The organism is Rhizobium gallicum bv. gallicum R602sp, from assembly GCF_000816845.1.
Lineage (GTDB): Bacteria > Pseudomonadota > Alphaproteobacteria > Rhizobiales > Rhizobiaceae > Rhizobium > Rhizobium gallicum.
In genome coordinates this window covers 1832569-1888908 of sequence record NZ_CP006880.1, presented here as the reverse complement: position 1 = coordinate 1888908, position 56340 = coordinate 1832569, and the positions used below count along the sequence as shown (strand labels likewise).

The 56340-nt window shown below is 58.8% G+C and carries 56 protein-coding genes and 5 pseudogenes (1 of these 61 only partly in view); 38 read left to right on the top strand and 23 right to left on the bottom strand.

The window, feature by feature from the left end:
- Positions 1–949 precede the first annotated feature (949 nt).
- Both RGR602_RS31970 and xth read left to right on the top strand, forming a co-directional pair.
- Complete coding sequence (locus tag RGR602_RS31970) at positions 950–1132, top strand: hypothetical protein (protein WP_040115950.1); 183 nt, start codon at positions 950–952, stop codon at positions 1130–1132.
- A 2-nt stretch (positions 1133–1134) separates the two neighbouring features.
- Positions 1135–1908: an exodeoxyribonuclease III gene (gene xth, locus RGR602_RS31965; RefSeq protein ID WP_040115949.1), complete on the top strand. Its 774-nt coding sequence runs from the start codon at positions 1135–1137 to the stop codon at positions 1906–1908.
- A 227-nt stretch (positions 1909–2135) separates the two neighbouring features.
- On the opposite strand, the gene RGR602_RS31960 is transcribed toward xth, so the two are convergent.
- Positions 2136–3785 (bottom strand): putative bifunctional diguanylate cyclase/phosphodiesterase, encoded by a 1650-nt coding sequence (locus RGR602_RS31960; protein ID WP_040115948.1) that lies wholly within the window; start codon positions 3783–3785, stop codon positions 2136–2138.
- 346 nt (positions 3786–4131) lie between these two features.
- On the bottom strand, positions 4132–4275 hold the full coding sequence (locus RGR602_RS39575) for a hypothetical protein (RefSeq protein WP_166677478.1): 144 nt from the start codon (positions 4273–4275) through the stop codon (positions 4132–4134).
- Positions 4276–4753: 478 nt separating this feature from the next.
- Here RGR602_RS39575 and RGR602_RS31955 point away from each other — a divergent pair, with 478 nt between their 5' ends.
- A complete protein-coding gene (locus RGR602_RS31955) occupies positions 4754–5521 on the top strand; it encodes an alpha/beta fold hydrolase (protein WP_040115947.1) in 768 nt (255 codons plus the stop codon).
- 296 nt (positions 5522–5817) lie between these two features.
- On the opposite strand, the gene RGR602_RS31950 is transcribed toward RGR602_RS31955, so the two are convergent.
- Together RGR602_RS31950 and RGR602_RS31945 are read right to left on the bottom strand one after the other, a co-directional pair.
- The gene (locus RGR602_RS31950; RefSeq protein ID WP_040115946.1) at positions 5818–6639 is read right to left on the bottom strand and encodes an alpha/beta fold hydrolase; all 822 of its coding nucleotides are present in this window, start codon (positions 6637–6639) and stop codon (positions 5818–5820) included.
- Positions 6640–6719: 80 nt separating this feature from the next.
- Complete coding sequence (locus RGR602_RS31945) at positions 6720–7592, bottom strand: SDR family NAD(P)-dependent oxidoreductase (RefSeq protein WP_052451862.1); 873 nt, start codon at positions 7590–7592, stop codon at positions 6720–6722.
- 105 nt (positions 7593–7697) lie between these two features.
- Here RGR602_RS31945 and RGR602_RS31940 point away from each other — a divergent pair, with 105 nt between their 5' ends.
- On the top strand, positions 7698–8606 hold the full coding sequence (locus RGR602_RS31940) for a LysR family transcriptional regulator (protein ID WP_040115945.1): 909 nt from the start codon (positions 7698–7700) through the stop codon (positions 8604–8606).
- Positions 8607–8943: 337 nt separating this feature from the next.
- Positions 8944–9210 carry a hypothetical protein gene (locus RGR602_RS31935; protein WP_052451860.1) on the top strand — a complete coding sequence of 89 codons (267 nt, stop codon included), beginning with the start codon at positions 8944–8946 and terminating at the stop codon, positions 9208–9210.
- Positions 9211–9790: 580 nt separating this feature from the next.
- On the opposite strand, the gene RGR602_RS31930 is transcribed toward RGR602_RS31935, so the two are convergent.
- Together RGR602_RS31930 and RGR602_RS31925 are read right to left on the bottom strand one after the other, a co-directional pair.
- Positions 9791–10423 carry a glutathione S-transferase family protein gene (locus tag RGR602_RS31930; RefSeq protein ID WP_082046743.1) on the bottom strand — a complete coding sequence of 211 codons (633 nt, stop codon included), beginning with the start codon at positions 10421–10423 and terminating at the stop codon, positions 9791–9793.
- Between the two features lie 725 nt (positions 10424–11148).
- Positions 11149–11736 carry a TetR/AcrR family transcriptional regulator gene (locus RGR602_RS31925; protein ID WP_040116667.1) on the bottom strand — a complete coding sequence of 196 codons (588 nt, stop codon included), beginning with the start codon at positions 11734–11736 and terminating at the stop codon, positions 11149–11151.
- A 170-nt stretch (positions 11737–11906) separates the two neighbouring features.
- On the opposite strand from RGR602_RS31925, the gene RGR602_RS31920 reads away from it, so the two are divergent.
- Positions 11907–12305: a RidA family protein gene (locus RGR602_RS31920; protein ID WP_040115944.1), complete on the top strand. Its 399-nt coding sequence runs from the start codon at positions 11907–11909 to the stop codon at positions 12303–12305.
- Between the two features lie 103 nt (positions 12306–12408).
- Entirely contained in the window at positions 12409–12741 is a 333-nt protein-coding gene (locus RGR602_RS31915; RefSeq protein ID WP_040115943.1) for a hypothetical protein, read from the top strand.
- Positions 12742–13297: 556 nt separating this feature from the next.
- Here RGR602_RS31915 and RGR602_RS35075 read toward each other — a convergent pair.
- Positions 13298–13933 (bottom strand): eCIS core domain-containing protein, encoded by a 636-nt coding sequence (locus RGR602_RS35075; protein ID WP_052451858.1) that lies wholly within the window; start codon positions 13931–13933, stop codon positions 13298–13300.
- A gap of 1266 nt (positions 13934–15199) precedes the next feature.
- Here RGR602_RS35075 and RGR602_RS31905 point away from each other — a divergent pair.
- The gene (locus RGR602_RS31905) at positions 15200–16285 is read left to right on the top strand and encodes an acyltransferase family protein (RefSeq protein WP_052451857.1); all 1086 of its coding nucleotides are present in this window, start codon (positions 15200–15202) and stop codon (positions 16283–16285) included.
- Positions 16286–16627: 342 nt separating this feature from the next.
- A pseudogene (locus RGR602_RS39010) lies at positions 16628–16862 on the top strand (hypothetical protein); the annotation flags it as partial.
- A gap of 718 nt (positions 16863–17580) precedes the next feature.
- Here the strand turns inward: RGR602_RS39010 and RGR602_RS31895 are convergent.
- Entirely contained in the window at positions 17581–18540 is a 960-nt protein-coding gene (locus tag RGR602_RS31895; RefSeq protein ID WP_040115941.1) for a LysR family transcriptional regulator, read from the bottom strand.
- A gap of 108 nt (positions 18541–18648) precedes the next feature.
- Between RGR602_RS31895 and RGR602_RS31890 the strand changes: the two genes are divergently transcribed.
- Together RGR602_RS31890 and RGR602_RS31885 are read left to right on the top strand one after the other, a co-directional pair.
- A complete protein-coding gene (locus tag RGR602_RS31890; RefSeq protein WP_082046742.1) occupies positions 18649–19194 on the top strand; it encodes a YybH family protein in 546 nt (181 codons plus the stop codon).
- 185 nt (positions 19195–19379) lie between these two features.
- Positions 19380–19568, top strand: a complete 189-nt coding sequence (locus tag RGR602_RS31885; RefSeq protein ID WP_040115940.1) for a hypothetical protein — start codon at positions 19380–19382, stop codon at positions 19566–19568.
- A gap of 311 nt (positions 19569–19879) precedes the next feature.
- Here the strand turns inward: RGR602_RS31885 and RGR602_RS31880 are convergent, their stop codons facing one another.
- Entirely contained in the window at positions 19880–20137 is a 258-nt protein-coding gene (locus RGR602_RS31880; protein ID WP_022718096.1) for a YMGG-like glycine zipper-containing protein, read from the bottom strand.
- A 903-nt stretch (positions 20138–21040) separates the two neighbouring features.
- Between RGR602_RS31880 and greA the strand changes: the two genes are divergently transcribed.
- On the top strand, positions 21041–21523 hold the full coding sequence (gene greA, locus RGR602_RS31870) for a transcription elongation factor GreA (protein WP_040115938.1): 483 nt from the start codon (positions 21041–21043) through the stop codon (positions 21521–21523).
- Between the two features lie 316 nt (positions 21524–21839).
- On the opposite strand, the gene RGR602_RS31865 is transcribed toward greA, so the two are convergent.
- Positions 21840–23360, bottom strand: a complete 1521-nt coding sequence (locus tag RGR602_RS31865) for an FAD-dependent oxidoreductase (protein ID WP_040115937.1) — start codon at positions 23358–23360, stop codon at positions 21840–21842.
- Between the two features lie 513 nt (positions 23361–23873).
- Here RGR602_RS31865 and RGR602_RS31855 point away from each other — a divergent pair.
- The gene (locus tag RGR602_RS31855) at positions 23874–24200 is read left to right on the top strand and encodes a hypothetical protein (RefSeq protein ID WP_052451855.1); all 327 of its coding nucleotides are present in this window, start codon (positions 23874–23876) and stop codon (positions 24198–24200) included.
- Positions 24201–24246: 46 nt separating this feature from the next.
- A complete protein-coding gene (locus tag RGR602_RS37865; RefSeq protein ID WP_170250711.1) occupies positions 24247–24405 on the top strand; it encodes a hypothetical protein in 159 nt (52 codons plus the stop codon).
- Positions 24406–24735: 330 nt separating this feature from the next.
- On the opposite strand, the pseudogene RGR602_RS31850 reads toward RGR602_RS37865, so the two are convergent.
- From RGR602_RS31850 to RGR602_RS31840, 3 genes and pseudogenes are all read right to left on the bottom strand, one after another.
- A pseudogene (locus RGR602_RS31850) lies at positions 24736–25166 on the bottom strand (VOC family protein).
- Positions 25167–25249: 83 nt separating this feature from the next.
- Positions 25250–25444 (bottom strand): hypothetical protein, encoded by a 195-nt coding sequence (locus tag RGR602_RS31845; protein ID WP_040115935.1) that lies wholly within the window; start codon positions 25442–25444, stop codon positions 25250–25252.
- On the bottom strand, positions 25444–25800 hold the full coding sequence (locus RGR602_RS31840; protein WP_052451853.1) for a hypothetical protein: 357 nt from the start codon (positions 25798–25800) through the stop codon (positions 25444–25446). The genes RGR602_RS31845 and RGR602_RS31840 overlap by 1 nt, the downstream gene beginning before the upstream one ends.
- Positions 25801–26881: 1081 nt before the next feature.
- Here RGR602_RS31840 and RGR602_RS31835 point away from each other — a divergent pair.
- From RGR602_RS31835 to RGR602_RS36670, 7 genes and pseudogenes are all read left to right on the top strand, one after another.
- Positions 26882–27184, top strand: coding sequence for a hypothetical protein (locus RGR602_RS31835; protein WP_040115934.1), 303 nt, complete (start codon positions 26882–26884; stop codon positions 27182–27184).
- A gap of 152 nt (positions 27185–27336) precedes the next feature.
- Positions 27337–27624 carry a hypothetical protein gene (locus RGR602_RS31830; RefSeq protein ID WP_040115933.1) on the top strand — a complete coding sequence of 96 codons (288 nt, stop codon included), beginning with the start codon at positions 27337–27339 and terminating at the stop codon, positions 27622–27624.
- Between the two features lie 223 nt (positions 27625–27847).
- Positions 27848–28150, top strand: a complete 303-nt coding sequence (locus RGR602_RS31825; RefSeq protein WP_040115932.1) for a hypothetical protein — start codon at positions 27848–27850, stop codon at positions 28148–28150.
- A gap of 210 nt (positions 28151–28360) precedes the next feature.
- Positions 28361–28600 (top strand): annotated as a pseudogene (locus RGR602_RS37980) (AI-2E family transporter); the annotation flags it as partial.
- 153 nt (positions 28601–28753) lie between these two features.
- Positions 28754–28987, top strand: a complete 234-nt coding sequence (locus RGR602_RS31815) for an AbrB/MazE/SpoVT family DNA-binding domain-containing protein (protein ID WP_040115931.1) — start codon at positions 28754–28756, stop codon at positions 28985–28987.
- Positions 28984–29388: a type II toxin-antitoxin system VapC family toxin gene (locus RGR602_RS31810; RefSeq protein ID WP_040115930.1), complete on the top strand. Its 405-nt coding sequence runs from the start codon at positions 28984–28986 to the stop codon at positions 29386–29388. Before RGR602_RS31815 ends, RGR602_RS31810 begins: the two co-directional genes overlap by 4 nt.
- 269 nt (positions 29389–29657) lie before the next feature.
- Positions 29658–29801, top strand: a pseudogene (locus tag RGR602_RS36670) (transglutaminase-like cysteine peptidase); the annotation flags it as partial.
- Between the two features lie 102 nt (positions 29802–29903).
- Here the strand turns inward: RGR602_RS36670 and RGR602_RS31805 are convergent.
- Entirely contained in the window at positions 29904–30656 is a 753-nt protein-coding gene (locus tag RGR602_RS31805) for an SHOCT domain-containing protein (protein ID WP_323808271.1), read from the bottom strand.
- 878 nt (positions 30657–31534) lie between these two features.
- Here RGR602_RS31805 and RGR602_RS31800 point away from each other — a divergent pair.
- The 4 genes from RGR602_RS31800 (at position 31535) to RGR602_RS37860 (ending at position 37263) form a co-directional block, all read left to right on the top strand.
- The gene (locus tag RGR602_RS31800; protein WP_040115928.1) at positions 31535–32293 is read left to right on the top strand and encodes an ImuA family protein; all 759 of its coding nucleotides are present in this window, start codon (positions 31535–31537) and stop codon (positions 32291–32293) included.
- Entirely contained in the window at positions 32211–33725 is a 1515-nt protein-coding gene (locus RGR602_RS31795) for a Y-family DNA polymerase (protein WP_203226221.1), read from the top strand. The genes RGR602_RS31800 and RGR602_RS31795 overlap by 83 nt, the downstream gene beginning before the upstream one ends.
- Positions 33722–36982, top strand: a complete 3261-nt coding sequence (locus RGR602_RS31790; RefSeq protein ID WP_040115926.1) for an error-prone DNA polymerase — start codon at positions 33722–33724, stop codon at positions 36980–36982. The genes RGR602_RS31795 and RGR602_RS31790 overlap by 4 nt, the downstream gene beginning before the upstream one ends.
- Positions 36983–37110: 128 nt before the next feature.
- Positions 37111–37263: a hypothetical protein gene (locus RGR602_RS37860; protein WP_170250378.1), complete on the top strand. Its 153-nt coding sequence runs from the start codon at positions 37111–37113 to the stop codon at positions 37261–37263.
- Positions 37264–37554: 291 nt separating this feature from the next.
- Here RGR602_RS37860 and RGR602_RS31780 read toward each other — a convergent pair whose 3' ends face one another.
- The 6 genes from RGR602_RS31780 to RGR602_RS31755 all read right to left on the bottom strand — a co-directional run bounded on the left by RGR602_RS31780 (position 37555) and on the right by RGR602_RS31755 (position 43659).
- Positions 37555–38583: a glycoside hydrolase family 25 protein gene (locus RGR602_RS31780; protein ID WP_040115925.1), complete on the bottom strand. Its 1029-nt coding sequence runs from the start codon at positions 38581–38583 to the stop codon at positions 37555–37557.
- A 159-nt stretch (positions 38584–38742) separates the two neighbouring features.
- Positions 38743–39921, bottom strand: a complete 1179-nt coding sequence (locus tag RGR602_RS31775; protein ID WP_040115924.1) for a M20 aminoacylase family protein — start codon at positions 39919–39921, stop codon at positions 38743–38745.
- Positions 39922–40008: 87 nt separating this feature from the next.
- Positions 40009–40788, bottom strand: a complete 780-nt coding sequence (locus tag RGR602_RS31770) for an amino acid ABC transporter ATP-binding protein (RefSeq protein ID WP_040115923.1) — start codon at positions 40786–40788, stop codon at positions 40009–40011.
- The gene (locus RGR602_RS31765) at positions 40785–41747 is read right to left on the bottom strand and encodes an amino acid ABC transporter permease (protein WP_040115922.1); all 963 of its coding nucleotides are present in this window, start codon (positions 41745–41747) and stop codon (positions 40785–40787) included. The genes RGR602_RS31770 and RGR602_RS31765 overlap by 4 nt, the downstream gene beginning before the upstream one ends.
- On the bottom strand, positions 41744–42634 hold the full coding sequence (locus RGR602_RS31760) for an ABC transporter substrate-binding protein (protein WP_040115921.1): 891 nt from the start codon (positions 42632–42634) through the stop codon (positions 41744–41746). Before RGR602_RS31760 ends, RGR602_RS31765 begins: the two co-directional genes overlap by 4 nt.
- A gap of 35 nt (positions 42635–42669) precedes the next feature.
- Complete coding sequence (locus tag RGR602_RS31755) at positions 42670–43659, bottom strand: substrate-binding domain-containing protein (protein ID WP_040115920.1); 990 nt, start codon at positions 43657–43659, stop codon at positions 42670–42672.
- A 104-nt stretch (positions 43660–43763) separates the two neighbouring features.
- Between RGR602_RS31755 and RGR602_RS31750 the strand changes: the two genes are divergently transcribed.
- From RGR602_RS31750 to RGR602_RS31710, 9 genes and pseudogenes are all read left to right on the top strand, one after another.
- Positions 43764–45092, top strand: a complete 1329-nt coding sequence (locus tag RGR602_RS31750) for an aminotransferase-like domain-containing protein (RefSeq protein WP_040115919.1) — start codon at positions 43764–43766, stop codon at positions 45090–45092.
- 223 nt (positions 45093–45315) lie between these two features.
- The gene (locus RGR602_RS31745) at positions 45316–46395 is read left to right on the top strand and encodes a calcium:proton antiporter (protein ID WP_040116660.1); all 1080 of its coding nucleotides are present in this window, start codon (positions 45316–45318) and stop codon (positions 46393–46395) included.
- Between the two features lie 9 nt (positions 46396–46404).
- Positions 46405–46497: pseudogene (locus RGR602_RS39965) on the top strand (carboxymuconolactone decarboxylase family protein); the annotation flags it as partial.
- A gap of 249 nt (positions 46498–46746) precedes the next feature.
- On the top strand, positions 46747–47622 hold the full coding sequence (locus RGR602_RS31735; protein WP_040115917.1) for a LysR family transcriptional regulator: 876 nt from the start codon (positions 46747–46749) through the stop codon (positions 47620–47622).
- Between the two features lie 113 nt (positions 47623–47735).
- Complete coding sequence (gene msrB, locus RGR602_RS31730; protein ID WP_040115916.1) at positions 47736–48179, top strand: peptide-methionine (R)-S-oxide reductase MsrB; 444 nt, start codon at positions 47736–47738, stop codon at positions 48177–48179.
- On the top strand, positions 48180–48686 hold the full coding sequence (gene msrA / locus RGR602_RS31725; protein ID WP_040115915.1) for a peptide-methionine (S)-S-oxide reductase MsrA: 507 nt from the start codon (positions 48180–48182) through the stop codon (positions 48684–48686). It abuts the gene before it with no gap.
- Positions 48687–48926: 240 nt separating this feature from the next.
- Positions 48927–50153: a bifunctional alpha/beta hydrolase/OsmC family protein gene (locus RGR602_RS31720; protein ID WP_040115914.1), complete on the top strand. Its 1227-nt coding sequence runs from the start codon at positions 48927–48929 to the stop codon at positions 50151–50153.
- Between the two features lie 272 nt (positions 50154–50425).
- On the top strand, positions 50426–51331 hold the full coding sequence (locus RGR602_RS31715) for a hypothetical protein (RefSeq protein ID WP_040115913.1): 906 nt from the start codon (positions 50426–50428) through the stop codon (positions 51329–51331).
- Between the two features lie 248 nt (positions 51332–51579).
- A complete protein-coding gene (locus tag RGR602_RS31710; RefSeq protein WP_040116659.1) occupies positions 51580–52032 on the top strand; it encodes a hypothetical protein in 453 nt (150 codons plus the stop codon).
- Between the two features lie 242 nt (positions 52033–52274).
- On the opposite strand, the gene RGR602_RS31705 is transcribed toward RGR602_RS31710, so the two are convergent.
- A complete protein-coding gene (locus RGR602_RS31705; RefSeq protein WP_223844097.1) occupies positions 52275–53174 on the bottom strand; it encodes an aldo/keto reductase family oxidoreductase in 900 nt (299 codons plus the stop codon).
- Positions 53175–53268: 94 nt separating this feature from the next.
- Between RGR602_RS31705 and RGR602_RS31700 the strand changes: the two genes are divergently transcribed.
- The gene (locus RGR602_RS31700; protein ID WP_040115911.1) at positions 53269–54171 is read left to right on the top strand and encodes a LysR family transcriptional regulator; all 903 of its coding nucleotides are present in this window, start codon (positions 53269–53271) and stop codon (positions 54169–54171) included.
- 197 nt (positions 54172–54368) lie between these two features.
- Here the strand turns inward: RGR602_RS31700 and RGR602_RS31695 are convergent, their stop codons facing one another.
- On the bottom strand, positions 54369–54794 hold the full coding sequence (locus tag RGR602_RS31695; RefSeq protein WP_318299964.1) for a hypothetical protein: 426 nt from the start codon (positions 54792–54794) through the stop codon (positions 54369–54371).
- Positions 54795–54886: 92 nt separating this feature from the next.
- Here RGR602_RS31695 and RGR602_RS31690 point away from each other — a divergent pair, with 92 nt between their 5' ends.
- Both RGR602_RS31690 and RGR602_RS31685 read left to right on the top strand, forming a co-directional pair.
- Positions 54887–55105, top strand: coding sequence for a hypothetical protein (locus RGR602_RS31690; RefSeq protein ID WP_040115909.1), 219 nt, complete (start codon positions 54887–54889; stop codon positions 55103–55105).
- A 170-nt stretch (positions 55106–55275) separates the two neighbouring features.
- Positions 55276–55527, top strand: coding sequence for an MBL fold metallo-hydrolase (locus RGR602_RS31685; RefSeq protein ID WP_210263657.1), 252 nt, complete (start codon positions 55276–55278; stop codon positions 55525–55527).
- A gap of 32 nt (positions 55528–55559) precedes the next feature.
- On the opposite strand, the gene RGR602_RS39570 is transcribed toward RGR602_RS31685, so the two are convergent.
- On the bottom strand, positions 55560–55952 hold the full coding sequence (locus RGR602_RS39570) for a hypothetical protein (protein WP_318299966.1): 393 nt from the start codon (positions 55950–55952) through the stop codon (positions 55560–55562).
- Positions 55953–56333: 381 nt separating this feature from the next.
- Here RGR602_RS39570 and RGR602_RS31670 point away from each other — a divergent pair, with 381 nt between their 5' ends.
- On the top strand, positions 56334–56340 hold the start of the coding sequence (locus RGR602_RS31670; protein WP_223844096.1) for a formylglycine-generating enzyme family protein. 860 nt of this gene lie beyond the right edge of the window; the window shows 7 of its 867 coding nt (coding positions 1–7); the start codon lies at positions 56334–56336; its stop codon lies off the right edge, out of view.

Here is a 56340-nt window from a genome sequence, read left to right as displayed (position 1 = left end):
CAATCGGGGCTCGATGTGCGATCCACCTGCCGCGGAAAACGGCTGAGCAGTTACGTGGCTCGAGGGTTCAGGCGACGCTTTTGGACAGCAGCCGGCCCCGCAGGGGCTTGAAAACGAGACAGGCCGCATCCGCCGATGCGACCCGCCCAACTCGCGACGACCAAATACAACTGCCGCGTTAGTTTTTCTTAACATGAGTCCCCGCCAAATCGAATTACCTCTTTTGGGTAATTCTCCCCCACATTTTTGTAGCTTCACAAATACCCGTCTTGGCCCTCTGGCGCTTTCGCACGCTCTCTTGCAAAACCATTGCTGCACGAGGGCACGCCACGGTGGATGATGGAACGCTTGCGGCATCGGCATTGGCAACTGTCAGGGCGTCCCTTTGCGGACGCTTATCGTGAAGGTTGCAAGAAGCGTCCCGCGGACGGAATTCGCCCGAAATCCGATCGCAAGCGATGCATCGGCCCCATCCAGGCGGGGGAGCGCAATATTTGTGGAAGCACGCCCAACGATCACCCACTCAATCTTTAGGGCCCGAAGCCGTCTCCGTATGCCCAAAAAAATGCCCGCCACGGCGGGCTAATGTGACGAAGAGGGACGTTAGCGACCACGTCCGGCAAATGAACGCATGACAAAAAACGATAGTTCCTGCGCTAGCCGATTGTGGGTCATGGAGGACGGCGCATGGCCACGTATCAGGGGCGCGAACTACTACCCGGCCGGAAATCCATTACGCAACGTCGGGCGTTCAAATGTTCCCGTTCGAAACGCTGAAAGGCAACACCATTTCGGCCAGCGGGCTGCCTATCTTAACACAAAATGCCCGCAATGGCTCGGCGGCGCTCAGTCCCGCGCCTAACACGCCAAGAACATGCCTTTGATTTAATGCATCTTATTGCCGCGACATGCGTTGTGAATGGGACGGCAGCCAGGAGGATGAAATGACATGATCAAGCGCAAGCTCACCGATGCCAGGTCCGAGGAACGCTACGCCCGGGGCAACGAGAAGGAACGGTTTGAGGGGAGCAACGTCGGCGGCTTGGCTTTCGCCGATTGCCGTCACAAGGCGAAAGACGAGCCAATGGTCGGGGAATGTGACCGTCCAACGGCCACACCGAGCTCTGATTAGCCGTGAAAATCGCGACCTTCAACGTCAACGGTATAAACGGCCGGCTCGATGTTCTCCTGCGCTGGCTGAAGGAAACCTCGCCGGATATTGCATGTCTGCAGGAGCTGAAAACACCTGACGAAAAGTTCCCGCGCCGCGCGCTTGAGAAGGCGGGATACGGCGCCATCTGGCACGGCCAGAAGAGCTGGAACGGTGTCGCCATCCTGGCCAAAGGAAAGCAGCCTGTAAAAACCAGGCGTGGTCTGCCCGGCGATCCTGACGACACGCATAGCCGATATATTGAAGCGGTCATCGACGGCATCATCATCGGGTGCATCTATCTTCCCAACGGCAATCCGGCGCCGGGCCCGAAATTCGACTATAAGCTCCGTTGGTTCGAGCGCCTTAAAAGCTACGCTGCCGAGCTTCTCGAACTTGATGTTCCAAGCGCGCTGATAGGTGATTTCAACGTCATGCCGACCGATATCGACGTCTACGCCCCTGAGCGATGGCGCGACGACGCTTTGTTCCGGCCCGAGGTGAGGGCGGCCTACGCTGATCTTGTTTCGCAGGGCTGGACCGATGCGATCCGGCATCTCTATCCTGATCAACGCATCTACACATTCTGGAAATATTTTCGCAACGCGTTCGCTCGCGACGCCGGCCTTCGGATCGATCACTTTTTGCTAAACGCATCGTTGGCCGACGATCTGGTCGCTGCGGGCGTCGACAAGTCTGTCCGATCGCTACCGCACGCGAGTGATCACGCACCAGTTTGGATAGAAATCCGCGATTGACAAGAAACTGCGATCGTCACGCCGGTGGGCGGCGCTGGTCTCGCTGAATTTGGACTGATGATGCGATTCAGGGGCCGTCAAACGAGGTCCTGATAGTTGTTCGTGTCGAACCGCATCTTTGGCTGCCTTGCGGCTTTTTCCGCTTGACGAACGGACGGTGCGCGCATCGCCTATGTGTGATTTGAGGTCGAAGGACGACCTTCGGGCGGGAGCGCGGTTGGTAGAGCTTAAAGCATCTCGAACGAGGATTGACGCAGAAAATCGCCAATCGCTTCGGCAGACATCGGGGCGCCCAAGAAGGTTCCTTGCAGTCTGTCGCATTTTTTTCTGCCAAGCCAAGCGGCTTGACCGGCTGTTTCGACGCCTTCGGCCGTAACCCGCATCCCCAATCCATGCGCAAGGCCGATGATGAAGCGCACGATCGTCTGGCTCCTCGGGTTCGTCTCGACATCGTTGATGAAGTGCTTGTCGATCTTGATCGTGTCGAACGGGAAGTTCTGCAAGTAGCTCAGGGACGAATAGCGAGTGCCAAAGTCGTCGAGCGCGATCCGGGTGCCCAAGACCTCCAGGGTGTGGAGCGTGTCGAGATTATTGGTCGTGCGCTCAAGCAAGACGGTTTCGGTTATTTCGAGTTCCAGTCTATCGGCCTCGAGTCCGACCTGGTCCAGGATTTCCGCTACGCGATCGGTGAAACCACCGATTAGAAATTCCGCCGGAGAAAGATTGACCGATACAATAAAATGCGAGGGCCATGTTGACGCCTGGCGGCAGGCGTTTTCCAGCACCCACGCTCCAATATCGCCCATCAGGCCGTCGGCTTCGGCCATGGGAATGAAAAGACTGGGTGGAACAACGCCAGCATAAGGGTGACGCCAGCGCAGCAGGGCCTCGAATCCTATGATCCCGTCCGCAATCTCGACGAGCGGTTGATACTCAATAAAGAACTGTTGTTCCTGGAGGGCAACACGTAAGCTGCGCCTCAGCAGCTCACGCTGTTCCAGCATAATCATCATCGAGCGGTTAAACGTTCTCGCCCGGCCGCGTCCGTCATTCTTGGCTGCGTAGAGCGCAATGTCGGCGGCCTTCATCAATTGTTCGCCGTCGTTGCCGTCTATCGGGGCAATGGCAATTCCTACGCTCGCGCCTACAAACACACTGATCCCGTCGATGGTAAACGGATCTTTGAACGCCCGGACCAAGGATTCGGCCAGACGCTCTGCTTCAGCGGGCTGGTCGTCACAGGATTGAATGACGGCAAATTCATCGCCTGCGAGCCTGTAGGCGGTCTCACCGTCGCGGAGAACGGATTGGATCCGTTCCGCCGTCATCTTGAGCACGATATCGCCGGCGCCATGGCCAAGGGTGTCGTTGACCGGCTTGAAGTCATCGAGATCGATCTGCATCAATGCAAGCTTGTACCCGGCAAGCATCGGGAGATTCGCCTGAAGGTCGCTGCTGAACTGGCGACGGTTGGCCAGTCCCGTCAATGCGTCATGCCTGGCCTGATGAAGAAGCAAAGCTCGATCTGCATCTCCATGCGGCACCTTCGAACGAGCCGCCTCGTCTCGCGTCTCGATGACGCCGAGTCCCCGTTCGGTGCTGAAAAGGAGAAGATTGCGCCCCTCATTGGACGCGCCAGGTTCAATCGCAATATTGCACGGGATGCCGCCGGCAAGCACGGCCTCGACAAGCGATTTGCGGTCGGGGTCGAGCAGCTCTGGATATACCTGCCAAAGAGTCGCGTCGGCCGCGGCCACGATTCTATAGGCCTGCGCAACCTTTGCAGAGCATTTTAACAGTCGTAGGCTATTCCCATAATAAGAAACAAGTTCAGCAGCTTGACCGTTCATAGACGCAGCCACATTAGAAACTTTCATCCCCACCTCAGACTGTTGAGACATTGCTGAAGGTCATTTTTTCAATCAGGTTTCGCTTTGGTTAGCAAGATAACAACTAGGGAGCGTCAAATGAAAAGAAAGTGTCCAGAATCGGCCTTCCTGCCGCATATCGAAAAGTGCGGTATGACGCAGCTTCTGCCACCAAAGCAGCTTCGCGATCAACGCCGTCGGGAGACGCAAACAAAGTTCATATAGAAACCACGAGAGTGGCCTCGTGCTTTTTATCGACCGATCGGCGAGATTTCGGCCGGCTCAGAGAATTTTAGCGCTACTTCAATTAATCGACATCGTTTTCATGCGATTTGGCTCATTCTACGCCTCCTCTCTAAGAGAGCGCATCGGACAGCTTCGATTGCTGATCCCTCGCGCTGTTTTCGGCGCCAATCCCCACAAGATCGCTGATGCACATCGAGACCGGCGCGGTACGATCCTTAATCGCCTGACCCTCAGCCGAAAGGTGAAGAAGCACCTGGCGCTCCTCCTGCCGATTGCGTGTGCGAGTGACAAGACCCGCCGTCGCTTCAGCAAGGGCGTCAAGGTACTGGAGTCCAGAAACAAGGCCTCTCCCAGAGCGAATCCAAGACCAGATATTGAGGGTAGGTAAGACCGAGATCGGCAAGCAGGGCGATAGAGCTGGTTGAAGGTCGTGGCCCGCCCGAATGGATGGGAAAACATGGCATTTTCCGATATCAGGGAGGTCGGGTTCAGTATCGGCTGCGTTGGCGATAATGCGTTCCAAAATATTTTGTGTGCGATCTGCTTGCGCGCTATTGACTGCAAAATCCCTTTCGTTTATTTAGATTGTGCACAAATAAATCGTACGCAACAGACATTGCGGAATGCTGCTTTGCCAATTTCAGCGCCGACGTGTTCGCCCCAAAAACTGATCGTCATCTAAAAAAGGCTGAGTCACTCCGAGAAACCACCAACGATAGAAAGGAAATAACATGTCCAAGTTTGCTGCCGCCGTCGCCCTTGCTGGTGCTCTTCTCGCAGGTAGTGCTGCCGCTCAGTCGGCCAAGCCCACCGTCGTCCTCGTGCATGGCGCATTTGCCGACTCTTCGAGCTGGAACGGCGTCATCCAAATTCTCGAAAAGGACGGCTATCCGGTCGTCGCCGCGGCCAACCCTCTGCGCAGTGTTTCGAGTGATGCAGCATATGTCTCAAACGTCGTGAGCAGTATCGAGGGGGCCGTCGTCCTCGTCGGCCACTCCTATGGCGGGCAAGTGATCTCGAACGCGGCAAGGGGTCATGACAACGTCAAGTCGCTCGTCTATGTCGCAGCCTTCGCACCGGAAGCTGGAGAAGCGGCAGCGGACCTGGCCGGCAAATTTCCAGGTGGCACACTTGGCGAAGCGCTCGCGGCCCCGGTCAAGTTGGCCGATGGCGGCATAGACCTTTACATCGACAAGGCAAAGTTCCACCAGCAGTTTGCTCACGACGTACCGTCGGAACAAGCCGCTCTTATGGCGGCGGGACAGCGCCCGATCGCCGAGGCGGCACTGACCGAGAAATCCGGCGAGCCGGCCTGGAAAACCTTGCCTTCATGGTTCATCTATGGCGACGGCGACAAGAATATCCCGGCAAAGGCGCTAGGCTTCATGGCGGAGCGGGCAGGCTCCAAGCACACTGTCGTGGTCGAAGGCGCTTCCCATGTCGTGATGACCTCGAAGCCGCAAGTCGTCGCCGACTTGATCGAAGAAGCCGCGCAATAACGGCCTCTGCCATTTCGCAATCGAAAGAGACCGGTGCCTCCTCGCACCGGCCACCTTCGTGCCGATGCGTCGGGTGCTGCCCGCAATGCGCTGCTGCCATATTCGAAGGATCTGGCCCGTGTCACGGCTGATGACGAGCATCGTGTCTCGGCCGACTCCGGATAGTTGATAGGCAAGAACAGCACCTAGAAATGAGGCGTAGGTCGGGAGGTCGTGCATTCCTCTGACACAGCTTGCGCGGATTGAGGCTCCCGAGGGAATCCGTCACAAGGGGCTTAATCCAACTCAGTTCCGGCTTACCACGGGCGTTCCAGAAAAGTCCGAACTAAGCCGGCCACTCTTTCAGGGGCTTCCCAGTGGAGGTTGTGGCCGTGGCCGGGAAGAGAAATGAGCTCCGCGCCAGCGATCGCTTCAAGCATCTGGGCCTGATGTTCCTTCGTCGCGATCATATCCTCCTCGCCTCGCAGGATGAGGGTCGGTGCGGAAATATCCTGGAGAAGTGGCAAGGGGTCATAGGCAAGCTGCTCGTAGTAAATCGAATGCCAGATGCGTGACGGCAACGCGGCGCTTTCGCGTCGAGCATGGGCAAGAAAATTCTCGTCGGCCGGAGGTTTTCCAGCACACCATTCCCGCATGAATGCGCATTCTGGATCGATCGGATCGCGGAGCATCTTGATGTTTTCCCACAACCACCCCCGACGTTCGCGCAGCGCGGCTGAGGTCGATAAGAGAACGATTTTGAGAACGAGACGAGGCCAGCGCTCGGCGACCGCTTGCGCAAGCCGCCCACCAAGCGAATGGCCGACCACGTGGGTTGGCACAAGACCCAGCATCTCTATGAGGAGCCGGACATCAGTTGCCATCTCGGGTATCGTGTAGCAGCCCTCAGGTTTGTCAGAATGCCCGTGGCCGCGCAGGTCCGGCGCAATCACGCGAAAGCCTTCGAGATATGGCGCGGCGAGGCTCCAACTTCTGGCGCTGTCGGTAAATCCGTGGAGCAGGAGGATCGGCACGCCGTCGGGGTCGCCCATCTCGACATAGGCAAGCCGAAGCCCATTCGAAAGAACGGCGTTCCGCTTCAGCGCCGAAAATTGCTCTTGCGAAATAGGTTCGACCAAACGTTCACCCTCAATATCCCAACGTCATAACTTAACATGGCCCGTGGGGATTGGTGAGGCCCGCTTTCGGAGCCAGAAAACTAAGCAAGATCCCCGCCGTCGATCCCGATGACGTGCCCGCTTATATAGGAACTGGCATCGCTGGCGAGGAAAACGACCAGGGACGCAACCTCCTCCGGCGTGCCGGCGCGCCGCATGGGGTAGGGGCCAACAAGTTGTTCGGTCGTCACTTTCCAGTCGCGCCGCACCCGCTCGAGCATCGGCGTCTCGATCGCTCCAGGCGCGATGGCGTTGATGCGTACGTGCCGTCCGTACTCTTGTGCGGCGGCGCGAGTCATGTGGATGACGGCAGCCTTTGAAGCTCCGTAGGCGACGATATTTGGAAAGGCATGTCGGCCGCCGATCGAAGACATGTTGATCATCACCCCTTCGGAGCGGACGAGATGGGGCAGCTCGTATTTCATTGCGATGAAGACACCGCGCAGGTTCGTCGCAATCTGATCATCGAAGCCGGCAATATCGGTATCGGCAATTGGCGCTGGCGGCAGGTCGATGCCAGCATTGTTGAAGGCAATGTCGAGGCGGCCGTAACGCTCGACTGTTTCAGCTACGAAACGCTCGACCTGATGGGCGTCGCGCACGTCGGATTTGATATAGACGACCTCGCCGCCAGTGGCCCGAATCCGCCCCTCAACTTCGCGCCCGAGTGCTTCTCGCCGGCCGTTGAACGCAACCTTGGCTCCGGCCTGAGCTAGGACGCCGGCGGTCGCCGCGCCGATGCCAGACGTTCCCCCGGTAACGATTGCGACCTTACCCTGGAGGACACCAGGAGCCTGCGCCCCTGCCGGTTTAGCGGCGAACCCCGCGCCAACCGTTGCGCCAGCAACAAGCATGCCAGTGAGAATGTCGCGGCGTGGCAGAACCATTTTGTCGGATGTAATTGCGTCGGTCATGTCCTATCTCCTCTAATGTCGATGGGGAGAGCCTAACCGAGGAAATTGCCGGGAAAAATCCCGATCTCCTTTCAGGATTTTAAAGCATGGGTTAATAATCGACACATGAGCTTGCGATCGGATCCATTCTTTGGCCTCCCAGCTTTCCTTGCGGCGGCGGCGGCCGGCAGCTTCACCGCAGCGGCCGCCCGACTGGGTGTGTCGCCAGCTGCCGTAAGCCAGGCGGTGAAGTCCCTCGAAGAAAAGCTTGGGACGCCTTTGTTCATCCGCACGACACGTCGCGTCGGCCTGACGGAAGCCGGCGCGGCTCTGCTGGCGCGCACCGCTCCTGCGGCCGCCGAAATCATCGCCGCTGTCGAGGACGCCGCCTCGGTGCACGAACCGTCGGGATTGTTGCGCCTCACAGTGCCGCGCATGGCGGTGCCATTGGTTATGGAGCCTGTCGTTCCCGCGTTGAGGCGCGAGTATCCGAGGATCGCAGTCGAGGTGGCGGTCGAGGATGCGACAGTCGACCTGTCCGCACGCAGTTTCGATGCCGGCATCCGCATCGGCGAGTATGTCGAGCGTGACATGGTCGCGGTGCGTCTTTCCCGGGACATTACCTGGGCGGTCGTGGCGAGCCCCGCATATCTCGCCGCTCGCGGCCGACCGGAGGCACCACAGGACCTGGCGGGCCATGAGGCAATTCGGTATCGCTTTCCGAATTCGGGCGCGCTCTACAGGTGGGAGTTCGAACGCGACGGCCGGAGCTTCTCCGTGGACCCGCCGGGTAGCCTGATCGTCAACGACGGTGCGCTGCTCGTCTCCTGGGCACGGGCCGGCCTTGGCCTCGCCTATGTCGCCGATATCGCCGTAGACGCGGAATTGCGCGCCGGCCAGCTTGTTCGTGTGCTTGAGCAGTTCCTGCCGACGACGCCTGGTCTTTTCCTTTACTTTCCGCAGCGCACTCAAGCCCAACCGAAGCTGCGCGCCTTCATCGATCTGGCAAGACAGGTCTTGCGACCAGTTCGCTAAACCCGTTTGCCACGGTCAGCCCAGAGACGTCATACGGGCGTCGATGTTAACCCGCGCTCGATGTTGAGAAACTGCCCGGAGCATGCGCCGAATACCGGGGAACTTTTCCTTCTCGTGCGCGTTGTCGATTGCACGGTTTTTTCAGCTTCCTCCAGTCGCTGAAGTCGACGTGCGCCCTAGTGCAGTGGGATTATCCCTTGGGCACTAGACTGATGGCTTGGGCTCGCCTTCGACCCCTCTCTAGACGAGCCCTTGTCGCAATAACATCGTGAGATACCTTACCCCGCTTTTGGCGGGGTTTCTGTTGGCTTCTTAGGGAGTATTGAGGAAACCAACCATGACCAGAGACCATTTCTCTGCCCGTGAAATGCCCTTACAGAACGACGATGTTGAAATCTGCAAGAGAATCTTCGATCGCATCTGTACTACCCATCACATAACGGGCGACGCTGAGCGCGACCAACTCGCAAGCCAGATCATCTATTTCTATCAGCACGGTGTCACCAACGAACAAAGCCTGGATCGGCTAATGGCCAGCATCGCCGGCGATGAGAACATTGACGTGACCGCGATTCAGCTCACCGAAAAACAGAGACCAAAGTGATAATTCGAATAAGCCCGCAATATTACGCCAGACGCGACCAAGATGGCAGCTGGTCAATCGGCGATATGGGGACGCGCACCCGTCACTGTCATTGCCGAAACGCTGCCGCTCGAACGCCTTGATGGAGCCACGACAATGGAGATTGTCGATGCCTGAGAAAGAGGCATTTTCCTTCTCGGCGGCACCTGCGCTGAAGATGTGCTACCGTACTAATCCTTTTTAGCTAGTTTGCCCCCGAGCTGACTTTTGGCATCATTTTTTCACAGGGACACAAAGACCGTGATTCCAAGTGCAGCGGGGATTGAGATGAGCTCCCGCGGCACGAGGTGCGACAGGGCTCGCCATTTTTGAACCTTTTGGACGAGCCCTCGTCGTATTCTTCAAGTCACGGCAGCGGTGACCGGATTTCACCTCCTTGCCTGCGCCCCCTCAATCGAACATCACCGAGAATAGACGACGCGACCGTTGGTTACCTCAGATCGGCAAGCCGGCTGCGCAAGAAGGTTCGCAGTTTCTCGGTGCGTGCTTCGGGTAGCAGGCAGGCATCGCCTGTCACGGAGCGCACTTCCGAAGATCTCGATCAGGCAACAGGTTGGAGGTTTGCGAGGGCTTCGGCGATGCGCTGCGGCGCCTTGGGGCGCGCGTACATCCGCTCAAGATAGGCTTTGAGATTTGGACAGCCGTCAACCAGCCCATTTTCATTGCCCCAATCGACAACATAGGCGGTGACGCAATCAGCGATGGTAATTTTATCGCCGACGATGAACTCACGCCCATCCATGTGACGCTCAAGTATTGCCGCCATCGCCATAAACTCCTCTCTGGCGAGAGCTATGTCTTGCGGCAGTCGTTTGTCTTCGGGGTATATAAAGGCGTGCTTGGCGATCCGCCACAGCGGCTGTTCAAGTTCGGTGACCGCAAACATAGACCAGCGGTACGCCCGCGCCCGTTCCCTTAAGTCGGCGGGCATGAGCTCTTTGGCGTCATACTTTTCTGCTAAATACATGACGATCGCGGCGGATTCTGTAAGTACAAGGTCACCGTCAACCAGCACCGGGAGTTTTCCGGCGGGATTGAGGCGCAGGAAGTCGGGGCGACGGTTTTCGCCAGCCAGGAGGTTGACGGGAACAAACTCGAATTCCGCGTCGAGCTCTTGAAGGGCCCAAAGTGCGCGAAGCGAGCGCGTCGGACCTAATCCATATAGTTTCATCATCTTGATTTCCTCCAGTTTCAAACAGACAGCGTCACGGCGTTGACAAGTGCGTAGGGGGCGGGAAGCAGAACGTTTCGGCCACTTAAGCTGTCAGAGCGGAGGCCCCGAGTGACCGATGTGGTTTTTCTGGACATTTCCAAGTTGGAACTGCACGCCAGTCCTCGGCCGATCGCTGGAACGCTGTAATGGCCCGCGACAGTCAGCATGTTCATTCTCCTCCCATCATTGAATTCGTCGTCGCATTCAAAGGACGTTGGAGGAGGATCCGATCCGACAGCGGGTCACAAAAAAGTCATCCGTGCTGCTTTCACGATATCGAAGGGGCGCAGGCGGCAAGGAACTCCTTTCACCGAGGCAATTCGCCACCTTACTTATTATGCCAACCGGCGCAGATTAGGTTCCTTGGCGGCTTGATCGTGATTTCTCGGCGAAGGGGTCACGCTCCGACGTCACAGTCCGCTCGACAATCCCGCACCTGCCCTGTCCTTCCCATCCTTGGCTTCTGCGGGCAGGGCAGGTGTTGCGGTTGCATTGAAGCAAAAATGTAACGAAGACATTGCGCATTTCCTGCTGCCGTGCGGTTGCGTGATCGCGGTTCATGCGCTTGCGGGGCGTGGAGAGCACCCGACGCCAAGGGTCGAGCGACTGGCGGGAGGGCGCTACGAGGGACTTTCTTTGTCGGGGCCGGCGCACGATCGCGGCGCGTGGCAGGGTGGATGAGATCATCAATTTGCAAGCAGACCCGTGGCCAGGTAACGGAAGGCCTGGGCGGCCTTCGGGAAGACATCCTTCGGATCTTCGCTGGCCGCAATCCAGAGAGCCGCATTGAGCGCGGCGCCATTCAGAAGCCGGGCGGCCGCCTCTGCATCCACTGGCTTCAAGATCCCTTGCGCGATCAGCCGCTTTACCGTCTGCTTTGTCGCCTGCAAGCAGTTGCTCTGACTAGGCCATTGCGATGGATCTCCGAGGACCGCTGGCCCGTCGAGCAGAACGATCCGCTGCACTTCGGGATCGAGCGCCATTTCGATATAGGCCGTACCCTCAGTAAGCAGCCCTTCCCAGGCGTTTTCCGCTCGACCGCCGATCTCCTGCGCTCGCGAGGCCATTTCAGCGTCTATCTGGTTGACGACGGCAGCCAAAAGGCCACGCTTGTCCCCGAAGTTGTGATAAAGCGCTCCCCGAGTGAGGCCGACCTCGGCGGTCAACTCGTCCATGGAGGCGCCAGCATAGCCTTTTTCGGCAAATGCCTTTCGCGCAGCAGCAACCAGCTTTGCGCGGGTCTCTTCCATCATCTCGACGCGTCGCTTTATCATCATCATGACTCCCGCTTTTCGCATACGTGACGTATATGTATTGACATACGAGGCGTATGTTTGATAGTTGACATACGTGGCGTATATCAATGATGCGAAAGCCTGTGAAGCTCCCCAAGCAGCGTTTTGCTCATCAAGTGCCACCCACCAAGATGAAGAGAGATCGACACATGACGCAACGTGACGCAATTTTTCCCGCCGATAGGCATGCACTTTACCAAGCACACGGCTATTCAGCCGCGATCCGCTCCGGCGACCTCCTCTTCGTCTCCGGGCAGGTCGGCAGTCGTTCCGATGGGACTCCCGAACCTGATTTCGGGCGTCAGGTCGAACTGGCCTTCGACAACCTGAGGGCAACACTGAAAGCGGCAAGCTGCACCTTCGACGATATTATCGATGTAACCACGTTCCACACAGATCCCGAAAACCAGTTCGAGACCATCATGGCCGTCAAGAACCAGATCTTCAGCAGTCCGCCTTATCCCAACTGGACGGCAATCGGTGTGAACTGGCTCTCCGGTTTTGATTTCGAAATCAAGGTTATCGCTCGCATCCCTGAAGCGGTATAGGCTACTTCCCCAGACCGGTTACTAAGCCTTACCGGGCGCAGCAGGGTAGCCGGGTCGCTCGCGGCGGTGTTTGACGGTTTAAGCCGAGCAGATGCCGCCCCGCATGCAGCTGCGCATTGCAAGAGCAGCCGTCATGTCCACCTATGGGCTCGCGCTTTCTGCCCTCTCGCGCGAACTGAACCGGTCGAGAACATCCGACAATACATGCGCTCCCAATCGGCGACCAAATCCCGTCTTCGACATTTTGGCGGCGATGATCGGCACCGCTTGCGGGATCGAGCGGAGACAATTCGCACAACCACAGCTTTCACCTGCTTCGACCCTCACCGGTGATTTGTTTGAAGGAACCGCCTCTTGCTTCACTGAAGATGCCACCTGGGTGGCATGTCTGGACGTTCATCACCACATGACCGGCGATGTGAAACCTGATTGGTAGCCTTCGACCTATTGAATTCTCCTTTCGACGACACATATGGGGTCTACCACCCAAATGTGATGGCATCCTGCAGCGATCTTGTCGCGCGTTTGAAGCTGTCCGGGTCGGCGAAGGGCGCTCCCCGAAAGGGTCGAGCGCCCTTCGGATTTGCGAGGTTCGGACATGTGGGAACGGACCGGCGAAGGATTGCATTGTTGAATATGCAGCTCGGACCTAGTCCTTGGGAAACAATGAACCATACGGCCACTCCACTTACGGCCAGTCTTGAACCATAGGCGCTTCAACGCGTGTCAAGCCATTGCAGATCGTCATCGCTAATCGTGTATTTCGATTGAGTAATGCGTCGAAACAAGTCCGCGTACATCCGAAGCGATGGCGGACAAATCGCGCGTCGCGCAGCTAGGCGGCGACAAGCCGCCGTGCAGTGGCTCGGATGGGTGAGCGCAAGGCATCGGCCGAGGCGCCGGTATACCGACGCCCTATCCTACAACCGACCGCATTCGGCCCGAGGCTGTACGGCTTGAGGTACAGTGGGCGTCGGCTGAATGACGTTGGGCTAACGGGTCTGTGGCGCTGTCCTCTGCTGGATCGAATTGAATCGGTCAGTGGCGGCGTATGCCTCGTCCTCAACAGATTTCCAGTCGCTCAAATACCGTATGAAAAAACTACGCGTTCCCCAGTCCCGAAACTGCTGAACATGCTTAAGCTCGTGAACCCATAGCCCAAGATCGTTTGCTCCAACTTCATCTTTGAAAATTACGGTGTCGATCAATGTCACCGCGTCTGCATCGCCATATCGCATGGCCAGGTCTGCGAGGTTCAGGGGGGCGCTACCACCAATTTTGAAAGCCACCATGTCATAGATCTGCTCGTCATAAAAGTTTCCGAGCGCTTGACGAAGCGCCGGCGGCATTGGCATCACACCACTGGAACGGGCACTATTTCGCGATGCGATGATCCATTGCTCCAATGCCGCAGCTGCGGTCAAGACTTGTGCTTGCGAGCGAACGCGATTCAGTTCCTTTCCAATATCCCCGATCTCCCAGCCGAAGCGGCCGAAGATACTTGGCACGTCGCTTTGTGCTTTGCCCGCTTCTCGTTGGACGTTGCGCAGAAACTGTTCGGAATGGCCGATGTCGCCCCACGCGACAGCAAACGATACAGTGAGGAACAAAATCGTCATTGTCATCATGACGCAGGTTCTCGTGAATTTGGCCACCGACAACAGCTCGGCACAATACCACAAGACGCTAATTTTTGCACTTGTGCACTAGATCTCGCCGGTTCGCCAATTCCTGCTCGAACGCTCGCGCCGGTCGTTGAAGGTTCGCATTCGGTAGTACCCCGGCTGCGGGGCTGCCCCAGCATGGTCTTTGTCGCCCATCGTGGCTGGAGGATCGACACCCCCAGGGCCCAGCGGGATTTGACAGTGCGATACGTCGCCCATCTCGCCAGCGATTAGGTCGAATGCGTGTCAACCAGTCCCAGGTGAGACTCTATCGACAAGCTTTCGCGCGGGGCGAATGCCCCTCGGCATCTTTCCTTTTCCCCTGGTCGCCGAATAGGGCACGATCGAGGGTGCTATCCAACCTTTTGTAGAAACGAACGAATAGCGATATCTAAGCGCGGTGTGACAATAGGAAGGCGACGGATATAGTCGGGATGGAGAGCCTGCACACCCTCAACCCGATCAAGCAACAGCGTGTTGCCATGTCGTGGGCTCGATCATGCTCGTCCCCAGGCCGACTTCGACTGCGGTTGTCTCCTGACGGCTGCACATATCCTTGATCAATCGATCGAGTGCCGCCCGACCTATTTTCGCTTAAGTTGATACCCGAATTTATGAGGCAGGTCAGCGCCGAGTAGTCACTTTAGACGAGTTATAAGAAAGTCTTGGATTCGCTACCATTCTCTTTCCTGCTTGCAGAGTGCCGAATGTGTGGTGTGACAAGTTGAAACTTGGCTTGAGAAGAAGGACTATCACGCTGATTGCTGTCGTTGCGGCGCTCTCTAGTTTTCTTCTGCCGCTTTCAGGACGGCACCGGTCGGTGCATGAACGAGGCTCTGTCAGTCCGATCTCAATCTCTTTGGCAGCTCACTCAAAACACCCGGCTGACTGTAGTCGACATACTTCACTGGCGGGGGACGCCGACGCTGGAAAACAATGTTCCGGCAATGCTTCTGAAAAATTCCCTCCAGCGCGTCAATCATTTCAAGGCCTTGGGGCTTTCGCGGGAGCCCGTTTTACAAGAGAGCCCACCCAACGAACAAAACGGCTGACTATGATATCGAACGGCCTTTCGGCTTCGCATTGGCCATTTGAGGCGCAGATAACCAGCCTCTTCATTCACGAACCTCTTCAAAACGGCAGGAAGTTGGCGAACGCTACGCCAGCTGAGCTGGCAGATCGACGAGTGAAGGCTATCGACGAACAGCGACTTTCGGAAGGAGGGGGACAATGAGCAATGCGAGGTTCAGCGCACCAGGTGACATGATCTACCCGGTTCAATATCTCAGAGCGTTTGCCGCAACGTCGGTTGCCGTCTATCACATTGGTTTCATCTTCGGGTGGCAGTGGCGGCCGCTCGCGGCTGGTGTCGATTTGTTTTTCGTCGTCAGCGGCTTCATTATGTGGTCGGTGACCGCCGGGAAACATGTGAGGCCAGCCGAGTTTCTTTCGCATCGCATTATCAAGATCGTCCCGCTCTACTGGCTCTTCACCATAATATTTGCGGTTGGGGCGAGTTTGTCGCCGGGGTCATTTGATGAGGCGTCCCCGACTGTTTCTGAGCTTGCGAAATCGCTGCTGTTTATTCCTTATTCCGCCCGGAACGGAGCTGATGGACCAGCACTTGCGGTGGGGTGGACGCTCAACATAGAAATGTACTTCTATCTCATTTTCGCGTATGGGTTGGCGCTAAAGGAGAGGCATCGCTTAACCTATCTCACGGTGACCCTGGGAACTTTGATGTTCGCACGATTTCTCTCCAGCGAAGTCGCCTCTCTAAGAGTGGTCGCCTCGCCATTGCTGTTGGAGTTTTTCGCGGGCATATTCATCGCCGTCTGGTACCTCTCCGGCAGGGCTCTTCCAAAAAACGCGGACATGCTTTTTATTGGATTGGGCGTGGCAGGTATCGGGCTTTCGTTCTGGGTGGGACCGCCCGTGGGCGGATCTCGAAGAGTCTTAATGTGGGGATTACCCGCAGCACTCCTGTTGGTTGGCGCACTTTCTTGCGAGCGCAACCGAAGACAACGGAAGGTCGAGTTTCTTCGTTACATCGGCGATGCTTCCTATGCGCTCTACCTCTCGCATGTGATCACCATTGCTTACTGTGGGTACATCTTTGACAAAATCGGGTTTGAGCCTAAGGACGCGTCGCTTAGCCAGCAGCTGAGCGTTTTCGCCGTCGTCTTCGTTGCCTGCATCGCCGTTGGGCTGGCATGTTACTACGCGCTCGACAATCCATCCCACCAATGGATGAAGCAGCGGTTGCGGCGTTATTGGGCACGCCCGACCACCAACGCGCGCCCTCTTCGACAATGAAGCCCTGTGTGCTCGATCGTCGCGTCCACTCTCTGCCAATCCAGCCGAATGGGCCAAAATCTCGACCCGTCCGCCGGTGTCATCATGGAGCCGACCAGCCTGAAGAGCTTCTCTCAATCAGCTGGCTTCGATATTAGATCAACGGGGGGCGGACCCGCGGGATCGTCCATAGCTCTCGAAGTCGTTCACCAGCACCGCGACCCGAAAGCCGTGACCGCCATTGAGAATGCGGTCGGTTTTTTGTCCCGCCGGGCAGTCGGACATGGCTTTGCCCTCCTTGGCCCTCCGCTTCGCCAGCCTTTGCTTTCGAACCCTCGGTTCTCGAAGATCAAACAGGGCCACCTGGACGTCGTGGTCGGCATCAGGGGCAACTACTTCTTCAATCCATCTCACGGGATGGGGGCTCGTCGGTGGAGGACGTTGACTGGGTGTGGCCTTGGGGGTCGGCTACAAATTCAAAGATGCCATCTCGGCAGTCGCGGACTACCGTGCGCTGGGCGTGAACTACGAAAACGATGGAATCGTCTTCGACGTCGTCGAACACGGTCCGAGTCTGGGCATAGAATTCCGCTTATAAGCTACACCGGGGTTTCCGCTACAAGAATTGGACACTTCGAACGAGCTGAATGATGCACGCTAGAACTTTGTCATGGTGCGCTTATCGACGCCTTAGGCGCAATCGATAGGACCGCGTTACCCTCACCCGGCTCGTTCCTGCCATGCCCCCACAAGGAAAGAGCGATAGAGCCCGCAACGAACAGAATGGATATGACCGAGAGCCGGTCCTTCCGGAGAATGACATCAACAACGCTCGTAGAATGAATGTCTGTCATGTCCTGCCCCTTTGCCCGTATCCCTTCTATGGCGTGAAAGTTGGACGGTCAGCTGCGCATAATGAACACACCAAACGCCCTCGGACCACATTAGGTCAGTTAGCATGGACTAAAAAGCTATCCCTTCTGGTTCGTTCTTGGTTGCCTTTCGGTTCCGTTTGGTAAGCCTTTTTGTTGACCCTATCGGTTCCCTAGCACTCCCTGAACGGCCAAGAGCAAAGACCTCCGAACCTCAACGAAGGCTTTATTCCGATACCACGATCAGAGTCTAAAGGCCTGGATTCATGGGTGGTAGAAGAGGTGTTTGGAAAGTGTGAGAAATCAATGATTTGCAGAAAGTCCGGCAATTTTCCAACCAACGAAACTACTATACTTTTCGTTTGGATGTGCAGACGTTAAGGCCGTCTTTTAGTCTTGCGAGGTCTCGAACCTTGCGGCATTGGAATTTGTCGAGGTGGATGCCTATCCTGCTTCGATGCGGACGGCTGCCCCTTTTCCAAGGATCCCGAAAAGCCACGCCAGGCCGGTGTCCATCATCGCGACTTTGGGCGCGACAGCATTGAGCCGGAAGCGCGGGAGTGGCAGAGGAGCTTCGACAGTGACGACTCCGAAGTGTGCCGCATGGATTGCGACAAACCGCCTTGGCAGTGCAGAGATCAGGTCGGTCTCGGCAATGGCAGCGAGCGCGAACATAAAATTTGGAACCGTCAGTGCAACGCGCCGTGAATAGCCTTGCTTCGCCAAAGCTTCATCGACGAAGCCATGAGGATCGCCGGTGAGTGAGACCACCAGATGCTGCATCTCGCAATATCGCTCCGGAGTAGGATCAACTGCGAACGGGTGTCCGGCGCGCATTGCGACGACAAAATCCTCCTCGTAGAGGCCGCGTGAATGAAAGCGCGCTGGGATGTGATCAGAGGGGACGACTGCGATGTCCATCGCGCGATCCTCCAGATCAGTGAAGGCGTTGCGCCATGCGCGCTCGGGGGACGTTTCTCCCGGAACGGGAAGCAGTTGACGCACGCCGAGGTCGATACTGGGTGCGGTACGCCGCAGCTCGTCGAGAAGCGGGGGCAGGAACACCGCCGAGACGCCGTCGGGAGCGCCGATCGTGAACCGGCGCGCGGAGCTCGCGGGATCGAACGGTTCCGCTGTCGAAATGACGCTCCTTACCCGGGCGAGGAGCTCTGCGATTGGCGCCGAAAGCTCCACCGCGCGCGCCGTCGGCACGACACCCTTGGGCGTTTTAAGAAATAGCGGGTCGTTCAGAAGCCGGCGCAGTCGGCCTAGTCCGTGGCTGACCGCCGAAGGCGAGAGCTTCAGCCGATCGGCGGCCCGACCGACATGCCGTTCGTCCAGCACGACCTCGAAGAGGACGAGAAGGTTGAGGTCTGTGCGCGATAGGTCAACCAGTTTCAGCATGTCGGTGAAATAATATCATTAGATTCAGGATCCTTGAAGTGCTCTCCTGAGTGGGCGAGGCGGCATACGGTTGCCCCGCACTGGTGGAAACGGACTGGAGTGAACCGCATGTCAGCCACGCGACGTCCCATTCTCGACGCAAAAGGCATCGGCCCCGCATTCTCGCAAATCGCCCTGAGCGCTTCCCTCGACGGTGGTGAAGAGTGCGGTCCCGGTGAGGCGATCGCAGAGCTTATCCGACAATCCGCGGAAGCGAACGCCGCGCTCATGCGCGGCGACATCGACGGATATCGTGCGTTAAACCCTCACACCGACGACTACGTGCTGATGTCTCCATTCGGCGGCATACCCACGCGCGGTTCGCAGATGACCGATGAGCGCTGGGAGGCAGTCGGCCGCTTCTTCAGGAACGGCACGTTCGAGCAGGAAGTGGTCGAAACCTACTGTTCAGTCGACATGGCGGTTCTGGTGATCATAGAACGATGCCATGTCGAGGTCGGCGGCCTGCCATCCCAGGCTTGGCCGCTGCGTGTTACGTTGGTCTACCGCCGCGAAGGCGTCGAATGGCGGCTGGCACATCGACATGCCGATCCTCTTGTTAACGGCGTCAGCCTCAAACAGGCAGCCGCGCTTGCGCGCGGCGAAGCGCCATAACGATCCACCCTATAGCTCAGATGCTGGCTTTTCGCCCCGGATCTGTCGGGCAAGGCGGTCATCACGGCTTATTCCTCCGGGGCCGCTCTTAGCGTGCAGTCGCATAAGATAGCCAAGGGGGCGCGGTGGAACGAAGTCAGAATTTATCCGTTGAGCTTGCGGCAGCAAGACGCGGAGGAAACACAATGGGTATCGAGCAAGCCCCGACAGAAAAGGGTAGGCAAGCCGCACGCGGACTGAGAAAAAGCGCCGCAAAAGAGGAAAAGAAAGTCGAAGCCCAAAAGGGTTCTGACCTTGCGAAGGGGGCGGAACGTTTTGAGGAACGCTCGAAAAGCTCCGACGGCAAGAGTGCAGGGAAAAAACAGCGCCTCTGAGCAGAGCGGCGTTTTCGGTCATCAGCATGACCCGATAGAAATGGCGCATGGCGTCTCTTTGCGAACGCAGGCTTTAGCCTGCGCCCGCATGGTGCGGGAAAACCGGTTTCTCGGGTGCTGCATTGGCTAAAAGGCGAGCGAAAGCTGTGGCTGCTTTGCCGGCTCGCTGTCCCTGAGGGAGCAGGCCGGATCATACCGAAGACCACTTTCCTTGCCCGACATCGAGGGCCGGGAGTGTCACGCCGAGTGGAAAACCGTCCCCTCATTAAAAAAAGGAGACGGCTATTTCTAGTTTCTTGGCGGTGTCCGCTTTAACGGCAACGGGCCTCATAGCGCCGACCATAGCGATCACGATAGATGCAGTAGCCACGATGCTCCGTCGAGCGTCCGATCAAAGCGCCGACCAGTCCGCCTGCCACAGCACCAACAGCGGCACCGCCCCAACTATTGGTGACGACACCACCGATGATGGCGCCGGATCCGGCGCCGATCGCGGTGCCTTGTTCGGTCGCTGTACAGGATGCCAAGGTACCTACCAATGCACTGGCAAGAACGATTTTTTTCATCATTTTGGTTGCTTCCTAAATTCAATTTTTCGAACGACAGAAAGCAGATAGCCCGAGCATCCATGGAAGTCCAGAATCCATGACCGAGCCAAAGATGCCGGCGTCCCTGGGAAAAAAAGGGGCCTTCCCAGCGGCGGACCGGGAAAGCCCTTGACCTTTCGCGCGGCTTACCGAATCCGTGCGCGTCAGGCCGCCAACAACATGGATCAAGCTTGCCGCAAAGAACATTGGACCGAAGCCTGAAAGTGGCTGGACTTTGGTCTTAGTTTATCATTCAATTTCGATCAGAATGGAGCGCAGTGCGCGTTGCGGCCCCCCATAATTGTCTCCCTATTGGGGGGTGGTTTGGCCGAGGGGAAATTCCTAATGTCATCGCTGCGTTACGGACGCAGGAAAAAGATCCGACGGACTACCCCGAACACGTATGCCGCATTCTTGAGGCGGCCGGATTTCGGTAGACTACCATCCAGTCGCACGATGAAAACGTATCGAGCGGCGATTTCGACGCAATGTGCGTGCTCCTGAAAGTGGGCCCCTTCGAAAGCTCATTCACGAGAACCCCGGCCTGCGAGTGGCGGCCGAGCCTTGTTGCGTGAGGCTCTGGCTGCCTTGGGCGACCCTCCAGGGCAGCTTTTGGCTCCTATCGGGATCGTGACAGCGCGAGCCGGAACAGCGACCCGGCAATGAGCCTCCGGCCATTCAGAAAGGGCCGCTATCCACGGGCCGCGCAATGTCCGTTGCGGGCGGCGCAATGCGGAATATGACCATCCGGAAAAAATCCTCTCGTCGTCGGACCAGGATAGAGGTATCTTATCTGCTCGCGACCATCGAAAAATCGAAAATAAAATCGATCTGCGCATGTGACGGATCGCCGATGTCGTTGGCCAGTCTAAACGGAGGCTGAGATTGAGCACCGCGTTCACCAAGGAAGAAAGTGCCGAAACGGCTTCGGAAACTCTGCTGCCCGACCGTCCGATTTCACCTCACCCGAACCTGGTTACAGAAGCGGGATTGAAGGCGTTGGATTTGCAGCGCCAAAAAGCTCGTGAAGCCTACGATGCCGCAAGTACAATCGAAGACGTGAATGAACGACGGCGGCAGGCAGCAATCCCCTTGCGTGACATGCGCTACTTCAGCGAAAGAATTCGCACAGCACAGGTAGTCCCTGACCCTATGTCATTTGACATTGTTGCGTTCGGGAGCACGGTAACCTTTCGTCGCGACGACGGGCGCGTGCAGAAATATCGCCTCGTTGGAGAAGATGAAGCTGATCCGAAGACCGGGTCGATTTCCTTCGCATCCCCTGTAGGAACGTCTCTAATGGGCAAAGCTATTGGAGACATAGTCAATGTAGGTGATCAAGAGCTTGAGATCCTTGCCATCTCCTAGAGAAGCTGACGCCCCAAGGTCCAATCGCAAGAGACAGCTTGCCTCTGGCTGGAGCGACAATGAGGCCGGGCGACGGGAAAACGCGCTGAAGGGCCCTCGCTCACAGACCAAAGAACGGAAATTTTCTGAATTGCCCAAGTCGCAGAACGGCGCTGCGGCAGGAAAGCGTGCATGAAGTCGGTGCCTGGGATCGGTGAGATTGTTGATCATACCTTCACGCATGAGTGCGGCGACCATGGAGGTCCTTTGCACATCAACTTCAAGCATACGCAGACCAGCGACGCGGCGTCCCGCATTTCGAGCGCGCCGTAAAGCCCTATTGGAGATCAGCCAAGGGAGACACGGCCGGTCCATTCAGGGCGGTACCATCGACGGCAAATTGCGAACCGTGGCACGGGCAATCCCAGCAGCGCTCGAGAGAGTTCCAATGCACGTGGCAGCCTATGTGCGTGCAAGACGCCGAACGTTTGTAGAGCGTGCCGTCTTCGTCTCGGAAAGCGGCGATCTTGGTGAGGCCCACGCGGACGATGGCACCTTCTCCCGGTCGCAACTTGTCAAGGGAATCAATTTCTCCAGGGGCGATATACTCGACGAAATTCTTGATCGCTGTCGCGTTCTCCACGAGGTAGTCACCGATCGCCTTTGGCGTCTTGCGGGATGGCTCATAAAGTTCCCGCCAACGGCTGTTGCCACTGAGAATGAGATCTCGGATCAGCAGAGCAGCCACCACGCCATGGGTCATGCCTTCGCCGGAATCACCTGTCACCACGAACACCCGCTCGTTGCCCGGATTGCGGCCAATGAAACCGGCGTAATCGATGGTCTCCATCACCTGCCCCGACCATCGATGGGTCTCGACGCCGAGATCGGGCACTAGACGTCTGGTCCAGGACGTCAAAGCTGCGAACCGCTCGTCGCCGTCGTCGGCCGCGCCGGTCTTATGGTCTTCGCCGCCGACGACGAGAAAGTCCGTTTCGCCGTCGCCCGGCTGCAGACGCACGTAGTGGTAAGGGTCTTCAGTATCCCAGTAGAGCCCATCCGGAATAACATTGCGCCCGATCTCGAACGACATCGCATAGGTTCGGTAGGGCGCTTGTTTGGTGTGGAGGGCGACGCGGTCATTGATCGGCGAATTGGTCGCCACGACAGCCCATTTTCCAGTGACGACAAAGCCAGAGGCTGTCGCGACGCGGACACCACCATCAGTTTCCTCGACCTTTTCGACCACTGTGTCCCGGTAAAGGACGCTGCCGCGGGCGCGGAGGCCGACGGCCAGCCCGCGGAGATATTTGAGCGGGTGGAATGTGGCCTGACGGGCATAGCGAAGGGCGGGTGCCCCGGAGAACCCCGCAAACGGCAAGCCGGTGGTTCTTTCGACCGCGGCGCCGATTTGCAGTGCGGCATCGAGTTCGCGCTCGAGGTCAGCTTCCTGCACTCCAGACGACGGAAACAGAAACCCATCGACGCGTCTGAAATCGCACGCGATAGCCTCCATCTCCTGAATCGCTTCGATGCGATCGATCGCGGCAGATTGGCTCTCGTGGAAGTGCCGCGCCAGCTCACGCCCCCGCAGAGCGATGAGTTCGGAAAAATAGTCGTCGCATACCGATGTCAGATGCGCGGTCGTGCGGGCGGTCATGCCGCTTCCGATCTGGCCGCGATCGATGACGGCCACTTTCTTCCCAGCAAGTGCGAGCTCGTAGGCCACTGACAAGCCGGCAATGCCCGAGCCGACAACGACGACATCGACTTGGTCATCGTGGGGGAGTGGAACGGCGTCAGGCGCGACTTTGATCGGCGCCCATAAAGAAGCGGTTCTTTCATCGCTGACATTCATGGCCGACTTCTCCACAAATCTACACCTGCTAAATAGGAGAAAGAACGCAAAAGTTCCCCCGAACCTTGCTGAGCGGATCTTGGGATCACTCGGGCGGAAGTCGGCCTGCGGACCCCATCGCAGATGGTATATCGCGACAATGCGCAATCGCTTTCCAGCCTTCGCGCAGTTCCCCAACTCTCCCGAAATGCCACTGCAGGTGAGGTGAAGCTTTGTAATTTAGTAAACTCTAACGTATTATGGGATTTTACTTTGTGGAGATCGGATGTCGCGCGTCGAGATCGACCGCTACCGGACTGCGTCGTTGCGGGCCCTTTTGGAGCACGGAAAGATCCCATAAAGGCGGATTCTACCATGACGGCCGATTCGCGACGCTCGAGGACGCCGTCAGGCACTACGACCGTCACCTCGATGTCACCGATGAGGAGAGGAGCGATCTGATCGAGTACCTGAAGTCGATTTGACCGCTATTCGACAACGTTGACAGCTATTCGATAATAGGGAGGCAAGAACATGAAAAAGGATCGTGGTCCGGAGGTCAAAGGCCCGGCGCAAGGTCGCTCAAGCCAAGCGGTATCCCGACGGAAATTCTTGAAAGTGACGATGGCCGGCGTCGCGGTTACCGGTGCAGGTGCGCTTGGCTCCTGCATGACGGGCCAGCCTGTCGCACGCGGCGCTGGAACGACGCCGAAGTCTATGGCGCGCTACCAGAATTCGCCGAATAAGGGACGACGGTGCGGCGGGTGCACCCATTTCCTGGAGCCAAATGCATGTGAGATCGTTGCAGGTGAAATCAGTCCCAATGGCTGGTGCCGCTTCCACGAGCCGCGGCCGGCTTGAAGAGTGAGACCCAAGGTGGACGCGCCCGGTGAGCAGGACGGTAGATATGATCACGCCGGTCCCATTGCTGGCGAGAATGTTGGTGTTCTCCAGCGTAAAAACAAATGTTTTCAAGCCAACCACCAGCGAGGAGATCCTGAAGCCGCTCAAGGTGCACGATGGCTTTGAAGCCAGCGCCCGCAACATCGGGCAGGAAAGAACGTGATTGCCGTGAAGGAGTCGCTTCGAACCACCGCTTAGTGGCCTCCGACCTTGACGCTTCCACGGCACCGCTCTTCGAGATAGCCGTATGTTCCTAGCTCCGTTCATGGGGTGACGGCGGGCAACATGAATGCGGATGCACGATCGGCAAGCTCGAAGCGGGCATCAACGAACCTATTCGCCGGGCGAGCACGGGAGGCGAACTCGCCTTCGCGCCGGACGGAACGCTGCGGATCAATTTCGGGAGTTCCCTGCAATGTTCGTTTCGAGAGCAGCGAGGAAAAAGCGGCCGACCTGCGCCTCGATCTGGCGCCCACAAGACGCGGACGGAGCGTCAACCACGCCGCGCCGCCTCGATTGCAGCGACGTCGATTTTTCTCATCGTCATCATGGCCTCAAACGCGCGCTTTGCTTCATCACCGCCAGCCGCCAGAGCGTCGGTCAGTATTCGGGGGGTGATTTGCCAGGCCCCACTTGTCCTTGCACCATCCGCACGCGCTCTCCTCGCCGCCATTTTCGACGATGGCATTCCAGTAGCGGTCGGTCTCCTCCTGGCCGTCGGTGGCGATCTGGAACGAAAAGGCTTCGTTGTGTTTGAATACCGGCCCCCGTTCAGGCCGAGACAAGGAATCCCCGCAACTGTGAACTCGACCGTCAATACATCGCCCTCTTTGCCCGCCGGGGTGCGCGGTGCACGCCAGTCACCATGCTTTCGGGAAAGATCTCGGAGTAAAAGCGAGCGGCAGCCTCAGCCAGTAAGGGCAGGTAATCACGAAGAACTGCCCAGCATCTGCAGCGTGCTCAGCTTCCAACGAGACAACTTTCGCATGTCATTCATTTCCGACATGTCAGTCCCGGTCGAAACGCGGACGCCAGCCACGTACCAAGCCACGGCTCAGGGCGCTTTCCGCCAATGCGAGCTGCAGCCTCAAATGATGATTATCGGCCAACAGTGTCGCGATCGTCGCCTTGGCGTCGTCGTCATGAAAGGCGAGAGCGGCCTCGACTTCATAGTCGGCGTCTTCCCTTGTGACGGGCCGCATCAGGGAACCAGCCCTTCCGCCTTGGCGCTGCGAAGAACCGTCTCGACCGCGTTGTCCGGATCGCCGTCAGAGGTAAACCACACAGGTTTTCCCGAAACATCTTCCCAGTTACGCATGGTTCTGAACACGCCGCAGGAAAGCCCGCTTTCGCGATCTATGGCGACCTCGAACTGACCCATCGGCGAACCGAAGGCCATATCGTAGGCGCCTGCCACAAAGAGGCGTTTGCGATCCAATCCCGAGCCGGTTTTCAGCGCGTTGAGCAATCGTGGATGCGCTTCAGTAATGGCAACTTCGCAAGGCGGCGTCCAATAGGTGCCTTGTTCCAATTCTCTCTTGATCGGCTGCCGGGGCATGATCGTTCTCCCCATACTCAATGTGTTGCAACGGACGGTCTCCCGCCGTTTGTTCCTATTATGTTCTCATGGTGATGAGAGTCAACAAATCTTTGAATGTGCGCCGCAAGGATCTAGCTCCCGAGACGGCTAACCGACCTTAAGAACAAGGTTCTGCCGCTCGACACTTCTGGAGTTTCACCCCTTTGCCGTTGCGTGAATAAGGCATGTTCTCCAGGTCCGAGCCGATTTGGGTGCAGCTTGAAATAGAATTCGTGACCGGACTTGGGATGCCGACGCCTGGTTCAGCCCAGGCCCAGGACCCGTCGGCTCCGTGCGAATGCGCGGCTCAGGTGAGTATTCAGGGCATGTAGACAGACTGCGGTCGCCGACGCGGGCGACGGGCGGCGCTGAAGGCCAGCGGGCATGTTCGCGGTTGGAGCAAAAGAGGAATTGAATGGAACCCGGACGTCATTCCTGGTGCTGCGTCGGAGGCTGCAGGTGAAGTATAAGCCTGCGTGGGTTTCCGTAGGAGAACAGAAAAACGCGTATTCCGGGGTCTTTTTGAAGCCGCGACTTCTTCTCAAAGGTCGGGCGATTGCTTCTGCGGTAACCTCACCAGCCGCTGAATTATCCTAATCTGGCTTGGCATGGCGGCAACCAAGCTGTGATTGACGGTCACTCTAAAGCATGGGTATTCCTACGATTAGGATTACGACCAGTCCTGCCATTACAAGCGATGTCTCAATCAGAAATACCGCAACTTGTCGTCCGGTCATGTCTGGAAAAATAGCTTTCACTGAAGCGTCTCCTCGCAATAATATTCCAATGAATGCACCATATCACAGGATACTGTAGAAAGTTTTTATTTTTATTGCGGCGAACTGCCTTGCTTAAAACCTAATCAAAGCGCACAGTATTTCTGTCGGCAGCATTTGAAGCGGGCGCTGCCGCAAAAGGGTTAAAATCCTTCGCCCCAATCAGAGGAGGACGTGATGTCTTCCATGTCCCATCATCATTATTCCTTTGAACACGTTTCAATCAGAATCCTGGTCGCGCTCAGCGTCGCCTTCATCTTGTTTCTGATTTCGGGGGGCTGGCTGTGGTAACCATTCTTTACGTCGGTGAAACTGCAGCCGTCGAGAGCTCGACGCTGCAGCGAATTCTGAAGCGAGCCAATTATGCGACTTCGGACATGCAAGCCGACGAGGGCCGGGAGCGTCACGAAGAAGTCGTGATCATCCGCCGCATTGAGGCCGGCACGATACCCTCGCAGAGTTACCCACCCTCCCTTCGGCGCAGGCAAAGCTCAGGCCCGGATGCACTGGCGTCGTGGGAGAATGAAGGCGGCGCAACCAGCGCGCGTCCGGCGGCAGCCTCGAAAGCTGCGGAAAACCGAAGGTGACTTTGGCGCAGCGACCACAAGGCCTGTCCGACCCCGACCAGATCGCGTCATGGCTGAGGCCATAAACGCGTGAAAAGAAGGCAGACGGGACGGAAAGTTCTCCCCGCTGCGCGGCAAACGCCTGTCGCCTCAACATCCAGACGGAGTCAGCCATGAACAGAACAACTGAAACCGAAATCAGGTTCGATCATTCGTTCCTCATCGAATCTCTCGTTATGCCACTGGCAGCCGGGACATATCGGCTAACGGTGGACGAAGAACGGATCGAGGAACTGTCCTTTGCCGCTTACAGGATATTAGCCGCTCATCTGGAAATTCCGTCAATTGAAACGCCTTCGCTCAAGAGGCAGCATTTGCAAGTCACGCGAGCGGAAATCGATGCGGCGCTGCTGAAAGACCAGCAAGCCGCACCACCGGCAGCGACCGAAGATCGCGTCTAAGTAGGGAACGCAGCTCTATCGTGACTTGCCACACCGCGCCGAGGAGGCGCGCATGTCGTCCGTCGCGGATGACTTATGCTGCCGTCGTATATGAGCATCCTCGAAAGTTATTGTTTGCTTTGTCTAATCCGAGGGCGCATGGTCTAGCCTCCAGCAGTAATCATTACGGGCGCTGCTGTTTGAGGGCCGCCAAACCCTTTGCCCCGACCGAAAGGAGGATGTCATGTCTTCCGAAACATCCATTAGATATATGACGAGCGACGACCTCAACTTGCTTCAGGGGGTGCTGAAGGATGCCGGCTATACGGACGATGTTCTCTTTGAACAGCCTCGACCCTTCCCCATCGCAGCCCGGCTTCTGATCGGCCTCTTTCAAGAGGGAACCACCAGTCCAGCCGAACTGACCATTCAGCTCGAACGACATTTCGGCAAGCCCAGGAAAGAGGCCGTTACGCTCGCAGTCCCACGTTTCCATCGCTTTGCGATCCAGGGGCTTCCGGCACAGCGATCTGGCGCGATCCATTAAAGCCACATCCAATGGCAATCGGTCCGTCGGTTAGCTCGTTCTAGGGCAGCCGACGGGCCTTAGTCGCCAATGGCCGGCGCGGTAGCCACCTCCGCCCACATGACAGCGCGACGGCCGGTTCTCCACGCATCGTCTCGCTCTGAGCGGAGACCCGCACTGAAAACGCGGGCTTGTAGTTGTTCTTCCTTGGATTTCTGCATCTATCCGTTCAACTTCCTCCGACCATATCTGCTCAGCCAGAACATCAATCTTCCCGAGCTGCTCGGTCTATTCGGGCTCGTCGGCGGCGTTCTGGCTTTCGGATTCATCGAGTTTTTTCTCGGACCAAGGTTACTGGCGGTGGCCTATAATCTCTTTCTCGAGTGGGCCGCAGCGGAACTCGAAGAGCGTATGCAATCGGCACCGTCTTCCCTTGCGGCTGGCGACTTGGAAGCCAATACTAGGGATTGAGTTGACGGATTTTCGCTCATCGTTTCGGCTTCGCGGATTGCGGCGCGCCGCCGGCACAACACCTATGAAAGCATATCATCTTGGAGACCGCCTTATTGACTTCGCCCTTACAAAGTAATACCTTCTGAAGGTCAAGTATTACCGAGGGCGCAAATGGCGACGACAGTGACAGCAAAGGGGCAGGTGACCATTCCAAAGCCCGTCCGCGATCTGTTGGGAATCGTTCCCGGAAGCAAGGTTGATTTCCGCCGCGCCGCCGATGGCAGCATTGTCGTGGTGCGGGCGGACAAGAAGCAGGCTGTGAGCCGGTTTGCGAAGTTGCGAGGTCAGGCGGGCAAGGGGCTCAGCACCGATGCCATTATGGCACTGACACGTGGCGAAACTTGACCCTCGTCGATACCAATGTCCTCCTGGACGTTGTCACTGATGATCCGGCGTGGGCGGATTGGTCGATTGCACAACTTGAAGCGGCGAGCCTCGATGGGCCTTTGCTGATTAATGATACCGTGTACGCCGAGCTGGCGGTGCGATACGATCGTATCGAAGAACTCGAGGCATTCCTCGACGAGGCTGGGCTTGAAATGACTGCAATGCCGCGAGCCGCCCTTTTCCTTGCCGGCAAGATATTTACGCAGTATCGCCGCGCCGGAGGATCAAAGACCGGCGTATTGCCCGACTTTTTCATAGGTGCCCATGCAGCGGTTAGTCAGCTTCCGTTGCTCACCCGCGACCTTGGCCGCTACCGCACATATTTTCCGTCAGTGACGCTGATTACGCCGCACGCGTAGCCGGAAATATTTCCAGTGGCTGTAGCGCCGCGCCGTATCCGCGTCGCGGATGTGGTTGCAGAACTCCGGGTTCAGATCTGTGTGCAAACTTTGGCATCTAGACTACGAATTGAGGGTGCCGAAACGCGGAAAAGGATTTGAGCTTATTTCACCGGCGAGGTTGGCAGTGAAATGCTTTCATGAATATGTCGAGCGACATTCCTAATCTTTGCGCCTTGCGCGGGACATGGCAGATTAAGAGCCAAAGGCTGACATGCTGCATTTCCTGAGGTGAAGGACACGCCGTCCTGACGCTTTCCACCAGCGAAGGTGATTTCATTCTTGATGATCTCGCAGATGAGATCAAACCTTGGCACGCGGCACCGCAGGTGTTTCTGAGACGCCAAAGCCACCACAATCCGATCGATCGGTAAAGATCCGGATGAACGTTTGCAGGCGGCCCGCGCAGTGATTATCCGGGCTCGATGAAAAGCCATCAACTGATCGGCGTCCGGCAAGCCCCTGTTCGTCGGGTCCTATAGTCGGCTGAGCAACTCCGATTTCTTCGCCTCGAATTCCTGATCTGTGAGAATACCTTTTGCATGAAGGGCTGCGAGGCGTTCAATCTTGTCGAAGATGTCCTCATCGGACCGACGCGCCTCCGGCGCTGGACGCGCCGCTTGTTGTGGCTCGGTGGATTCCGGCGCGGACGATGCGAATATCGATGGCGCAACCGTGGCGGCAGATGGTCCGGTAGCCGACGTGCCCGCCGGTTCCTTGCCGTTCTGACGGACCACATCCAGTTCCGAAATTTTCACGAGTCCGTGCTGAGACGTAAAGCTCAGCGACTGGTCGCTGCTTTGCTGTTGCGAGAAACCGCCAATGCGATGGTCCTTCGTGTCGTAGACCGTAACCCGGCCGCCGACATCGATCGCCAGTCGTCGGGTTGTCGGGAAAAACGCATAGCGCAGGTCATTCTGCGCCCCGGTCGAGGCAGGATGCCCGAGCTCCTCGGGCCACCAGTTCCCGGCCGACAACGCCCCAGGCACGAACAAACTGACGCCGCCTTGACCCTGGTATTGGGACTGGTGCGACCTCTGCGGCTCCAGCAAATCCGTGCTGCCTACCAGGACCGCAAGCTCGGAACAAATCCCCGCCACGTTCGCCTTCAGAGCATGGTTGAACATGTCGCCGACCATGATCATGCCGCCCTGCGACCATTGCCCCATGCCACCGAGATCAGGATGGTTGAACTGAGCCTGTGTCGCCTGTCCGGCGATAATCGCCATCAGAAGGTGCTCGACCGCGCTAAGGCTGACCCCGTACCGCTGTGCAATCCCCTCCAGGGTCCGTCGACCCTCTTCACTGAGTTGTCTCATCGTGATCGCCCTTGCCTTATGAAGCGTGCATGTCGCAAGGCCGAGCCCCGCAACGAAGTCAAGAAGCTCTCCACGACATTAGAACAATACGGAACGAGGTGACAAATGTCACAAGATATCGCACCAGTTCTACCATCACATCGTCGGCGTAGGCTTATGCGCCGATATCGACGCAGTTCGAAAACTGCTTCCATAATCTTGACCTCAGATACCGGAACGCCAGGACTGCGGGCAAAGTCACGCCACCTACGTACAATCTCCCGACCACGCCGCGATTACTGCGGACGTCGAGATGACAAACTGTGCGACCGGTCGCAACAAATCGATAGATGCGGCCGCATCGTCAAAACAGATCTAGGTCGAGGTCCCGGCACTATTCGGCGTCGGGTTCAACCTAAAGCCGCGCAAGTACCTCTCTATCCACGCTATCCGTTGCAGTGACGGATAGGACCGTTGTGATGTGGGCGGCGGGCTTCGGTGCAACTGAGTGGCGACACCTAGCGTCAGAACAGGTCTGGCTTTTACTCGCCTTGACCATGACCGCCTCTCTCGGAGTCGCACTGCCGCCGCCGGAATCTTTTCTCATCGATGACATTTTCGACCGCTGTGGACAGGCTCCTGTATCGCATTGATTTCTCTGATGGATCACGAGTTTTCGTGCTGTGGAGGACGGTTGAGGTGAGATGCCACCCGAAACATGCCGATTGACTCGCTTTTCGCATAGGAACAAAAGAGGAACATTCTCGCTTTTAAACGAGATGGAAACCTGCTTTTGACGAAGGCCACAGATGGCGCAGCCGCGCGCGAACCTTACCCTCTCCGAGCTTCGAGACCATATCCGGCATCTCGAAGGAACGGCTGGCCGCCGCAAGGTCGTCCTGCCGTTCGGGGTCGCCGAAATCGACCGACACCTTCCGGGCGGGGGCCTTTCATACGGAGCGTTGCATGAGGTCGCCGGCGGCGGGACAGGGAGTGTCGATGGAGCGGCCGCAGCGCTGTTTGCGGCGGGCATCGCTGCCCGCACAAAGGGTAAAATCCTGTGGTGTCTGACAAGGCCAGACCTGTTTTTTCCGGCCATATCTCAGGCGGGCCTGCATGCCGACCGGGTGATCTTCTGCGAGGCCGACCGGGAAGCGGACGTGTTGGCTTCAATGGAAGAAGGCCTCTGTTTCGGTGGCCTTGGAGCGGTGGTCGGCGAGCTCGTACGTCTTCCCATGACAGCCTCGCGCCGTCTCCAGCTGGCAGCCGAAAAGACCGGCACGATGGGTATAGCGCTCCGGCGCTGGCGGCGGCAGACGGAAGCCTCGGACTTTGGCCAGCCCACCGCTGCAGCAACGAGATGGCGCGTGAGCGTCTTGCCGTCCGAACCGCTTCCCGTTGCCGGTGTCGGCCGGGCGCGATGGCTGGCGGAATTGATGCGTGTGAAGGCGGGCGAGTGTGCTGAGTTTGAAATAGGAGCCTGCGATGCCAAGGGTCGTATCCGTCTACTTCCCGCGTCTGGCCACGGATCGGCTCAGACGGCATGGAGCAGAAGCCGTGCCAGCTGAACGCCCGCTCGTCGTCATCTCGAAGAGCGGCTCCAAGCGATGGATTTCTGCCGCCGACAGCAAGGCGTCAAAGCTCGGTCTAAGAATCGGCATGCCCGCCAGCAAGGCCCAGGCGATGGTCGCCGATCTGGTCATGATTGACGCCGCTCCTGGCGAGGACGCCGCCGCGCTCGAGCGGCTCGCCCTTTGGGCGCTCCGGCAGTACACGCCGGTGGTCGCCGTGGATGGGACCGACGGCTTCGTGATGGACACCGAGGGAGCGGATCATCTGCAGGGCGGCGAAGCCCTCCTCGTCAGCGGATTGGTGAACAGACTGCGGGCGAAGGGATTGTCAGCGAAGGCAGCCGTAGCCGATACCTGGGGTGCGGCCCACGCACTTGCGCGGCTGACTTCGGACGATACGACCGTCGTTCCCGTTGGAGCGATTGCCAAGGTGGTAACCCAACTGCCGATCCACTGTCTCAGGCTGCCATCGGAAATGGTCCAGGGTCTGCGGGTGCTCGGTGTTGATACCGTCGGCCAGCTTTTTTCAATGCCGCGCGCACCCCTGACGCTTCGCTTCGGTCCGGAACCCTGCCGTCGCCTGGACCAGATGTTCGGCCGGATCGCCGAACCGATTGACCCGATCCGTACGCCGGACCTGGTCGAGGTATCCCGCAATTTCTCCGAACCGATCGGCGCGGCCGAAACCATCGCAAAATACACGCGCCGCCTCGTCGTCCAATTGACGGCTAGGCTGGAGGAGCGAGGGCTTGGCGTACGCCGATGCGACCTGATCATTCACCGCGTGGACAACATCAGGCAATGTCTGAGGGCGGGCCTCGCCAAGCCTGTCCGCGAGCCCGCCCGACTTTCGAAACTCCTCTGCGACCGCATCGAGAAGATCGATCCTGGCTTCGGAATCGAGAAGATGGCGCTCGTTGCCGTTATGGTAGAACCGCTGGAGGAGAAGCAAATCGCACCCTCGTTGATCGAGGAGACGATCGTCGACGTGACGCCATTGGTCGATATCCTCGGTAATCGCGGCCAGCGTCTCTATCGCGTCGCTCCCGTTGCTTCCGACGTTCCGGAAAGGTCCGTCAGGAAGATCAGTCCGACGGCAGACGAAACCGGAGAGAACTGGGCGGCGAAGTGGCCGAGGCCGTCACGTCTACTTTCGACGCCCGAGCGGATCGAGGTGATCGCCCTGCTTCCCGACCAGCCACCTGCCGTCTTCACCTGGCGCGGCAAGCGACGACGCGTAAAACGCGCCGACGGTCCAGAACGCATCTTCGGCGAATGGTGGCTTCGCCCCACGGAGATGTCCGCGGTTCGGGACTACTTCGTGGTCGAAGATGAGGTGGGTGAACGATACTGGATCTTTCGGGCCGGCGACGGGTTCGATGCGGAAACCGGCTCCCATCGATGGTTCCTCCATGGAGTGTTCGGATGAGATACGCCGAGTTCCAGGTCACGACGCATTTCTCCTTCCTGCGAGGCGCCAGTTCCGCCGAGGAACTCTTTGCCACAGCCGCGGTCCTCGGTATCGATGCGCTCGGTGTCGTCGATCGCAATACTCTGGCAGGAATCGTGCGTGCCTGGGAGGCGGCGAAGACGACCGGCGTGCGGCTCGTAGTCGGATGCCGGCTGGACCTTTCGGACGGCATGTCGATACTCGTTTACCCGACAGATCGTCCGGCTTACTCGCGGCTCTGCCGTCTGCTGTCGCTCGGAAAATCGCGAGGCGGCAAGGGAAACTGCGTTCTCGATTTCTCCGATTTCGCCCAGTACGCCGATGGCCTCATTGCAGTCCTCGTTCCTGACGAGGCGGACGAGACCTGCGGCATGCAGTTGCGCAAGCTCGCCGAACTCTTTGATGACCGTGCCTATGTCAGCGTCTGTCTGCGGCGTCGGCCGAACGACAGGCTGCGCCTCCATGGTATTTCGACCTTGGCGACCCGATTCAAAGTGCGGACAGTTGTCACCAATGACGTCCTGTTTCACGAGCCTTCCCGCCGCCAGCTACAGGACGTCGTGACCTGCATTCGCAACAAGACAACGATCGACGATGTCGGCTTCGAGCGCGAGCGACATGCAGACCGTTTCCTCAAGGCTCCCGAGGAAATGCATCGGCTGTTTGCCGAATACCCCGAAGCGTTGGCCCGAACGCGGGAGATTGCCGACCGCTGTCGTTTCGATCTGAGCCAACTCGAATATCAGTATCCCGAGGAGGCGATTGTTCCGGGCCTCGACGCCCAGCAGAGCCTTACGAAGTTCGCCTGGGAAGGGGCAGCCGAACGATATCCCGAGGGCATCCCCGAGAAAGTCAGGAGGGCAGTCCAGCATGAACTCGAACTCATCAGGGTCATGAAATACGCGCCCTACTTCCTGACGGTTTACAGCATCGTGCGGTTCGCGCGTTCAAGGGGCATTCTCTGTCAGGGCCGGGGATCTGCGGCGAACTCGGCTGTCTGCTATTGCCTCGGCATCACCTCGATCGACCCGGAAACAAATGATCTCCTGTTCGAGCGATTTGTGAGCCAGGAGCGCAACGAGCCGCCGGACATCGACGTGGACTTCGAGCACGAGCGGCGCGAAGAGGTCATACAGTGGATCTACGAGACCTACGGCCGGAGCAGGGCCGCACTCTGCTCGACGGTCACGCGATACCGCACGAAGGGCGCGCTGCGCGACGTCGGCAAGGCGCTATCGCTTCCCGAGGACATGATCGCCCAGCTTTCATCCGGCGTTTGGGGCTGGTCAGAGGGCGTCAGCGAGAAGCATCTCAAGGAGAACAATCTCAACGCCTCGGACTACCGCCTGCGGCTGACCCTCGATCTTGCCCGGCAACTGATGGGTGCGCCCCGTCACCTTGGACAGCATCCTGGCGGCTTCGTGCTGACCCATGACAGGCTGGACGACCTCGTGCCGATCGAGCCGGCCGCGATGGACGACCGTCAGGTCGTCGAATGGGACAAGGACGATATCGATGCGCTGCGCTTCATGAAGGTCGACGTCCTAGGGCTTGGAATGCTGACCTGCATGTCCAAGGCCTTTGCGCTGATGGCAGAACACAAAGGAGACAACAAGGACCTTGCGTCAATTCCGCAGGAGGACCATGCGACCTACGCGATGATCCGCAAGGCCGACACGCTTGGGACGTTCCAGATCGAGTCGCGCGCCCAGATGTCGATGCTCCCGAGGCTGAAACCGCAGACGTTCTACGACCTGGTGATCCAGGTGGCGATCGTCAGGCCCGGGCCGATCCAGGGCGACATGGTGCATCCCTATCTCAGGCGGCGGGAAGGCCGGGAAAAGGTCGAGTACCCGACGCCGGAACTGGAGGCGGTGCTGAGCAAGACGCTTGGCGTGCCGCTTTTTCAGGAGAGCGCGATGAAGGTCGCGATGGTCTGCGCCGGCTTTAGCGCGGGAGAGGCGGACCAGTTGCGGCGCGCGATGGCGACCTTCAAGCACACAGGAGGGGTTTCGAAGTTCAAGAACAAGCTGGTGTCCGGCATGGTGAAAAACGGCTATTCGCCGGAATTCGCGGAAAAGACCTTCAGCCAGCTCGAAGGTTTCGGCAGTTACGGCTTTCCCGAGAGCCATGCTGCGTCTTTTGCGCTGATCGCCTACGCCTCGAGCTGGGTGAAATGCCACCATCCGGACGCCTTCTGCGCAGCTCTCCTGAACTCTCAGCCGATGGGTTTTTACGCTCCGGCCCAGATCGTTGCCGACGCCAGGGTTCGCGGGATCGAGATCAGGCCCGTTTGCATAAATCGGTCCCGCTGGGATTGCACCTTGGAAGACGGGGCGGGTTCGCGTCATCGCGCGGTTCGACTTGGATTGCGAATGGTGCGGGGTTTGGCAACGGCAGACGCCGCGAGGATCGTCGCGTCGCGCGCCGGCCAGTTTTTCGTCTCGGCCGATGACATATGGCGGCGATCAGGCGTGCCCACGGCCTCTCTGGTCAAGCTTGCCGAAGCCGACGCTTTCCTCCCGTCGATGGGCCTTGAACGGCGTGAGGCGCTCTGGGCGATCAAGGCGTTGCGCGACGAACCGCTCGAACTATGGGTCGCGGCGGCGGAGCGGGAAGCGAAGGCGATTGCGGAAATGCAGGAACCCGCGGTCACATTGAGATCGATGACACAGGGCATGGAGGTCGTGGAAGACTACAGTCACACAGGTCTGACCCTGCGCCAGCATCCGGTGTCCTTTCTTCGTCAGGACCTCAGGAAGCGGAGCATCGTCACCTGTGGCGAGGCGATGGCCGAGCGGGACGGGCGATGGCTGATGACGGCGGGACTGGTCCTCGTGCGCCAAAGGCCTGGGTCGGCCAAGGGCGTGATGTTCATGACACTGGAGGATGAGACCGGAATCGTCAACGCCGTCATCTGGCCGAGCCTGTTTGAGAAACAGAGGCGGGTCGTGTTGTCCGCCACGATGCTCGCCATCAACGGCAAAATCCAGCGCGAGGGCGAGGTCGTCCATCTGGTCGCCCGGCGGCTGTTCGACCTGTCGTCCGATCTCGGAGGGCTCGGCGAGCGTGACGGAGCGTTTCCGTTGCAACATGGTCGCGGTGACGGGGTGGTTCACGGAAGCGGTTCGCCGGATTCGCGGGATCGACCAAAGCCCTTGGCACCGACGCGAGATCTCTACGAACCCGATTGGCACATCGACACACTGAAGGTCAAATCGCGGAACTTCCATTGATTGACAGAGGTATGGAGGGACCGGAGCGTTGCCGAAATACTGTATCACCTGTCACTTGACGGCCGCAACGGAGTGGGATCTACGATCCGGGAGACAGAAATTGGGAGCCGTACCGGGATCGACGCCACATGGACCGCGAAGGAGCCGATCGGGTGGCCCTGGCAGTCAACGCCGGAACGAGCGATGATCTACGCGAGGACTTCGAGGCCGCCGGATATCCGCTTCTTACGACTGAAATCGTCGCACCTGGACTCATCAAGGTCTATCCGCACCCCGCCTGAGGGAACTTGCCCGAGCAACCGAACGCTTACCCTACAAGACGGCAAGGTCCAGAATTACTCGCCCCGCCCGACGGCTGCCGCCCGTCGGAGGGAACTGTTTGAAGTGTGGCAGCGCTGATGGTGTTGTTTGGAGGCGAAGATTGCCGTCGTCGGAACCGCGGTTCCCGTCCCGGTGGCTACTGGAAACTGCAGGAATCGCAGCGGCTTGCACGGCGACGCAATTCATCCTTCGGTGGCCGGGATGGTTCCTCGCTTATTCAGGGGCAAGCTAAACTACCCCGCCGCCCGGCGTTACCGTGACGCCACCCAGTCATGCCAGTCGCCTTCATCGCCATGGAAGACGTTGAGGTCGATCCGGCCATCGACACCGTGCGACAGGCCGGAGCCCGAATACTGCCAGAAAACCCACTTCCGTTTTGGATAGACCTTGGACGGGTGAGCGGCGACCGAGCGCAGCCAGAAGGGATAGTCGAGGAACGCGCCCTTGAGATTGTCGCGATAGAAGTCGGGTGCAGTGTAGATGATCGGGCGCTGACCATAATGCCGCTCAAGCTTGTCCATGAAGACCTGCATTTTTTCGAGCACCCGCTCGCGCGAAGGCCGTCGCTTGCAGCTCGATTCACCATTCCACTCGACGTCGATCACCGGGGGAAGCGCGCCAGCTTCCTTCGGAACGTTGCGGATGAACCAGTCGGCCTGTTCGCCAGCCGTCCGGCACCAGTAGAAGAAGTGATAGGCGCCGCGCTTCAATCCGGCTTCCTTTGCCCGGCGCCAGTTCTTCTTGAACATCGGATCGAGATGATCCCCGCCGTCGGTCGCCTTGATATAGGCGAAGTTCGCCCCCTGCCTTCTCAGCCTTTCCCAATCGATCTCCGCCTGCCAGCGCGACACGTCGACGCCATGCACGGCAAGCTTTCTGGGCGATATGGACCCGAAATTAATCGGCTTGGCGTCGCGGAACCCGTAGCTGTAAATCTGCGAGCGCGTCTGCGGAGCTGTCCCCATCTCAGGCTTGTCCGGCGAAAGCATGGCAATCGGCCGGTCTGACGGAACGGGCGCGCCAACGGTTCTTGAAGCCGGCGCAAACGCCTGCGGTTGCGGTATCGATCCCGCCCAGGCCAATGTCTCCTGCGGCGGGGCAGCTTGCGCCGCGACGTCGCCGATATCGGCGGCAGGGACGGGCACGGCCGATTGGGCAACCGAGCCCGTCGTCTCCTCAGATGGTCGCCCGGCCTGAACGGTCGCAGGACGAGAATTGGCGGCGCAACCGGCCAATGTCAGGCAGGCAAGAAAAATTGCTGTCACATTCGATAGACGCATAAGAACCCATACGCAAAACAACTGCCGCCGATGCCAATCCCCTGCCGCCGGGACCGGCTGGCGTGAATGGCTAACGGAAAATTACCAAAAAAGACTGAATACAATCTTTATCGCCAAGGTTAACGGCGCGCGCATGCTTGCGGGTGCGTCACGGGAATTCTAGCCCAAGAATTTCTCTGTCAGCCGCGCCCACATGGCGGCGCCAACCGTCAGGTTCTCGTCTGCAAAGTTGTATTTCGAGCTGTGCAGGATCTCCGAGTTCAGGCCGTTGCCAAGGCGCAGGAAGCAGCCCGGCTTATGCTCGAGAAAATGGGAAAAATCTTCGCTTCCCGGGATGAGCGGGCACGTCAAGACCTGGTCCGGGCCGACGAGTTCCTCCGCAATGCCGCGGGCAAATTCGGTTTCCTTCTCGGAGTTGATGACGACCGGGTGGCCGCGCACATAGTCGACCTCGGCCCTGGCCCCATAGCCTTCAGCGACGGTCGCGGTGAGTTTGCGGATTCTCGCCTCCAGAATGTCCCTGATCGCCGGTTCGAAGGACCGGACACTCAGCAAAAGCGTAGCGATGTCCGGAATGACATTCGAGGCCTCGCCGGCATGGATGGAGCCGACGGTGACAACTGCCGTCTGCGTCGGATCGATGCTGCGCGAAACGACCGACTGCAGAGAGACGACAAGATTGCAGGCAATAACGACGGGGTCCACCGTCAGATGCGGCCTGGAGGCGTGGCCGCCCTTTCCCTTGATGGTGATTCGTACCGTGTCGGCAGCGGCCATCAATGGACCGGAACGCAAAAGCCAGGTGCCTTCCGGTGCGCCGGGATGATTGTGCAGCCCGAAAATTGCATCGCACGGAAAGCGTTCGAACAATCCGTCAGCGATCATCGCTTCAGCACCGCTTGCGGTCCCTGCTTCCTCGGCGGGCTGGAAGATCAGGTTGATCGTTCCGTCAAAACGGCGGGTGCGCGCCAGATATTGCGCAGCCCCAAGCAGCATCGTCGTGTGGCCGTCGTGACCGCATGCATGCATCTTGCCGGCGGCCCGGCTCGCGTAAGGTAGGGACGTTTCTTCCTGTATCGGAAGGGCATCCATGTCGGCACGGATCGCAATACTGCGTGGGCTGCTGCCTACCTTAAGACGTGCGACGACACCGTGGCCGCCGACATTGCGGCAAACCTCGTAGCCCCAGGAAACCAGTTTTTCGGCGACGAAGCGTGCCGTCTCGACCTCTTCGAACGACAGTTCCGGATTGGCGTGAAGATGCCGGCGGGTCGCGAGAAGCTCTTCCTTGAGCGGTTCGAAGTCGGAGATGCGGGCAAAAGCATTGTCGCGTGTCATCAGTCAGTTCCGATAGCTAGAATGAACGGGATGGTGGCGCCGCGGTTTGGCGCCGCGGGCAGAATGCGGAGCGTACAGATTGCCCGGCTAGATGAAGCGCGCGAGAAAGCTTCTCGTGCGCTGATGCTGCGGATTGCCGAGGACATCTTCGGGCTTGCCGTGTTCAACGACTTTGCCGCCATCCATGAAGATGACCCGATCGGCCGCTTCGCGCGCAAAACCAATCTCGTGAGTGACGACGATCATGGTCAATCCCTGGCTTGCCAGGTCCCGCATGGTGGATAAGACCTCACCGACGAGTTCGGGATCGAGTGCGGAGGTCGGCTCGTCGAACAGCATCAGCTTCGGCTTGATCGCCAGAGCCCGTGCGATCGCCACGCGCTGCTGCTGGCCGCCGGAAAGCTGGCGCGGATAACTGCCGGCTTTTTCCGAGAGGCCGACGCGCTCCAGAAGCGTCAGCGCATTTTCCGTTGCGGCCTTGCGGCTTTCGCCGTGGATGCCCACCGGCGCTTCGATGATGTTTTCGAGCGCGGTCATGTGCGGATAGAGGTTGAACTGCTGGAAGACCATGCCGATCTTGCGCCGCTGTGCAGCGATTGCATTGTTGGAGAGCTTCTCAAGCCGGCCCTTTCGCAATCGATAACCGATCTGCTCTCCATCGACCATGATAGAGCCCTGATTGATTGCCTCCAGATGGTTGATGCAGCGCAGGAAGGTCGATTTGCCCGAGCCGGATGGCCCGAGGATAACCACAACCTCGCCAGGGGCGACGTCAAGATCGATCCCTTTCAAGACTTCAAGCTGGTCGAAGGATTTGTGAACATTGCGTGCGTGGACGAGCGGTTCGACAGTTGCAAGGGCATTCAATGGCTCGCCTCCTGTGCGATGGCGGGTGAGGGGGTATCGGGTACGATCGGCGCGCCTGCCTGTCCGGCAGGCTTCGCCGCGCTGCCGGAGCGTCTGTCGCCTCTGCTGTAGTAGCGCTCGATATAGCCCTGGCCGATGTTGAGGATCGAGGTAATCAGCAGGTACCAGACCACCGCGACGAGCAGCATCGGAATGATCTCGAACGTGCGGTTATAGATCGACTGGACCGAATAGAGCAGGTCCGCCATGGCGATCACGCTGACGAGAGAGGTCGCCTTGATCATGCTGATGAGCTGGTTGCCGGTTGGCGGAACGATGGAGCGCATTGCCTGCGGGATGATGATCCTGCGCAGTGCGCGTGCCCGCGTCATGCCAAAGGCTTCGGCCGTTTCCGCCTGTCCCCTGTCGACGGAAAGAAGGCCGCCGCGGATGATCTCGGCCATGTAAGCCGCCTCGTTGAGCGCCAGGCCGACGATTGCCGCCGTCATCGGCGTGATGACGGAATTTGTATCCCAACTGGCCAATGTCGGTCCGAACGGCACGGTGATCGAAATCGACGGAAAGAGCGTCGACAGGTTGTACCAGAAGATGAGCTGCACCAGGAGCGGCGTGCCGCGGAAGAACCAGATGTAGAGGCCGGCAAGGGAATGGGCGAGCCGGTCCGTCGACAACCGCGCAATGGCAAGCAGCAGACCGAGCGCTATGCCGATCAGCATGGCAACGACCGTCAGTCCCAGCGAGACGTAAAGGCCGCTGATGACCGTCGGGTCAAAGAAATATTGTGCGACGACCGGCCAGCCGAAATTCTCGTTGTTTGCAACGATCCATCCAAAATCGGCCGCAATGCCAAGTGTCAGCGTCCAAAGGACCAGGCGATCGATGCGAAACGGCTTGTGCGCGTTGACGACGTCGCGGGCACCGCCCGAAGGCGATGCGTTTTTGTGGTTGTTGGCGCTCATTTTGGCAACATCCCGCCGAGATTGATGCCCGGCTCTTTGATCATGTTGTTCTCAAGGCCCCATTTCTTCATGATCGCGGCATAGGTGCCGTTGTCCATCAGAACTTTCATGCCGTCGTGCAACACCGGTCCGAGCGGCGATCCCTTCGGCACGACCGCACCCTGGTAGAGATCTTCAAAGCCGTTCTTCTGGCCGACGCCGGTGAGCTCGAGCTGGCCATTAGACTGCGACACAAAATAGGTGAGGGGAGCCTGGGACGAGAAGAATGCATCCGAGCGCTTGGACCTGACGGCAAGGATGGAGCTCGGCTGGTCGGTGAAGGATTGAACCTCGATCGCCTCCTTGCCGTCGGTCTTGCACTTTTCGGCCTGGACCTTGATGACCTTCTCCGCCGACCCGCCAGCCATGACGGCAATGCGCTGTCCGCAGGCAGTCTCCAGCGAGGTTATGCCGTTCGGATTGCCCTTGTGCACGGCGAAGACGACGAATTCCTGCACCCAGTCGACGAAATCGTTGGCCTCTTCGCGGCTCTTGAAATCGCCGACAGGACCGAAGGCGAATTGATAGCGGCCGGAATTGACGCCGGCGAGGAGTGCCGGCAGGCCGCCGACGGTTGCGTGCTCGATCGTAACGCCGAGCACCTGGCCGAGCGCGTCCGTGAGGTCGGCGCTTGCACCTTCCATCTTCGTTCCGGTGACGATCTCGTAGGGCGGAAAGGAGCCGTTGTTGACCGAGATCATCTTGCCGGCGGTCTTGATCTCCTCGGGAAGCTTTGCCCGCAGTTCCTCGTTGACGGTGAGCTTCGGAAGTTTTGCATCCTCGGCCATGGCCATTCCAGAGAGCAGGGCGCTGGCAAGAGCGAAGGAGGTGATGGATTTCAATGGCATTTCTTATTCCCCTTTTTGGTTTGTATGGAACAGGTTCAGGATTCGGCTGCGGCAAGCTGCGGGCGATCTGAGGACGCCTGCAGCGGAAAAAGCTCTGCCGGCGTGAGCGCTCGCGGCAGGATGCCCTGCGCGTGCAGCTCCCGGGCAAAATCGGCAATCATCGCACAGTTGGCATCAAGGCCGCTTTCGTCCCAGTCCGGTGGCAGATCTGCCGAGACCCTCAAGAGTTCATCGAGCATCCATGGCGTGGTGTCGGCATATTTGCGGCGCTTCGTCGTCCAGACGCGCTTGGATTCATCGATCAAGGTGCTGAGTTCTTCGAGGACCCATGGATGTTGCGCCGCCACCGTCGCCTTGACGCCAATGAGATGCATGCCCGGCACGTAGCCGACGTCGTCGAAATATTGGCGTTCGGCACCGCGAAAATCTGCAAGCACCTGGCGGAACGGCGTATCTTTATCGAAAAAGCCCTCGGGCATGAAGGGTGTGAAAACCGCATCCAGCCCGCCCTCTTTCAGGAGCTCGACCATCGGCCGCTCGCCGGGCGCGGCCTCGATGCGTCCCGGGCGGCCAAAGCCGTCGAGACGATCGGTGACAGGGTGGGCTTCCGTCAACCGGCCGGCAAACCACATCGCATCCTCGACGCCGACACCTTCACGGCGCAAGGCTGCGCGCGTCCAGGTATTTCCGGAATCGCGCCATCCAGTCACACCGATCCGCTTTCCAGCAAGCTGACGCAGTTGCGTGATCGGGCTCTGCTTCGTCGTGATGATGCAGCGATGGCGAAAGCCGCGCATGATGAAGTTCGGGATGCCGACCACCGTCTCGTCGCCGTCGGCGCGAAGCTGGGTATATCGGCTGAAGGACATTTCCGCCGCCTCGTGGACGTCGTCTTTTCCAATATGGGAGATGAGCGTGCCAACCCTTTCGACCTTCACGTCGAGGCGGGGTGACGAGACCTCTCCGAGCACCAGCGGGGTCATGTAGTCCCAGTCGCGCAGGGCCAGTCGTATCGTTACAGTCATGCATTTCGCTCGCAAAGAATGGTCATTTCTGTTCGTAGATAAATGTTCACTTTGCTGCGATCAAATGTTATTACGTTATTGAACATTTAATCTTGGCGCAAAATATGAACGACACACGAAATGCCGATTGGTTTGCCCAAAAGTTAAGCGACAAGTCCATTCGCGGAATTGCGTTGGAAACCAGTGCCTTGATCAGGGCAGGTGCACTTCCCGTCGGAACCAAGCTGCCTGCGATCCGCGACCTTGCCTTCGCGCTTGGCGTCAGCCCCGCGACGATCTCCGAGGCCTGGAGCGAGCTGCGCCGCCAGAAGATCATCAGCGGGCGCGGCCGCAACGGCACCTGGGTCAGCGGCGATCGGTTCGTTGCCAAGCCCGAGAGGCTTGCAAGTTCCGGCAACTACGGCGAGGGCGTGCTCGACCTCACGGCGGCGGTCCCGGATGTACGCCTGCTGCCGCCCCTCACAGACGCCCTGGCATACGGCGCCTCGGCGGAAAACCTCAACAGCTACGAACGCAGCCGTATCCTGCCGGAGCTCGAAGCGGCCGTGCGGCGCGACTGGCCCTACGAGCCGGAGGCCTTCCTTGCAACAAATGGCGGATACAACGCCGTCTATACGCTGTTGCATGCGTTAGTGATGCCTGGCGCTTCGGTCGCAATCGAGAACCCGACGGCCATGCGCCTTCTCGATATACTCGAGGATCTGGGCGTGCGTATCCTGCCCGTTCAGTGCGACAAGGACGGCCCCCTGCCGTCGTCGCTCGAAGCGGCCATGAAATATCGTCCCGTTGCATTTCTGTTTCAGCCGCGGCTCCACTCCGTGACCGGCCAAAGCGTCAGCAAGGCGCGCCTGGAAGCTCTGGGAAATATTTTGGCAGGGAGCGACACGCTGATTATCGAAGACGATGGCGTGGCCGACATTTCCGGCTCACCGAAGCATTCCTTGGGAGGGCGCTATCCGGACCGCGTCATACACATCCTGTCCTATTCGAAGACGCTGGGTCCGGACCTGCGTCTTGCCGTGCTGTCGAGTTCCCGGGCGATCGTGGAGCAGATTCAATCCTATCGGAGCTTCAGCGCCGGCTGGACCAGCCGGATTCTGCAAGCAGCGGCAGCGTGGCTGCAACGCGATCCCAGGACCGAGGAAATCCTTGCCCGGGCGCGCAATATCTATCAGCAGCGCCACGATGATCTGACGAATGCGCTGCGCGAGCGCGGCGTCGAGTTGGATGATGGAGGAGGCCTCTGCGCCTGGATTCCGGTCGCGTCAGAGCCTTTTGCGATGGTCACCTTGGCGGCGAGAGGGATTGCAGTTCACCCCGGCGCAAAGTTCTCGATCCTGCCCAGCAATCATATCAGGGTCGCAACGGGCAATCTTTCGGAGCGTAGCAGCGAGGTCGCGGATGCCATCGCGCTCGCCTGCACGACCAGCTGATCCTGGATTTGATTAAGTGTCCGAGCGTCCAGATAGGATGGTAGGGTTGGACACCAGGCAGCCTCAAAGGATTGATGAACGCCAGACACTGAGCTCGTCGGCGCGTGACAACCGGATGTCTTTCTCCGGAGCCGGACTCACGCCCCTGGAGTGCGACGTAAGGTTGCCTACGGAGGATTTCCATGCGTATCCTTATACGGCCGAACAATGGGTTTTCACCGTCTTGGCAGCAGAACAAACACCGTGGTGGGCATGGGTTTCGCCTGCAGTGGCATTGGCGATCCTGTTGGTGACGCCGTTTACAGGCAGCGCGGGCCTTGTTGTTGCGGCTGCCGGAGTAGCTCTGATCGCCACCGTCTTTGCCGCGGTATTTCACGCCGAGGTTGTCGCACAGCGGGTCGGCGAGCCGTTCGGCACGTTGGTTCTGGCGATCGCCGTCACCGTGATCGAGGTAGCGCTGATCGTCTCGGTGATGATCGCAGCTCCGGGAGAAAAGGCGGACCTGGCTCGCGACACCATATTCGCCGCTGTCATGATCGTGATGAACGGTATCGTCGGCCTGTGCCTGCTTTGCGGGGGCATGCGTCACCACGAACAGGGATTTCAGCTCCAGGGAGCGAGTGCTGCCTTGGCCGTATTGGCCGCGCTCACCGTCCTGACGCTGGTCGTGCCAAACGTCGTCACGCGCGCAGCGGGGCCGATGTTCAGTACACCGCAGCTTGTCTTTGCCGGTGCAGTTTCATTGGTTCTTTACGGGTCATTCATCTTCGTCCAGACCGTGCGGCACCGCGACTACTTCCTGCCGTTCGAGGCCGATAACGAGGATGCGCACGCGCCGGTGCCCTCAAACAGGACGGCAGCCACGAGCGCAGCTTTGCTGCTCGTCGCGCTCGTGGCGGTGGTGGGCCTTGCAAAAGCTCTGACGCCTTCGGTGGAGGCAGGCGTAGACTGGCTCGGCGTGCCGAAGGCCGTCGTGGGAATCGTCATTGCGGGCGTCGTGTTGCTTCCTGAATGTCTGGCGGCGCTCAAGGCAGCGCGGGCCAACCGACTGCAGACCAGCCTGAACCTGGCGCTGGGATCGGCCCTTGCGACAATCGGCCTGACGATCCCTGCCGTTGCGCTCGTCTCGATCGTGCTTGGCGAGCCCCTGGCGCTTGGCCTGGAGGAGAAGGATCAGACTCTGCTGGTGCTGACGCTGATCATCAGCGTGATCACATTGGGTACGGCCCGAACCACGGTGCTTCAGGGGATCGTGCACCTGGTCGTCTTTGCAGTGTTCTTGTTCTTTGCCATCGCGCCGTAGCCCTCCTACAAGATCGCGCTCGTGCAAGCATGGGCTGAAGCCGGCAACCTCGTCGAAGAGCGTGAGCGGGATGCCCTTGCCTGGGCCGAGACGGTGACGCGCGCCGTTGCACCTAAGCGCGGGCCGACGATGACCATCGCAATGGCTTTCTTGGTCCCATTGAAGAAAGCTGTGATCGCACTGCCCTCGCGGTAAATCATCGCCTGCACTGGGTAGCTCATCGCGGCAGGCGCTCTCCAGGAGTGGCAAAAACCATTGCTGATCTGTATTCACTCCTAGACGGCTCGAAACCCGGGCATCTCGCTTTCACCTTGATGGCAATCCTCTTCAAACTCACGCAAGAAGTGATCCATGGACATCAATCAGGTTAGGTACTTTCTCAATTTGGCGGAAACCTTGAATTTCACCCAAGCCGCACGTCGAAGTGGTGTCTCGCAGCCAAGTCTCACTCGAGCAATCCAGCGTCTAGAGGAAGAATTGGGCAGTCCACTGATCTATCGCGATGGCAAGGACAGCCGACTTACGGCGCTTGGCCGCGACGTCCAGGCCGAATTCATGCGGATTGAACTCGCGCTTCGAAACGTGCTCGAGCATTCCGAGAGCACGGTGCTCGGCCGACGCCGTATTCTCGACATCGCCGTTGCCCCGACCATAGGCCCCGCTACCTTTGCCGCATTCTTCGACGACGCGCTTGGAAAGCTTCCTTCCATAAAGATCAACATGCATCAGCTGTTGGCCGGAGAAGGCGCGGACGAAGTGCTTTCGGGCAAGTACCACGCCTGCATCCTGCCGCGGGCGCCGCGTCCCAACCCCAAGTTCAACGTCGTGCCGCTGTTTTCCGAGCGATTCCTCCTTGCCTGTGCGGAGAGCCATCCGCTGGCGGGCAAAGATGTCGTCAGCACCGAGGCAATTGCCGCCTATCCTTACGTTGACCGGCTGGCCTGCGAGTTTCACACCGAGATCACCGAGCACCTGATGGACCAAGATGCGGTCATGCAACCGCGCTTCAGTGCCGAGCGCGAGGACTGGGTCCAGCAAATGGTAGCCGAAGGCCGCGCGATCTGCATCATGCCCGAACGATCCGTCGTCGTGCAGGGCATAGCGACGCGCCCGGTTGAAGGGATATCATTGGAACGCGAACTGGTCTTCGTGACGGTCTCCGGTTCCGGTACGCCGCTCGAGATCCGCAAGATCGCGCAGATGGCAGCTCGGTACGACTGGGCGTAAGCGGACAGAACTGTCCTTATGGTACGGCTATCGAATCTATGCACACCTGATATTGGGAATCCCCGTGGGCCTTCGCCATATTCAGGCAACAAATCCGAGAACGGAGATAGGCAATGACCTACGCAAAGACCGACGAAGCGGTCAGCAAACTTACGTCCGAGCAATATCGGGTGACCCAGCAAAACGGCACCGAACGCCCCTTTACAGGGGAATACCATGACAACAAGAGGTCGGGGATCTATGTCGACATCGTTTCGAGCGAGCCGCTGTTTGCCTCGGGCGACAAGTTCGATTCCGGCTGCGGCTGGCCGAGCTTCACCAAGCCGATCGTGTCGGAAAACGTCAAGGAACTGCGAGATGGCTCCCAAGGCATGATCCGCACCGAGGTGCGCTCGGCGCATGGCGACAGCCACCTCGGACATGTGTTTCCCGACGGTCCTCAAGAGCAAGGCGGCCTGCGTTACTGCATCAATTCCGCGGCCCTGCGCTTCATTCCGCGCGACGAAATGGACGCCGAGGGCTACGGTGCATATCTCAACCAGGTGGAGGATATCTAAATGACCGAGAAAGCTGTTCTGGCTGGTGGTTGCTTCTGGGGAATGCAGGACTTGATCCGCAAGCTGCCCGGGGTCATTCAGACCCGCGTGGGCTACACCGGCGGCGATGTGCCGAACGCGACCTACCGAAATCACGGTACCCACGCCGAAGGCATCGAGATCATCTTCGATCCCGAGATGATCAGCTACAGACGGATTCTGGAGTTTTTCTTCCAGATCCATGATCCGACGACAAGAAACCGGCAGGGCAACGATGTCGGCGCCTCCTACCGGTCGGCGATCTATTACGTTGACGACGAGCAGAAGAAAATAGCCGAGGACACCATCGCAGACGTCGACGCTTCGGGTCTGTGGCCCGGCAAGGTGGTGACCGAGGTCGAGCCGGCGGGAGATTTCTGGCAGGCGGAACCCGAGCATCAGGATTACCTGGAGCGCTATCCAAACGGCTACACCTGCCACTTCCCGCGCGCCAACTGGGTGCTGCCACGGCGCTCGGCGGCCGAATAGCCGGCCGCCTGTCTCCTGCCAGGCAGATCGGCGCCCCATTCTAAAAGTGCGGCGGATGCGCCGGGCCATAACGGAGCACGTCGTGCGGATTGGACGCCGCCACCAAGGAGCGGCGCCGGCAGTGCCGGCGCTCCGCTGACATAAACATCTGGCCAAAGATTGGTTTGAACGAACATCCAGATAGTCGGTCTCCGTGGCTGATGTAGAATGCTTATTTCCTCACAGCGACGGAGCATTCCCATGGCCTTCCACACGCAACGGGTTCAATTTGCCGGCCATTCCGGCGCAACCCTGGCTGCCCGCCTCGACGTGCCGAACTGGCCCTTACGCGCCTACGCACTTTTTGCCCATTGCTTCACCTGCTCCAAGGATTTGGCCGCAGTTCGCCGCATTGCAGCGGAGCTTGCGCGCGAAGGTATCGCTGTCATGCGTTTTGATTTCACGGGTCTGGGATCGAGCGAAGGCGAATTTGCTTCGACAAATTTCTCCTCCAATGTCGCCGACCTGCTTTCGGCGGCCGACTATCTTCGTCAGCACTACCGGGCACCGTCAGTGCTGATCGGCCACTCGCTCGGCGGCGCAGCGGTGCTGGCCGTCGCCAGGAACATTCCTGAAGTGCGCGCCGTTGCCACGATCGGTGCGCCAGCCGATGTCGGCCACGTGTTGAAGAATTTCGGGACGAGCCTCGAGGAAATCGAAAAAAGTGGTGTAGCCGAAGTGGATCTTGCCGGGCGTACGTTCCTTCTCAGCAAGCAATTTGTCGAGGACGCGCGTGCACACCGTCTCAAGGATGCGGTTGCGAGCCTGAAAAAGCCGCTCCTCATCCTTCACGCGCCGCTGGATGAGACGGTCGGAATAGAAAACGCCAACGAAATCTTCCTCGCGGCCAGACATCCCAAGAGCTTCATCTCGCTGGACAAGGCCGACCACCTGCTCACTGACATTGAGGACGCAGCCTTCGCCGGAAGGGTCATATCGGGATGGCTGCCCCGTTATCTTGCCGCCGACACGCCGCAGGGCACGGGGGTGATCGAACATGTCCGCGTGACGGAAACGGGCGAAGGCAAGTTCCAGAATTCGGTTCAGGCGGGCAGCCACCGGCTTTTCGCAGATGAACCCGGAAACCTGGGCGGGCTCGATACCGGGCCATCGCCCTATGATTTCCTGTCGATCGCACTTGGCGCCTGCACCTCGATGACGCTGCGTATCTATGCCGATCACAAGAAGCTGACGCTCGGGCGGATCGCCGTTGACGTCTCGCATGCAAAAATTCATGTCAAGGACTGCGAAGACTGCACCGAAGCGGAACGCCGCGGCAGCGGCAGGATAGATCGTTTCGAGCGCGTCATTTCCATCGATGGCGAGATCGGCGAGGAGCTTCGCAGCAAGATTGCTGAAATTGCCGACAAATGCCCGGTCCATCGCACGCTCGAAGCTGTGGCGAAGATAAAAACGATCGTGAAATAAGAAAGGTAGACAAGCGCCTCGCGGGCGCGCTTGGCTCTGGCGTCCGCCCGCGCGCGCCGTCACCATGGTGCTGCCTCCGCCCCCATTCTTCCTCTGGAGAGGGTTTAAGAAGGCACCGGTGCGGCTCGAGCCGTATGTGCTTGCGGGTGCTACAAGCAAAGGATCTGGGATTTCGCATCCACGCTTTCCAATGAAGTTCAGCCACCTGGAACAATGGGCACATCTGCGAGTTTGATTGCCACTTCACGAACGCGTGAAAAAAGGAAACTCCTATGACCGAACCCGTTTCATCCGTGGCGCACATTCATACGCGCGACGATAACCCCTACCTCAACGCAGCCTTCAACAAGGTCTCCTGGGGCGCCGTGTTCGCCGGCGTCGCAGTGGCACTTGTGGTTCAGATCCTGCTCAACCTCCTGGGTGCCGGCCTCGGCGCCGCCGTCATCGATCCCGCTTCGAGTGATAATCCGAGTGCGACAACGCTCTCGGTCAGCACGGCAATCTGGTTCGTCGTTAGCGGCCTCATCGCATCCTTTGCCGGCGGCTACATTGCCAGCCGGTTGTCCGGACGCCCCCTTCGTTCGACGGGATCTCTTCATGGCGTCACGTCGTGGGCCGTCACTACGCTCGTCGTCGTCTATCTTTTGACCACATCCGTCGGCGCTCTCGTCGGTGGCGTCTTCTCTGGTTTGGGCGGCATCGTCTCCAGCGCCGGATCCACGGTGGCCACAGCCGCCACGACTGCAGCGCCGGCACTTGCGACGGCCACCGATCCAATGGCTGGCGTCGAGCAGAGCATCCGCGACGCAAGTGGCGGCAACGATCCAGCAGCGCTGCGTGATGCCGCAGTCGCCTCCGTGCGCGCAGTTCTGACAGGCGACCAAACCAAGGCAGAAGAAGCACGCAATCGCGCTGCCGACGCCATCGCCCGAGCTCAGAACATTCCTGTCGATCAGGCCAAGCAGCAGGTCGCCCAGTACGAGCAGCAGTACAAGGACGCCGTTGCCCGGGCGAAGCAGCAGGCGACCGAGGCCGCCGAGACCGCAGCGACAGCGTTCTCGGCGGGCGCGATCCTGGCATTCATCGCTCTAGCCGTAGGTGCTATCGCGGCTTGGATCGGCGGCGCCGTCGGCACGACCCACGTCGTGCGGGACGAAGACGTCTACGTGACGCGCTGAATATTTAAGGCCCACGTAGACAAACCGCTCAACAGGGGCGACCCATTTGAAAGAGCGCTCTTGCGTGGGTTACTAAAACGGTCGTGGGGGGCCGAGCCCCTGCACGCTCCTTGCCCTGCGAATTTGGTCTGCACCTGGGATTTAAGGATCAGCTTCGCCTTGAGCGCCGTACCGGCCCGGCGCTTGCGAGTTCTGGAGTGCGGAACAGTTGGGTGCCGCTATCGTTATTGTTTGTTATGGAGGACGTCATGTCGAACGTTTCGAAGACAGGCACCGACGCGATCAACAATGCAACCAGCCCGACTACGTTTGGGCGTTCGGTCGAAAGCCAGGCGCAGATCGCTGACGCGGCCGCGCAGAGCGCGCCCGGCAGCGCTGGGGAACCACTCAGCATCTATCGTCTCGAACCGATCGCCGCACCGAACGATCCAAGATGGGCCAATTCTCCAGGACATGGAGTTGTCGTAGTGGCGGCAAGGACGCCAGGCGACGCACGGATCATCGCGGCGAGTCGCGAGCTGGACTTCATGGAGGTCGATGCCGCGCCTGCCGAAGACGTGACGACAGCTAATGCGAGTGCTTTCCGGGACGACAAGCTTTACACCGTGATCGAGATCGACCGTGATCGTACCGACGTTTCGCGCGGGATCCTGGATGGCGACGTCTCGGTCGATACGATCCGACCAGTGGAGCCGGACTGACGCGCTCCGATCCTCCCTCACTGAGATAAGCGGCCTTATCCTGTTCCGACAAAGTTGGTGAATACCTAATACCGTCCCGTATCGATAACGGGACGGCGGGACCTGCGGCGTTCAACGAAAGCAATTGCTGCAGCACAGTGCGGCCGAACCGAGTCTATGAGTGAAAAGCAGACTTTGCTGAGTACGATCGCGCTGCCGGCTTTTCACCCGATTGCCGAGCGCCGGCTGCGCCCGGAAGCAAGCTAATCGTCGGCTCTTCCGGCGGAACTGACGTTTGCTGCAATGCCGTCCAATGCATCAAGCGTATCATTCGGCAGATCAAGTTCCGCCGTGGCGAGGTTCTCGCGCAGATGCGCAACCGAGGAGGTGCCGGGGATCAGTAGGATGTTCGGCGCCCGGCGAAGCAGCCAGGCGAGAGCGACCTGCAATGGCGTGGCGCCGAGGCGTTGAGCGGCGTCGGACAAGATAGACGACTGCAGCGGATTGAATCCGCCGAGCGGAAAGAACGGCACATAGGCGATGCCATCGCGGGCAAGATCGTCAATCAGGGCATCGTCTCCCCGATGCGCTAAATTGTACTGGTTCTGCACGCAAACGATTTTGGCAATCCGGCGTCCTTCTGCGACTTGCGTGGGGGTGACATTGCTCAACCCGATCTGTCGCACCAGGCCCAGCCGCTGGAGCTCGGCCAGGGCGGTGAGCGGCGCCTCGATTGATCCCTCGGCCGGGCCATGGGCGTCGAACATAATCCGAAGGTTGACGACATCCAACACGTCGAGACCGAGATTTCGCAAATTGTCATGCACGGCCTGGGTCAGTTCTCCCGGCGAGAGGGCCGAGAGCCAGGATCCATTCTCGCCGCGCCGGGCGCCGATCTTGGTGACGATGACGAGATCTTCGCCATAGGGTGCGAGTGCGTCGCGGATCAACTGGTTGGTCACGTGCGGGCCGTAAAAGTCGCTGGTGTCGATGTGATTGACCCCGCGCTCCACTGCTTCGCGCAATACGGCCAATGCCGCGTCACGGTCCTTGGGCGGACCGAACACCCCAGGCCCTGCAAGTTGCATGGCGCCGTAGCCCAGTCGCTTCACGGTGCGGTCGTCGAGGACGAAGGTTTTGGATTGGTTTTCGGTGCTGGTCACCATCTTTCCCTTATCTGATCAAGGCGTAGATAGGGGTTGGTCATCCGCGCGATAACCGGATACAATCTGCACAGGCTGTGCGGAGAGGCGAACAGTGAGTGTCGATCTAGGTGATCTGAGCGCTTTCGTGGCGGTGGCGCGCGCCAAGGGCTTTCGCGACGCAGCGCGTGCAAGCGGTGCAAGCGCGTCGGGCTTGAGCGAGGCGGTCCGCCGCCTTGAAGCGCAGCTCGGCGTCCGGCTGCTCAACCGTACGACACGCAGCGTCGTTTTGACCGACGCTGGTCATGGCCTTCTAGAGCGGCTCGGCCCGGCGTTGAACGAGGTGGAAACCGCCCTCGACGTGGTGAACGGCTTTCGCGATCGGCCCGCGGGCTCGTTGCGCCTGAACGTGCCGGTCAGCGCGGCGCGGCTGGTGCTGCCCGGCATCGTTCCGCCATTCCTGGCGGCCTATCCTGGCATCCGGCTGGAGGTGATCGCCGAGGAAAGTTTCGTCGACGTATTGGCGGCCGGATGCGATGCCGGTATCCGCTACGAGGAGCGGCTGGAGCAGGATATGATCGCGGTGCCGATCGGACCTCGTGTCCAGCGGTTCGCCACCGCTGCGTCTCCGGTTTACCTTGATCGCCATGGGCGGCCCGTTCATCCTCGCGATCTGCTCAGCCATGCCTGCCTACGCGGTCGCTTTCCGAGCGGTGCGATGATGACGCCGTGGGAGTTCGAGCGGGACGGCGAGGTCGTGCGGGTCGATCCGGAAGGTCCGTTGACCGTGGGGATTGGCGGAGCCGTCGATCTTGCCGTTGATGCGGCGATCGCCGGCGTCGGCATCGTGGGGCTGTTCGAGGACTGGCTGAAGCCTTATTTCAATCGCGGCGCCCTCGAACCCGTCCTTGAACCCTGGTGGCAGGCCTTCTCTGGGCCGTTTCTCTACTATCCTGGACGGCGCCTCGTGCCGGCGCCACTGCGTGCATTCATCGATTTCATCAAGTGCATCGGCTGACCAGCGCTGACCTTTGACGTCATATTGGGAGCCTGCCTCCTGACACTATTGCGGTGCGCCTTTACGCGCCGCTGTCGATCAACACTCCGACCGGGCAGTGCGGAGCTTTGAACCAATGGCCGACGTTTGTTCACTGTAGACGGCCCAAGGAGCGACGCCGCCGTCACAGGCTCTCGGAAAAGACGGACGATAGCCGTTCAACGTCGCCTCAAATCTAATTGAGTGGTGACAATCGACTTCCCAGACGCTGGATCTTGATCGATCGTTCGAATTCGAAGACCGTCCTCGCCAACCTTCTCGATCGTCATTTTCGCTTGGCGGTCCCCATAGATTGTATTGGCCCAGGTAACATCGAGTTTAATGGTATTCCCGTCTCGGCTGCCCACGAGTGTGGACGGCTTACCGGATATTCCGACATAAATGCCGGAATACGCTTCTCCAGACGCCTTGACGTTCGCGGTAAAGCTGCGCGTGACAACGGCAAACGCTCGGCATGAGCCGTTCATCGAAAAGCTGGACGATTTGGCATCGGATTGCATTTTGCACGAGACATCAACCTTGCTTCCGCCGAGCTTTGTCAGGACCGCTCCGCCGCCCGTCCACTGTCCTTCGATCGACTTCAAGAAGTCTTCTTCAGAAGCGGACGCGTTCGAAGTCAGACAGGTGGCGCAAGTTAGGGCGATGACGGGTAAAACTCGCATGACGCAGAATCCTGATGGTTGAAAATGACGAACATCCGACCGATCAACTTGTTCCACACGATCGTCATAAGCAGCTCTTAGTCACCATGGAGCAGGACCTTTTCCTCGGTAGTTCAAACGAGCGACTGCCTGGCAATCTGAAAGGCCGTTCGCGAGTGGCAGGAGCGCCGATCGGCTACACGGTGGAAGAATTGCGCGAGCTCATTCGGCTTCTTTCGTTTGATGGTTGGTGACTGTGAGGTCACGGTACTTTCCGATGGCAAGAATCTGCTTGCGGCTAGGAAGATGTTGCAAGGAGACACCGCGCGGATCGCCGATGCCCTGAAAAGCAACTTTCTTGGCAGGTTGAAACCTCCAGGCCCAGCCGGCCTACGGGCATACTCCTGGTCATACGATGTACGAAGTGGAAAGCAAAGGCGAAAAGCTGCTCCTTTGGGGCGATATCGTCCATGTCGCCGCAGTGCAATTTGTCGATCCGGCCGTCACGATCGGATATGACGTCGACAGTGCCGAGGCCGAGCAAGAGCATTGGCGAGTCTTCGGTGATGCTGCGAAGGATCGATACCTCATCGCAGGCGCACACCTCCCGTTTCCTGGCCTCGGTCACGTGCGCAACAACGGCGACAAGACCTACACGGTTGGGCCATTGAGTTAGCAGGATTAGGAGTCCCCATCTGAGCGGCAATGTCAGGGACGACTGAACGGTCTTCCTTCCTCATCCTTAAGGTTCAGACGCTCGACCAACTCCTCGGCATCCTCTTCAGTGAGCATATCCATGACCACCCCGTCGATAACGACCGCCTGTCCGGTCACTGCATCGACCACCGCCCAGTAGTCATTCAGGTTCCTGCGACGGCCATAACGCCCGGTTGCCATGAGGTGAATCTTTGCGTGCTGAGGCCCGGCCTCGGCCTTTCTCTTTTCTTCGGCATTCAGGATGATCATGAGGTCAGTCGCGACATCGTGGGGCAACCGATTGAGAATCGTTCCGTGCATCTCTGCCGTTCTACCTTCGTGGTAGTCGATGACATGCCACGTGCCGTCAGAATTCTCCTCTAAACCGTACCGCTTGTAGACCATGGGTCGCCTCAGAGTTGCCTTTAATACACCTAACGTCGACCCGGAGCGTTTGTTGCAAATTTCTGAGGTGACCGACGGCATATGTCGCTTCTTCGCCACTTCCTGAAGAGGTCTAGCAATTTGAAAAAGGCTCGAAAGCCGCTTGCGGACTGAGAAAGGCGGCTTTCTCTTCGACATCAACCTCTTTATCGACGCCCTCGTCCGGCAGCCAGCTGGTCTTCATGTTGAGCAAAACCCATTGCGCAACGTTCGTAGAACTTATTGTATCTTGGACTGAAACCTGCCAATCGCCGGCAACCAACGAATGACACCATGAAGAGCTGCTGCCACCCGAGCGAATTATCCAACATGTCCGAGGCCGATCCGCCGATGAGGGCGCCCGTGCGTC

Bases quoted from the DNA above. Each gene is read 5' to 3' on its own strand.
- RGR602_RS31970 (WP_040115950.1), top strand. From the start codon at position 950: ATGATCAAGCGCAAGCTCACCGATGCCAGGTCCGAGGAACGCTACGCC.
- RGR602_RS31960 (WP_040115948.1), bottom strand. From the start codon at position 3,785: ATGAAAGTTTCTAATGTGGCTGCGTCTATGAACGGTCAAGCTGCTGAA.
- RGR602_RS31955 (WP_040115947.1), top strand. From the start codon at position 4,754: ATGTCCAAGTTTGCTGCCGCCGTCGCCCTTGCTGGTGCTCTTCTCGCA.
- RGR602_RS31945 (WP_052451862.1), bottom strand. From the start codon at position 7,592: ATGACCGACGCAATTACATCCGACAAAATGGTTCTGCCACGCCGCGAC.
- RGR602_RS31940 (WP_040115945.1), top strand. From the start codon at position 7,698: ATGAGCTTGCGATCGGATCCATTCTTTGGCCTCCCAGCTTTCCTTGCG.
- RGR602_RS31935 (WP_052451860.1), top strand. From the start codon at position 8,944: ATGACCAGAGACCATTTCTCTGCCCGTGAAATGCCCTTACAGAACGAC.
- RGR602_RS31930 (WP_082046743.1), bottom strand. From the start codon at position 10,423: ATGATGAAACTATATGGATTAGGTCCGACGCGCTCGCTTCGCGCACTT.
- RGR602_RS31925 (WP_040116667.1), bottom strand. From the start codon at position 11,736: ATGATAAAGCGACGCGTCGAGATGATGGAAGAGACCCGCGCAAAGCTG.
- RGR602_RS31920 (WP_040115944.1), top strand. From the start codon at position 11,907: ATGACGCAACGTGACGCAATTTTTCCCGCCGATAGGCATGCACTTTAC.
- RGR602_RS31915 (WP_040115943.1), top strand. From the start codon at position 12,409: ATGCAGCTGCGCATTGCAAGAGCAGCCGTCATGTCCACCTATGGGCTC.
- RGR602_RS35075 (WP_052451858.1), bottom strand. From the start codon at position 13,933: ATGATGACAATGACGATTTTGTTCCTCACTGTATCGTTTGCTGTCGCG.
- RGR602_RS31905 (WP_052451857.1), top strand. From the start codon at position 15,200: ATGAGCAATGCGAGGTTCAGCGCACCAGGTGACATGATCTACCCGGTT.
- RGR602_RS31895 (WP_040115941.1), bottom strand. From the start codon at position 18,540: ATGCTGAAACTGGTTGACCTATCGCGCACAGACCTCAACCTTCTCGTC.
- RGR602_RS31890 (WP_082046742.1), top strand. From the start codon at position 18,649: ATGTCAGCCACGCGACGTCCCATTCTCGACGCAAAAGGCATCGGCCCC.
- RGR602_RS31885 (WP_040115940.1), top strand. From the start codon at position 19,380: ATGGGTATCGAGCAAGCCCCGACAGAAAAGGGTAGGCAAGCCGCACGC.
- RGR602_RS31880 (WP_022718096.1), bottom strand. From the start codon at position 20,137: ATGATGAAAAAAATCGTTCTTGCCAGTGCATTGGTAGGTACCTTGGCA.
- RGR602_RS31865 (WP_040115937.1), bottom strand. From the start codon at position 23,360: ATGAATGTCAGCGATGAAAGAACCGCTTCTTTATGGGCGCCGATCAAA.
- RGR602_RS31855 (WP_052451855.1), top strand. From the start codon at position 23,874: ATGAAAAAGGATCGTGGTCCGGAGGTCAAAGGCCCGGCGCAAGGTCGC.
- RGR602_RS37865 (WP_170250711.1), top strand. From the start codon at position 24,247: ATGATCACGCCGGTCCCATTGCTGGCGAGAATGTTGGTGTTCTCCAGC.
- RGR602_RS31845 (WP_040115935.1), bottom strand. From the start codon at position 25,444: ATGCGGCCCGTCACAAGGGAAGACGCCGACTATGAAGTCGAGGCCGCT.
- RGR602_RS31840 (WP_052451853.1), bottom strand. From the start codon at position 25,800: ATGCCCCGGCAGCCGATCAAGAGAGAATTGGAACAAGGCACCTATTGG.
- RGR602_RS31830 (WP_040115933.1), top strand. From the start codon at position 27,337: ATGAACAGAACAACTGAAACCGAAATCAGGTTCGATCATTCGTTCCTC.
- RGR602_RS31825 (WP_040115932.1), top strand. From the start codon at position 27,848: ATGTCTTCCGAAACATCCATTAGATATATGACGAGCGACGACCTCAAC.
- RGR602_RS31815 (WP_040115931.1), top strand. From the start codon at position 28,754: ATGGCGACGACAGTGACAGCAAAGGGGCAGGTGACCATTCCAAAGCCC.
- RGR602_RS31805 (WP_323808271.1), bottom strand. From the start codon at position 30,656: ATGGCGATTATCGCCGGACAGGCGACACAGGCTCAGTTCAACCATCCT.
- RGR602_RS31800 (WP_040115928.1), top strand. From the start codon at position 31,535: ATGGCGCAGCCGCGCGCGAACCTTACCCTCTCCGAGCTTCGAGACCAT.
- RGR602_RS31795 (WP_203226221.1), top strand. From the start codon at position 32,211: ATGCCAAGGGTCGTATCCGTCTACTTCCCGCGTCTGGCCACGGATCGG.
- RGR602_RS31790 (WP_040115926.1), top strand. From the start codon at position 33,722: ATGAGATACGCCGAGTTCCAGGTCACGACGCATTTCTCCTTCCTGCGA.
- RGR602_RS37860 (WP_170250378.1), top strand. From the start codon at position 37,111: ATGGACCGCGAAGGAGCCGATCGGGTGGCCCTGGCAGTCAACGCCGGA.
- RGR602_RS31780 (WP_040115925.1), bottom strand. From the start codon at position 38,583: ATGCGTCTATCGAATGTGACAGCAATTTTTCTTGCCTGCCTGACATTG.
- RGR602_RS31775 (WP_040115924.1), bottom strand. From the start codon at position 39,921: ATGACACGCGACAATGCTTTTGCCCGCATCTCCGACTTCGAACCGCTC.
- RGR602_RS31765 (WP_040115922.1), bottom strand. From the start codon at position 41,747: ATGAGCGCCAACAACCACAAAAACGCATCGCCTTCGGGCGGTGCCCGC.
- RGR602_RS31760 (WP_040115921.1), bottom strand. From the start codon at position 42,634: ATGCCATTGAAATCCATCACCTCCTTCGCTCTTGCCAGCGCCCTGCTC.
- RGR602_RS31755 (WP_040115920.1), bottom strand. From the start codon at position 43,659: ATGACTGTAACGATACGACTGGCCCTGCGCGACTGGGACTACATGACC.
- RGR602_RS31750 (WP_040115919.1), top strand. From the start codon at position 43,764: ATGAACGACACACGAAATGCCGATTGGTTTGCCCAAAAGTTAAGCGAC.
- RGR602_RS31735 (WP_040115917.1), top strand. From the start codon at position 46,747: ATGGACATCAATCAGGTTAGGTACTTTCTCAATTTGGCGGAAACCTTG.
- msrB (WP_040115916.1), top strand. From the start codon at position 47,736: ATGACCTACGCAAAGACCGACGAAGCGGTCAGCAAACTTACGTCCGAG.
- msrA (WP_040115915.1), top strand. From the start codon at position 48,180: ATGACCGAGAAAGCTGTTCTGGCTGGTGGTTGCTTCTGGGGAATGCAG.
- RGR602_RS31720 (WP_040115914.1), top strand. From the start codon at position 48,927: ATGGCCTTCCACACGCAACGGGTTCAATTTGCCGGCCATTCCGGCGCA.
- RGR602_RS31715 (WP_040115913.1), top strand. From the start codon at position 50,426: ATGACCGAACCCGTTTCATCCGTGGCGCACATTCATACGCGCGACGAT.
- RGR602_RS31710 (WP_040116659.1), top strand. From the start codon at position 51,580: ATGTCGAACGTTTCGAAGACAGGCACCGACGCGATCAACAATGCAACC.
- RGR602_RS31690 (WP_040115909.1), top strand. From the start codon at position 54,887: ATGGTTGAAAATGACGAACATCCGACCGATCAACTTGTTCCACACGAT.
- RGR602_RS39570 (WP_318299966.1), bottom strand. From the start codon at position 55,952: ATGGTCTACAAGCGGTACGGTTTAGAGGAGAATTCTGACGGCACGTGG.